We start from the raw sequence: 57,671 nt of genomic DNA on the forward strand, positions 1-57,671 counted from the left end.
GTCGTCCCAAGACGCCATTCCCCGCGTCGGCCGGCACTGGCGACTGCCGGTCTGCTACGGCGACCAGAACGCCGCCTGTGGTCCCGATCTGGAGGCTCTGGCGGCCGCCTGCGCCTTGCCGTCGGAGGAGGTGCTGAGGCTGCATTCCACCACCACCTACGACGTCTACATGCTCGGCTTTCTGCCGGGCTTCGCGTTCATGGGTGATTTGCCCAAGGTGCTTGCGCAGCCGCGGCGCAGCGAGCCACGGCTGCGCGTCCCGGCGGGCAGCGTCGCCACCGCCGGGACGCTGACCGCGATCTATCCCTGGGAGAGCCCGGGCGGCTGGCACCTGATCGGCGCCTGTCCGGTGCCCCTGTTCTCGCCGGCCTGGGCGCAGGCGGCACTGTTGCAGCCGGGTGACCGGGTGAGTTTCCGTGCCGTCGACGCAGCCGAATATCGCTCGTTGCTCGACGAACTGGCGGCAAGCCGAGCGTCACCAACCCCGCCGGACGCGTTTCTGGTCGACGCCGGGGCTGCGCGATGAGGGCCGTTCTGGAAGTCGTCAGCCCCGGCGCCATGGCCAGCATCCAGGATCTGGGTCGCCACGGGCTGCGCCGCGTCGGCGTGCCGACCGCCGGCGCACTCGAGCCCGGTTGGCTACGCCTGGCCAATGCCTTGGCGGGCAATGAGCAGGACGCGCCGGCAATCGAATTCCTCGGCGGTGGGTTGTCGTTGCGCGCGCTGGAGCACCCCGTGCGTATTGCGCTTGCCGGCTATTTCCGTGCTGAAGTCGTCGCCGCGGGCGGGCGTCGTCGCCTCGACTCGTGGCGCAGCGTGACCCTGGCCCCTGGCGAGCCGCTGCGCTGCGCACAGCTGACGGCAGGCAGGGTGGCTTACCTGGCGCTGGCCGGGATGCGCGTGCCGCCGCAGCTCGGCAGTGCCTCTACCTATGCCCGCGCTGGCCTGGGCGGCGTCGATGGCGGTCTGCTGCTCGCCGGCGTGCGCTTCCTGGCTGGCGGGTGCAGCGGCGACGAGAAGGGCTTGCCGGCGCCGCCACTGGCTGATCCGGCGCCGATTCGTGTCGTTCTCGGGCCGCAGGACGACTACTTCGAGCCGGCGTCGATCGCCTGCCTGCTGAGCGCCGCCTACCAGGTTTCCCCGGCGGCCGATCGCATGGGAATGCGGCTCGACGGGCCCCTGCTCAGACATCGTCGCGAGAAAGGCGTCGAGATCACTTCCGACGCGACCGTACCGGGGTCGATTCAGGTGCCCGCGCAGGGCCAGCCAATCGTCCTTCTCGCCGACGGCCAGACCGCCGGAGGTTATGCGAAGATCGCCACCGTGATCTCGGCGGACCTGCCGCGCCTGGGTGTCATGGCGCCCGGCCAGGTGCTCCATTTCAGATCGGTTTCGGTGGCTGTCGCTGAACAGGCCGCGCGCCAGCGCGAGGCCGCAGTGCAGGCGCTGCTTGCCGCCATCGCGCCGCTGGTCGAGCGGAGCGGGATCGACCTGCAGGCAATCTACGCCGCCAATCTGGTCAGCGGGGTGGTCGACGCACAGGCGATGGACGACGCTTTTGCGCTGGCGGACCCTCCAGGGAAGGAAGAACAATGAGCCGCAGGATCAATCTCAACGCCGATCTGGGTGAAAGTTTCGGCATCTGGGAAATGGGCAGCGATGCCGAATTGCTGACCATCGTCGGCGCGGCCAACATTGCCTGCGGCTTCCACGCGGGCGACCCCCTGGTCATGCGGCGCACGGTCAGGCAGGCGCTTGCAGCCGGGGTCAGCCTCGGCGCGCATCCGTCGTTTCCCGACCTGCAGGGTTTTGGGCGGCGGCCGATGCAGCTGCCGACCGCCGAGCTGGAGGCGATGCTGATCTACCAGATTGGCGCCTTGAGCGGTCTCGCCCGGGCCGAAGGCGGGCGGCTGACACACGTCAAGCCGCACGGCGCACTGAACAACATGGCCTGCCAGGATGCGGCGCTGGCGAGCAGCGTGGTCGCCGCCATTCATAGCCTCGACCCGGCGTTGATCCTGCTCGCCCCGGCGCTGTCGAAGCTGGCCCTGGCCGGTGAAGCGGCCGGCTTGCGCGTCGCCGCCGAGATCTTCGCCGATCGCGCCTACGGCGACGACGGCAACCTGGTGCCGCGCAGCCAGGTCGGCTCGGTGTTGCACAGTGCCGACGAATGCGTCGCGCATGTGCGCCGGATGGTCGACGGCGGCGGCATCGTCACCCTCGGCGGGCAGTTGATCCGCACCGATTTTCACAGCATCTGCGTGCACGGCGACGGTGCCGAGGCGGTGGCCGCGGCGAGCGCCATTCATGCTTCGCTACGCGCGTCGGGCGTCAGCCTGTTGCCCCTTCCCGGAGTGCTCCGGGAGGCCGCCGACTCTGACGTGTCGCCGTCGATGCTTTAGAATATCGGCATCGCCGCAGCGCGAGCTGCCGACTGCCCCGCCGTCCAACGAGCCAGGTGCAAGGAGTGGCCAAATGGCCTCCGAGTGCCGGAAAGACGCTGATGCCCCACAGAATTCTCAAGGTTCCCGAGCGTGGCATGCTCGACGCTTACGAGCGCGTGCTGTCGTCGCGCAAGTTCACCGCCGACGCCGCGCAGCGCACGGCAGCCGAGCGTCTGCAGCGCCTGTACTACGAGCTGCTGTCGTTCAAGGTCGGGCGGAGCAGCAAGCTGCGCCGCTTCCTTGCGCCGCCGCCAGTGCCGCGCGGCGTCTATTTCTGGGGCGGGGTCGGTCGCGGCAAGAGCTTCCTGATGGACTGCTTCTACGACGCGGTCCCCTATCGTCGCAAGCGGCGGGTGCACTTCCACGCTTTCATGCACGACGTCCATCGCCAGCTGAAGCAGTTGAAGGGCGAAAAGGATCCGCTGGCCAGGTTGGCCGAACGCATTGCCAGCGAGCTGCGGCTGCTCTGCTTTGACGAGTTTCACGTCTCCGACATCGCCGATGCGATGATCCTCGGCCGTTTGCTCGACGCGCTTTTCGAACGCGGCGTGGTCTTCGTGATGACCTCCAACTATCCGCCCGACAGGCTCTATCCGAATGGCCTGCAGCGCGAAAACTTCCTGCCCACGATCGCCTTGATCAAGTCGCGCATGGACGTTCTGGAGATCGATTCCGGCGTCGACTACCGCTTGCGCACGCTCGAGCAGGTCGAGATCTTCCATTACCCGGCGGATGCCGCTGCCGAATCGAAGATGGCCGGCTACTTCACCAGCATTGCGGCCGGAGTGGGGGCCGCCGGCGGTAGCGTCGAGATTCTTGGTCGCCAGATCCCGACCTTGCGGCGGGGCAACGGCGTCATCTGGTTCGACTTCAAGGCGCTGTGCGGCGGTCCGCGTTCGCAGAACGATTACCTTGAACTGGCGCTTGGCTACCATACGGTTCTGCTCTCGGCGATCCCGCGGATGTCGTCGACCATGGCCTCCGAGGCGCGGCGCTTCACCTGGCTGGTCGATATTTTCTACGATCACAAGGTCAAGCTGATCGCCACTGCCGACTGCGAGCCGGATCAGCTCTATACCGAGGGTACGCAGGCCAGCGAGTTCTTCCGCACGGCCAGCCGGCTGACCGAGATGCGCTCGCGCGAGTATCTCGGGCTGCCGCATCTGTCGTGATCGGCCGGCACTGGGATGGGAGGAGGAACCCGTGTGGTGGCGGGATTTCACCGGTTCCATTGTGCTGCCCGCGTCGCCAAATCCGGGCAGGCATTCCCCAGCCCCGTCATTGCGAGGAGGCGTAGCCGACGCGGCAATCCAGTTCCATTCTCTGGCTGCTTGTCCGCCACATCAGCCAGGCAAAAAACAAGACCTCTGGATTGCTGCCACTTCGGCTATACGCCTCCTCGCAATGCCGTGCGGGCTGCTGTGGCGCCGTCAGACGGCAGCCAGTGCCTGCTCCAGATCGGCGAGCAGGTCGTCGATATGCTCGATGCCGATCGACAGGCGAACCATTTCCTCGGAAACGCCGGCCTTGGCCAGTTCTGCCGGCGCCAGCTGACGATGGGTGGTCGACGCCGGGTGGCAGGCCAGCGACTTGCTATCGCCGATATTGACCAGGCGGGTAAACAGCTGCAGCGCGTCCTGGAAGCGTGCCCCGGCTTCGGCAGCGCTGCAATCGCTGCCCTTGACGCCAAAGGTGAGGATCCCGGACGCCTTGCCCTGCATGTATTTCTCGACCAGCGCGTGGTCGCGGTGGTCGGGCAGGCCGGCGTAGTTGACCCACGCCACCTTGGCGTGTCCCTGCAGGTAGGCGGCGACCTTTTCGGCATTGGCGCAAATGCGGTCCATGCGCAGCGGCAGGGTTTCCAGTCCCTGCAGGATCAGGAAGACGTTGAACGGCGAAATCGCCGCACCCATGTTGCGCAGCGGCACGACACGGGCGCGACCGATGAAGGCCGCCGGGCCGAGCGCCTCCGTATACACCACGCCGTGGTAGGAAACGTCGGGTTCGTTGAGCCGCCGAAACCTCGCCTTGTGCTCGGCCCAGGGAAAGCGACCGCTGTCGACGATGATGCCGCCGATCGAGTTGCCGTGACCGCCGATGTACTTGGTCAGCGAGTGCACGACGATGTCGGCACCGTGTTCGAACGGCCGGCAGAGGTAGGGCGAGGGGACGGTGTTGTCGACGATCAAGGGGATGCCATGGCGGTGTGCAATCTCGGCCAGCTGCTCGAAATCGGTGACATTGCCGAGCGGGTTGCCGACCGATTCGCAGTAAAGGGCCTTGGTCTTGTCGTCGATCAGCTTTTCGAAGCTGGCCGGATCGGCGTAGTCGGCGAAGCGTACGTCGAGCCCGTACTGTGGCAGGGTATGGGCGAAGAGATTATAGGTGCCGCCATAGAGTGTCGCCGCAGAGACGATGTTGTCGCCCGCTTCGGCAATCGTCTGGATGGCGTAAGTGATCGCCGCCTGCCCCGAGGCCACCGCCAGCGCGCCGACGCCTCCCTCGAGTGCCGCAACACGCTTTTCGAGCACGTCCTGCGTCGGGTTCATGATCCGCGTGTAGATGTTGCCAGCCACCTTGAGGTCGAACAGGTCGGCGCCGTGCTGCGTGCTGTCGAACGAGTACGAGGTTGTCTGGTAGATCGGCACGGCGACCGCCTTGGTCGTTGCTTCGGGGCTGTAGCCGGCGTGGACGGCGAGGGTTTCGAGTTTCATGCGCTTCCTCTCTGGATGGGTTTGTGCGGTGTGTCGACTGGGCAGCATCTTAGCACCACCGCTGGCCGCTGTTGCCGGCCGGCCGCTTTGCTCGGCAGGCTTTGCCGGTAGCGCTGGCCAGCGGGGACGAAAGCTGTCGACAAAGCTTACAGTCGTGTTCCCGGCGACGGCGGAATGGGCAATAAAGCAGGCGCTTGTCATTGCGGCACGAGATTTGCTTGGAGAATCCTGGCCACCCATTTCGTGCACTGGCAAACAACAAGCGATCGGGATGGCTGCTGGTTGGCTGGCAGGCAGGCGACGTTTGCTGTGGCCATTGTCAACACCACAGGAGGAGGGTGTGGGCCGCGCCAGACACTGCGTTCTCGCCTTGTCGCCGGCTCCTTGTCTGCCGCTGCCGCGGAAACGGCGGTGGCAGACTTCTTTTTGCGCGTTGTCGGCCGGGCCAAGACGCTGGACTGCCGCGTCACCGTGCTCCTGGCCGTGACGGCTGGCTGTCGGTGCGTTGCCGCCGGCTCCTGCCGCGCAGCAGAAAGCGACCGGGGTCGACGGCGTTGACCAGGTCGTCGGGCAGCGGCAGCGGCGCGGCGGTGATCAGGCAGGCGAGCAGTTCGCCGGCGAGCGCCGACCAGACGATGCCGCGGGCGCCGAAGCCGTTGATCAGGTAGAGACCCGGCAGGCGCGGCATTTCGGCGAGTGGCCGGGAGGGAGCGCCGGGGTCGATCGCCGCGGCATCGCCGACGGCGCCGATCATCGGCAGGCGGTCGGGCGATAGCGGCCGGAAGCCGACGCGGCCGGCGAGGTCGCGGGCCTCGATTCCCTTGCCGTAGCCGGGCAGGATGAAGTCGAGTTTGGCCAGGTTTTCGGCGTGGTCGGCTTCGCGCAACGCGGCTTCTCCATCGTCGACGCTGAACGTGGCGCCGGCGCAACGCAGGCCGTCGATTGCCGGTGTCACGTAGCCGAGCCGGCAGACGACGACGTCGGGCGCCGATCCTGGCCTCGCGCGAAGGTGCGAAACCTGCCCCCGCGCTGCGCGCAGCGGCAGATGGGCGGTGACGGAAAAATATCGGGCGGTTGTCGCGTTGGCGAGGATCAGCACCGGCGCTGCGGCGATCACTTCGCCGGCGGCGTTGCGGGCGCGCCAGAGACCGGCCGGGCGGTCGATGTGCGCGACCTCGGTGTCGTAGTGGGCGCTGATCGCGTTGGCGTAGCGGGCGACGTTGGCGCGACACAGCGACGCCGGGTCGACCCAGCCACCGCCGGGGAACCACCAGCCGCCGCTGGCCACTGGCCAGGCGGCGAGCTTTCGCGCCTGTTGACGATCGACGAAGTAGAGCTCGTCGGCTGCCGCCTTCCGGATCTCGACGACCCGCCGCTGGGTCGCGGCGTGTGTTTCGTCGCGGGCCAGATGGAGGACGCCGGTCTGTCCCCAGCGCAGCGGCTGGCCGGCCGCGGTCAGCGCCGCGAAATGGCGGCAGGCGTGCTCGAAGCCCGCCCTGGTCAGGCGCGCCAGGCGGTTGTCGTCGAGCGAGGGGAGCGGTCGCAAGACGCCGGCGACGTTGCCCGATGCCCCCTGGCCCGGTTCGTGGGCACGCTCGATGAGGTCGATTTTCCAGCCGCGCGCCGCCAGCCTTTCGGCGGCGCTGCTCCCGGCCAGACCGGCGCCAATGACGATTGCGTGCGGGTTCATGGCCGTTTGGCTCGGCGACCTACTCGGGGCGCATTTGCGGGAAGAGGATCACGTCGCGAATGTTCGCCGAGTCGGTGAGGAGCATGATCAGGCGGTCGATGCCGATACCGCAACCGGCGGTCGGCGGCAGTCCGTATTCGAGCGCGCGGACGTAGTCTGCGTCGTAGTACATCGCTTCCTCGTCGCCGGCGTCCTTGGCCTTGGCCTGTTCGAGGAAGCGCGCTGCCTGGTCCTCGGGGTCGTTCAGCTCGGAGAAGCCGTTGGCGATTTCGCGGCCGGCGATGAACAGCTCGAAGCGTTCGGCGATCTCCGGGTTGCTGTCGCTGCGCCGCGCCAGCGGGCTGACCTCGGCGGGGTAGTCGACGATGAAGGTCGGGTCCCACAGCCCGGCTTCTGCGGTCTCCTCGAAGAGCAGGAGTTGCAGCGTGCCGAGGCCGGCTGCAGCGCCCACCTCGACCTTCATGGCGGTCAGTTTGGCGCGCAGCCAGGCGGCGTCGACGAGTTGCTCGACGCTGTAGCCGGGCTGGTCCTTGCGGATCGCTTCGATGATCGTCAGGCGCGCAAAAGGCTTGGCGAAGTCGAGCGTACGGCCCTGGTACTCGAAGACTTCAGTGCCCAGGGCCTCGCGCGCGCTGTGGCGCAGCAGCCCTTCGGTGAAGTTCATCAGGCGGCGATACTCGGAGTACGCCTCGTAGAACTCCATCATCGTGAATTCGGGGTTGTGGCGCGGGCTGATGCCTTCGTTGCGGAAATTGCGGTTGATCTCGAAGACTTTTTCGAGACCGCCGACGACCAGCCGCTTGAGGTACAGTTCCGGCGCGATGCGCAGGAAGAGCTCCATGTCGAGGGCGTTATGGTGCGTCCTGAAGGGCTTCGCCGAGGCGCCGCCGGGGATCGGATGCATCATCGGCGTTTCGACTTCGAGGAAGCCGTCGTTCACCATGTAGCCGCGGATCGACTGCACGATGCGGCTGCGCACGGCGAAAGTGAAGCGCGAGCGCTCGTTGGTGATCAGGTCGACGTAGCGCATGCGGTACTTCTGTTCCTGGTCGGTCAGGCCGTGGAACTTCTCCGGCAGCGGCCGCAGCGATTTGGCCAGCAGCCGTACCTGCGAGCATTCGACGGTCAGTTCGCCGGTGCGCGTGCGGAAGAGCGTGCCGACGGCGCCAACCATGTCGCCCATGTCCCAGCGCTTGAAGGCCGTGTAGGCCTCCTCGCCGATCAGGTCGCGGCTGACGTAGGCCTGGATGCGTCCGGAGAGGTCCTGCAGGGTGATGAACGAGGCCTTGCCCATGACCCGCTTGAGCATGATGCGGCCGGCGACGCGCACTTCGACCGGCAGGGCGGCGAGTTCGTCGCGGTTTTTTTCCTCGTAGAGCTCGTTGATCTTGCCGGCCGTGTTCTCGCGCGCGAAGTCGTTCGGATAGGCGCTGCCGGTCTGTCGCCACTCGGCGAGCTTGGCCCGCCGTTCGGCGATGATGCGGTTCTCGTCGTGCTGCGCTGAGCTGTCCTGGGGAGTGTCGGTGTGGGACATGATGGCGGGGTCTCGGGTGATCAGTTCTTTGCTGGCGTGGCCAGTGTCCGGGCGTCGCCGATGGCACGCTCGAGCAGGAAGGCGCCGATGGCCTTGGCCGTGGCCTTGTCGGCAGGCATTCCGTACCAGCGCGAAAACGCGGTTCGCGTATCGTCGGGATTGTCGCTCGCTGGCGGCAGGAAGAAGAGGCCGCTGGCGCGCCCGCTTTGCGGGTCGAAAAGAACGTAGAGGTGCTCGTCGAGGCAGCCGCGCGAGCTGCATGCCGAGGTCAGGACGTAGCCGGTGCCGTCGATGTCAACGCGCTCGGCGCGCTTGCCGGCGGCCAGTCGCTGCGTCCATTCCGGCAGGTCGAGCTCGCCGACGGCGCTGCGGTAGGCCTTGGCGAATTCCGGCTGCGCGGCGAGCAGGGCTTCCGGTTGCTGGCCGACATAGGCGTCGAGCGACGCGGCGAAGGTCGGCGCGAATGCCGGCACGACGAGCATGCTGGCGAGGGCGAAGCTGAGAAAAGGTCGTTGCACGGGTCAAACTCCCTGTTTGAGGCTTGCTTCAATGAACTGGTCGAGGTCGCCGTCGAGCACCCCTTGCGTATTGCCGACCTCGACGTTCGTCCGCAGATCCTTGATTCGCGACTGGTCGAGAACGTAGGAGCGGATCTGGTGGCCCCAGCCGATATCCGATTTGGCGTCTTCGAGTTTCTGCTGCTCGGCCTGGCGACTGCGCATTTCGGCCTCGTAGATGCGCGACTTGAGCATGGCCATTGCTTCGGCACGGTTGCGGTGCTGCGAGCGGTCATTCTGGCACTGGACGACGATATTGGTCGGCAGGTGCGTGATGCGCACCGCCGAATCGGTCTTGTTGATGTGCTGTCCGCCGGCGCCGGATGCGCGGTAGGTGTCGATACGCAGATCGGCCGGATTGATTTCGACTTCGAAGGAATCGTCGATCTCGGGGTAGGCGGTCACCGAACAGAAGCTGGTGTGGCGGCGGGCGTTGGAGTCGAACGGCGACTTGCGCACCAGGCGGTGAATGCCGGTTTCCGAGCGCAGCATGCCGTAGGCGTACTCACCGCTGAGCTTGATGCTGGCGGTCTTGATGCCGGCAACGTCGCCTTCGGACTCTTCGAGCACTTCGACGGCAAAGCCCTTGCGCTCGGCGTAGCGCACATACATGCGCAGGAGCATCGCCGCCCAGTCCTGCGCTTCGGTCCCGCCGGCGCCCGCCTGGATGTCGACAAAGCAATTGAGCGGGTCGGCCGGGTTGTTGAACATGCGCCGGAACTCGAGGTTGGCAACTTTCCTTTCGATGCCTGCGATGTCGGCGGCAATCGCCTGCAGCGTTTCGTCGTCGTCTTCGTCGCGGGCCATGGCAAAGAGTTCGCTGGCGTCGCGCAGGCCATCGCCAACCTCCTCGAGCGTCAGCACGACATTTTCGAGGGTGCGCTTCTCACGCCCCAAGTCCTGCGCGCGCTCGGCGTCGTCCCAGACCTTCGGGTCTTCGAGTTCTAGCGAAACGGCCTTAAGTTCATCGGCTTTCTGGTCGTAGTCAAAGATACCTCCGTAGTTCGGTGGCCCGTTGACCGAGGTCGTCGAGGCGGTTTTCGATGAGGTTGAGTTGTTCGGCTTCCATGTTTTCTCTGATCGCTTGATGAATGACCGCCCATTATATACGCGCCTCGGCAGCGGCCGGCCGGCTGCTTCGGCGAGCGCAGGCTGGGCAGCGGCAATTTGGTTTGCTGATCGGTGTCGGACGGATAGAATCCGTGCGCACCAGAAGCATTGGCTGCGCGTCACTACTGTCCGGTTCACTGCCCGGCCCGGAGAGGGTCGCAGTAGAGCGGTCTGAGCACCCGGTAATCCCCAGAACCAAGAAGACGAGGATGGTCATTTCATGAACAAGCTCAGCACAAAAGCCAAGTTTCTCCTGCTCGCCGCGGTCACCGCCGTACTGCTCGCGGCGCTCGGTGGAACCGGGATCTACAGCATGCGCCACATGGCTGGAGAAATTCGGGACGATATCGAGGCGGCGAAGGTCGAGCGGACCTTGCTGATCGCCATCGAAAGCGCGCACTCGCACTTCAAGACGCAGGTCCAGGAGTGGAAGAACATCCTCATCCGCGGCGGCGACCCGGCGAGCTTCGACAAATACCTGGCCCAGTTCACGGCCGAGGAAAAGGAGGTGCAGACCTTGTTGACCGCCGCTGCGGCGGCGATGAAGGAACGCGCCATCGCCACCGCCGACGTCGACAAGCTGCTCGCCGACCATCGGGAAATGGGCGGCAGGTATCGAGAGGCGCTGAAGTTCTACTTCCAGGACGACAAGGCCGCGGCGCAGGCGGTCGACCGCATGGTCAAAGGGATGGACCGGGCCACCGGCGACGGCATGGAAAAGGCGGTTGCGCATGTCGAGCAATTGTCGGCCGAGCGCATGGCTGCGCAGAGTGCCAGCGCCCAGGCCAGCTACGAGAAAGCACGCGACGCTTTCGCCGTGCTCGTTCTCTTCGGTCTGCTGCTGGCCGGAACGCTGTCCTTCGTCATCCAGCGCGACATCATGCGCCTGCTTGGTGGCGAGCCTGCGTACGCGGCCCAGGTCACCTGCCGAATTGCGGCGGGCGACCTGACCGACACGGTGCGCACCGGCGCCGGCGACGAAGACAGCCTGCTGGCTGCGGTCAAGCAGATGCAGAGTTCGCTGAATGCCGTGATCCGCCAGATTCGCGACGCCGCGACACGCCTTGCCGATGATGCCACCCGCATGAGCACTGCGTCCGAGAACGTCTCGCAGGGGTCGAACCAGCAGAACGAAGCGGCGGCTTCTATGGCCGCGGCGGTAGAGGAGCTGACCGCCAGCATCCGGCAGGTGTCGTCGAGTGCTGACGACGCTCGCCGCATGGCGGCCGAGGCCGGCACGCTGTCGCGCGACGGCGCGCTGGTGGTGAAAGGGGCGATCGTGGAGATCAACAAGATTGCCCACACCTTCAAGCATTCCAGCCAGCTGATCGCCGGGGTCGGAGAGCAGTCGGAGGAAATATCGGTGATCGTCAAGGTGATCAAGGAGATCGCCGATCAGACCAATCTGCTGGCCCTGAATGCAGCCATCGAGGCGGCACGCGCCGGCGAGCAGGGGCGTGGTTTTGCGGTCGTCGCCGATGAGGTCCGCAAGCTGGCCGAGCGTACGACGGCGGCCACGCTGAAGGTCGCGGGGATGATCGAGGCCATCCAGAATGGTGCGCGGGGGGCCATCCAGGGAATGGGCGAAGGCGGCGTCCAGCTGGACGAAGGCGTGCGCATGGCGGCCCGGGCGGGCGAGTCAATGACCCACATCGAAGCCGGTAGCCAGAGCGTTCTCGGTGCGGTGTCGGAGATCTCGTCGGCCTTGCAGGAGCAAAGCGCCACCAGCAACCTGCTCGCCGACAACGTCGAGAGAATTGCGCAGATGAGCCAGGAGAACACTGCCGCCGTCAATGGGGTGAATCAGGCGGCCAAGCATCTCGAGTCCCTGTCGGTGACGCTGAACGCCCTGGTCGGGCGCTTCAAGGTCTAATGCGGCGCCGCATTCTTGTTGCCATGACTGCATCTTGATTGTGGAATCCCGTTCATGAGCCTCCTGACACGCTTCCAGCTCTATCGCCATGCGGCCCGGCTTCGTCGTGCTGGCCTGAAGCTGGCAACGCTCGCCCAGGTGCGCCATCGTTGTTGTCTGTGCATCGAACTGCCGGCATCGCTCGGCAGTGCGCGCATCACCGCCATCAATGGTCCTGAGCAGCCGCTGCGGATTGGCGCCCACAGCTATGTTCGCAGTGGCTCGCTCAACATGGTCGGGCGCATCGGTCGCTTCTGCTCGATCGGTCAGAACGTTTCGCTCGGTGAGGACCCCCGCGCGCACCCCACCGATTGGGCTTCTACCAGCTCCGCCTTGATACACGGCTACGTCAGCCCGTTTCAGGAGCCAGAGCATTACGCCAACATCGGACACGACGTCTGGGTCGGTCATGGAGCGGTGGTCATGGCTGGGGTGACGGTGGCGACCGGTGCCATCATTGGCGGCAATGCGATGGTGACCCGGGACGTTCCCCCCTACCACATTGCAGCGGGCAATCCGGCACGGGTGGTGGGCATGCGCTTTCCCGAGGAAGTGGCGGCGGACCTGCTGGCCAGCCTTTGGTGGGAGCTGCCGTACGTGGCGCTATGTACTCTGCAGCGTCGTGACCCGATCGCCTTTGCCGCAGCGGCCCGGTCGCTGCTGGCGGCCGCGTCGCCAGCGGAATACCCGACGGCGACGCTGTATCAAAGGCGGGTGGTCTCGATCAGCGGCGTTTGAGGCGGCCGCGACCCGTTCTGCCTTCGCCTTGCGCGGGAGATCGCAGCGACACTGTCCGTGGGCGATCTGCGCGCGGGCTGGGCGTGCTCAGGCCAAAACCCCTGTTTACGGATAGGTTTCTGTCCGCTGGCTGCTGATATTATGGTCATTTGTTGCTATTGTGACGGCGAGTAGGCGTCGAGGAGGCTCTCTACAACTGGCGGGTCCGGGCGCTTGACCACGCAGCATGAATGCAGCGCCGTGTCTGCAGTGTGCGCAAACGAATAATCTGATTTTGGGAGGAAACCATGTTGGTCTGGCTGATTATCCTTTCTGGTTTGCTTGGCGTTGTGGCGTGGTTCTTCTGGCGCGCGCGCGCGCAACCCGCCCCCATGCGGGACAAGCCTCAGGCTGATTCCCAGCAGCCGTTCCATGCCGTCTCGATAAGGCGCGGCAAGAAGGCCTGTGCCGCGGTACGGCAGATTGGCGGGCAACGATTCCTGGCCCGCGACGCGCCTCGCTTGCCTTTGCGGGGCTGTGACGTGGACCCGTGCCAATGCCGCTACGCCCACTTCGATGACCGCCGAGAAGATGAGCGCCGGCAGATACACGCCTTGCAACGCGGCTTCATCGATGCTGTGGGTAACCGCGAGCGCCGCGGCGAGAGGGAGCGCAGAAGATCCGTGGAGTTTGCGTAAGCGCTGCCCGCTTCTGTCTGGCCGGGCGGGTCGCCGCGGCCGGCGCGGGCAGTTTAGCGCGGCACAGGGCTGCGCCGCGACCCGTACCTGCAGCCTGCAGCCCAAAGTCGCGTGCCCGGAGCAGAAAGCGGCCGGAAAAGAGGTCTGCTTCGAGCTAAGAAGATGGACCGCCCCCTCGCCTGTGGCTACACTGGCGGGCTGCAGTTTCTCGAATGCCACGTCGACGGGGGAATGGTTATGCAAATCAATATCGAGAGCAGACCCGCGGCTTCTGCTGCCTACGATACGAAGAAGAAGCGGCTGGTCGAGACGATCGATCGATTGTACGTTCGCGACGCACGCGCGTCGTTGCAGAAGATGCTCTCCAAGGTCCATCCCGTGGATTTGGCGTCGGTTCTCGACGATCTACCCCCGGCGCATGTAGTTGGCGTGTTCGGCGCCATTGCCGATGCCGACGAGGCAGCCGACGTCTTCAGCCAGTTGCCGCCGGACTTGCGTCGGCAGGTGTTGAGCGAGACAAAGGTCGAGAAGCTGGCCGGCGTTCTCGAGCATGTGCCACCGGACGACCTCGCAGACCTGATCGGCGACCTGCCGGAAGACCAGCGCGAGCAACTGATGGCCCTGCTCGGGCGCGAAAGCAAGGACGAAGTCGAGAGCCTGCTGCAATACGACCCGGACACGGCCGGCGGCATCATGACCACCGACATCTTCTCGCTGTCGCATGAGCTGACGGTGGAAGAGGCGATCGAGAACATCCGCAGCCACGACGACGTCGAGATGGTCTTCTATCTCTACCTGACCGACGAATCGGGACACCTGTCCGGCGTCGTCTCGCTGCGCCAACTCCTGCTGACTGCCGTCGATACGCCACTGCACAGGATCATGAATCGCCGCGTCATGAAAGTGAGCACCGACGACGATCAGACGGCCGCCGCCATGTTGGTCGACAAATACCGTCTTCTCGCCGTCCCGGTGGTCGACGAAGAGAACATCCTGGTCGGCATGATCACGGTCGATGACGTCATCGATGTCATTGAAGAAGAGACGACCCGCGACATCCTGAAAATGGCCGGGACGAACGAATCGGAGACGCTCACGCATTCGGCGTTCAAGATTGCCAGGATACGCCTGCCCTGGCTTCTGGCCGCGTTCGTTGGTGGTCTCGCGGCGACGGCCGTGATCGGGCAATTCGAGGTGATTCTTGCCGAGGTGCTGGTGCTCGGCGCCTTCCTGCCGGTGGTCATGGGAATGGCCGGAAACGTCGGTGTCCAGTCGGCAACCGTCGCCGTGCGCGGCCTGGCGACCGGTGCGATCGACGTTCGCGACACGGTGCCGCTGGTGCTCAAGGAACTGCGCGTGGGTCTCCTGCTGGGCGCTTTCTACGGGGTGATCCTGGCCGTCTACGGTTACCTGATACACGAAAGTCTCGCGCTGGGCGAGGTCGTCGGGCTGACGATTCTGGTCAACATGACCGGCGCGGCCCTGCTCGCAGTGCTCCTGCCCATGATCTTCCAGCGCTTGAAGGTCGATCCAGCCGTCGCCACCGGGCCATTCGTGACCACCGCCATCGACATCTTCGGGGTCCTCAACTACTTCGTGATCGCCAGCTGGATCTACGACCTCTGAGTGGCTGGCGCGGCGCGGTCGCCGCTGCGGTCTTGCCGTCTGGCCGCCTTCGGCACTCGCTTCTTACGCCGGGCGGCTCGGGTGGCTTCGGTGGTTCTCGAAATGCTCGATCATCAACTGCGGCGTCTGCACGCCGTTGAAGTCGTTGATCGCCAGCCGGTAGGCGGCGCGAATGGTGCCGCCCGGGGCCCGGGAAAAGTTGAACTGGATCGCGTCCAGCCTTTGCTCGCCTTTGCGCAGGCGCATCTTGAGGTGCTTGTCCTTGAGGATGCGCTGGCTTTCGACGACGAACTCGTCGGCGAACAGCGGCGCCGGAAAACCCTGGCCCCAGACTTCGGCTTCAAGCAGGCGCGCGGTGGCGATCGAGTAATAGCCTGATTCGAGGCCGCCGTCGGTTTCCAGCGTGCGCGTGCGGTCGGCGGGTGCCAGCAACTCCTCGGCAACCTGCGCGAACAGCTCGCGGAAACGCGGCAGGTCGCATTCCCGGATCGTCACCCCGGCGGCCATCGCGTGCCCGCCGAAGCGCAGCAGCAGGCCCGGCGCGCGTTTGCCGACCAGATCGAGCGCGTCGCGCAGGTGCAGGCCGGCGACTGAACGACCCGAGCCCTTGATTTCGCCGCCGTCACCCTCGCCGCGGGCGAAGGCGAAAACCGGCCGGTGCAGTCTTTCCTTGATGCGCGCGGCAACGATGCCGACGACGCCCTGGTGCCAGTCGGCGTCAAACAGCGAGACGCCGATGGCCGCCGGGTCAGCGGCTGGGTCGGCGCCCGCTTTCTCGATCTGCAGCAGCGCCTGTTCCTGCATGCCGGCCTCGATCTCGCGCCGCTCGCGGTTGAGCGCGTCGAGTTGCTGGGCAATGTTCATCGCCCGCCCGGGGTCGTCGGTGATCAGGCATTCGATGCCCAGCGACATGTCGGCAAGGCGGCCGGCGGCGTTCAGGCGCGGGCCGATCATGAAGCCGAGGTCGGTGCTCGACGCCTGCTCCGGGTTGCGGCCGGCGGCGCGAAAAATCGCCGCTATGCCGGGCGTCAGGCGACCCTGGCGGATGCGCTGCAGGCCCTGGCTGACCAGCACCCGGTTGTTGTGGTCGAGCTTGACGACGTCGGCGACGGTGCCCAGGGCGACCAGATCCAGCAGCGCCGCCAGCTTGGGTTCGCTTCTGCCGCTGGCCTCGGAAAACCAGTCCCGCCGGCGTAACTCGGCGCGCAGCGCGAGCATCACGTAGAACATCACGCCGACGCCGGCCAGCGACTTGCTCGGGAAGTCGCAGCCGGGCTGGTTGGGATTGACGATGCATGCGGCGGCGGGCAGCTCGTCACCCGGCAGATGATGGTCGGTGATCAGCGTGGCGATGCCCAGTTCGCGGGCGCGGGCGACGCCGTCGACGCTGGCGATGCCGTTATCGACGGTGACGATCAGGTCGGGGTTGCTCTTTGCCGCCAGGTCGACGATGTCCGGCGACAGGCCGTAGCCGTAGGTGAAGCGGTTGGGGACCAGATAGTCGACGCGCGCGCCGAAGGCGCGCAGCGCGCGGATGCCGACCGCGCAGGCGGTCGCCCCGTCACAGTCGTAGTCGGCGACGATAAGAATCTTCGCCTGCCGGCCGATGGCGTCGGCGAGGAGGCCGGCAGCGGTGCCGGAGTGGGTCAGGCGGGCTGGCGGCAGCAGCGACTGGAAGTCGTAGTCGAGCTCGCTGCGCATGACGATGCCGCGCGCTGCATAGATGCGCGCCAGCAGTGGGTGCAGGCCCTGTTGTTCGAGTTGCCACTGGACGCGCTGCGAGACGCGACGGCTGACGATTTGCGTCATCCGTCACCCTCCCGCGCCAGCGCCTGCGCGGTCGCCGCCAGCGGTCGTGGGCGACGCCACAGTTGCCACTGCTCGCCGCGGCCGCTCTCCCAGGCCAGCGTTGCGTAGGCCGTCGAGGCTTCCAGACGCAGGCGCTTGATCCTGCCGCCGGCGAGCGCCTTCTGCAGCGGCGCGAACCAGCGCGCGTCGAGTCTGGCCAGTTGCTTGCGGTAGGCGTCGGCATCCTCGTATTGCACAGGGCGCTGCAGCGCGTCAATAACGAGCAGTTGCCGGCTGCCGGCGGGCGCCTGCGCGAGCAGGGCGCCAAGGTCGTCGGGCAGCGCCCGCGTCGGGACGCCGAAAGCGTTTCCGAGGCCGCAGGTCAGCACGTCCTCGCCCCAGACGCCGGCAAAATCGCCGGTGCCGGCGCCGGTACCGGCTGCGGGACGCACGCCGGCGCCCCACAACCACAGGCTGTTGATCGTCGCGCGGCCAGCCGCCTCGCGCCGTTCGTTGGCCGGCTGCCCGTAGAGAACCATTTGCACCTCGTTGAGCAGTTGCCGCAGGTGGCGCGCCTGTGGCGTGGCGGGCAACTGCCGGGCGAGCCGGCGACCGGCGACGACCGACAGCGGCGGGACGTCGAAGTGGCCGAGATCGGTTTCGCCGGCGAGCTGCAGATACCAGCGATCGGCGCTGGCGACATGGAAGGTGCCGATGTCGGCAAACTGACGATTGAGTTCGGCGGTGATTTCGTGCGCCTCGTCGCTGCTGATGTCGAGACTGCCGGCGTCGGCAAGAATGAGTTTTTCCTGGTGCAGGCGCAGATGTACGGGGTCGGCGCAGAGCCAGCAGGGGTCGGCTCCGCTGGGGGTTGGCGCCTGCTTCTCGCCGAGGACGCGAAAAGCGGCCCAGGGGACGTTTCCGGCGAGGCCAAAGGCGTCGCCAAGCGTTGCCTCGAAGGACTGCGGCGCTCGCCGCTGCAGCCGGCTGCGCGCGATCAGCGTGTTCAGTCCGGGGCAGGCGAGGGCGTCGAAGGTCTCGCGGTCGTCGGGTTCGGGCCAGACGAGTTCGGGGACGACAAGGGTGAGCTGCATGAGGGCTGGCCGGAGGAGACGAAAGGGTGGACGACGGGGCGATGTGGCGTTGAACGGGGTAATGGCTGCGCCGGGCGGATGGCCTGCAGACGGCCGGGCATCGCGCGGGGAGGGCTGAATGGGCAGTCGCTGGCGGAAAAGTGTAGCATAGCGGCTTTGCCGTTTCGGCGCTTCGAACCACCAACCTGAGATGAGTTCCTGCCGCTGATGGCCCTTCCCTACGAGCTGCTGATCGGCCTGCGCTACACGCGCGCCAAGAAGCACAACCACTTCATTTCCTTCATCTCGCTGATTTCCATGCTTGGCATCGCGCTCGGCGTCGCCGCGCTGATCGTCGTGCTGTCGGTGATGAACGGCTTTCAGACCGAGCTTCGCTCGCGGATTCTGGCCGTCGTCTCGCACGTTCAGATCACCGGCAGCAGCGGCGAAATGGTCGGCTGGCAGTTTGTTGCCGAGCAGGCGGCCGGGCATCCACAGGTCCTCGCTGCCGCGCCGTTCGTGCAGGCGCAGGCCATGCTCTCCTACGGGCAGGCGGTGCGTGGCGCGATGGTGCGCGGCATTCTTCCCGACCAGGAAGACCGGGTCGCCGATTTCCGCCCGCACATGAAGAGCGGCAAGCTCGACGACCTGCAGCCGGACAGCTTCAACATCATTCTCGGCAGCGAGCTGGCGCGCGCGCTCGACGTCCTCGTCGGCGACCGGGTGACGCTGATCGCTCCGCAGGGCGTGGTGACGCCCGCCGGGGTGATCCCGCGCCTGAAGACCTTCAACGTCGTCGGCCTGTTCGAAGTCGGCATGTACGAGTACGACAGCGGCCTGGCGTTGATTCACCTCGCCGACGCGCAGCGCCTGTACCGCATGGACGACCGTGTTTCCGGCGTGCGCCTGAAACTCGACGATTTGTTCAAGGCGCCACAGGTGGCGCGCACTCTGGCCGCTTCCCTGCCGATCAACGCCTTCATCAGCGACTGGACGCGCAGCCACGCCAATTTCTTTCGCGCCGTACAAATCGAAAAGAACATGATGTTCATCATCCTCTCGCTGATCGTCGCCGTCGCTGCGTTCAACATCGTGTCCACGCTGGTCATGGCGGTGACCGACAAACAGGCGGACATTGCCATCCTGCGCACGCTCGGCGCCAGCCCGATGAGCATCATGATGGTGTTCATCGTGCAGGGCGCGCTGATCGGCTTCATCGGCCTCGGCCTGGGCGTCGCTGGCGGGGTGGCGCTGGCGCTCAACGTCGATGTCGTGGTGCCGTTCATCGAGCGCATGCTCGGCACGCAGTTCCTCGCCAAGGAGGTCTATTACATCTCGAACCTGCCGTCCGAACTGCAGTGGAGCGACGTGACGACGATCGTCAGCGTGGCTTTCGTGCTCGCGCTGGTGGCGACGATCTATCCCAGCTGGCGGGCGAGCCGGGTCAATCCGGCGGAAGCGCTGCGCTATGAGTGAGCCGGTTCTGGCCTGTCAGGGGCTGAGCAAGATCTATCGCCAGGGCGACAGCGAAGTCGAGGTCCTGCTCGGCGTCGATCTCGAAATCGAGGTCGGCGAACGTGTGGCCATCGTTGGCGCTTCGGGTTCCGGCAAGAGCACGCTATTGCATCTGCTCGGCGGCCTGGACGCGCCGAGTGGCGGCAACGTGCAGTTGATGGGCAAGGACTTGAAGAGCATCAGCGACGCACAGCGCGGGACGCTGCGCAATCGCCACCTGGGTTTCGTGTATCAGTTTCATCACCTGCTCGCCGAGTTCACCGCGCTCGAGAACGTCGCCATGCCGCTGATCATCCGGCGCATGCCAAAGGCCGACGCCGAAGCGCGGGCGGCGACCGTGCTCGCCGAGGTCGGTCTCGGCCACCGCTTGCAGCACACCCCGTCGGAATTGTCGGGGGGCGAGCGTCAGCGCGCGGCGATTGCCCGCGCACTGGTCACCGAGCCGGCGTGTGTCCTTGCCGACGAGCCGACCGGCAACCTCGATCGGCAAACCGCCGCCGGCGTCTTCGAGCTGATGCTGGCGCTCAACCGCTCGCGGCAGACCAGCTTCGTCGTCGTCACCCACGACCCCGCACTTGCCGGCCGTGCCGAGCGCATCCTGACCCTGCGCGACGGTCGCCTGCAGCCGTCCGGCGACTGAGATCCTGACCAGCGCGCCTAAAGTTTCGGCGCGCGCTGCCGTTAAGCTTCCTGCGGCACTCATTGGAGACGGATCACCATGCAGACCCTTTTCGCCCCGGCCATTGCTTTGCTCAACCGTCTTGGTTACACGAAAAAGTTCACGGTCATGGGGGTGCTGGCACTGGTCGCGATCACGATCCTGGCGGAAAACCTCTACCGCTCCGAGCAGCGGGTAATCGACCGTGCACGGCGCGAACTGGCCAGTCTCGAAATGATCAAGCCGATTGCCACTCTGGTGCAGCAGCTGCAGGTCCATCGTGGGCTCTCGTCGGGCGTTCTCAATGGTGACGAGAGGATGGAGTACCGGCGCGCCGCCAGGGAGAAGGAAGCCACGGAAGCGCTGCAAGCCGTTGCCGCGAGCCTGCCGCCGCCGCTGGCCGCGGCTGATCCGTGGCAGACGCTTGTCGCCGCGTGGGCGACGATCCAGAAGGAAGGCCTCAAGCTGCCGGTGCGCGAGAACTTCGCGACGCATACCGCGTTGATCAAAGAGCTCGCCCGTTTCCTGCGCCTCATCGCCGATCAGAATTCCCTGACCAACGACCCCGACATCGATTCGAGCTACCTCATCGATACGCTGATCGACGAACTGCCGCTGGCGCTGGAGAGCATGGGGCAGTTGCGCGCCATCGGCACCGGTGCGCTGACGCGGAAGGAAGCGCTGGCCATGGCGCAGCAGGTTGAACTGGCGGCGGCGTTGGCCGGGCTCAATGCGGCGGTCACCGGCCTGCGGCAAAACCTCGACAAGACCGCGCACTACAATCCTGGCCTGCGGCCGGCGCTGGAAGCGGCGAGCAATGACATGGGCACGGCGGCTGAACAGTTCACCACCATGGTGAACGACGATATCCTTGCCGAGCGCTACCAGATGCTGCCGGCGGTCTACTTCGCGGTGACCACCCGGGTGATCGAGAAGGGCTACAAGGACATGTTCGAGATCCTCTTCCCGACCCTCGAACAGCTGCTGCAGCAACGCGTCGAACGGGCGCAGCGGGAACTGGGCCTGAGTATTGCCGTCGTCGTTCTCATCCTGCTGATCTACGCCTATGTGTCGATCGGTCTCTATTTTGCGACCATCGGCAGCATCAAGCGCCTGGCAGCCAACGCGCGGACGATTGCCACCGGCGACCTTGGCGTTACCGTTGATCTCGGCACCCGTGACGAACTCAAACTCGTCGGCGACAGCCTGAACGAAATGACGCAGGGTTTTCGCACGCTGATTCACAAGGTCCAGCGCAGCGCCGGGGAAGTGCTCGCGGCGACCAAGACACTTGCCGCATCGGCGGGGAGTATCACCAGCAGCAGTACGCAGCAGAGCGATGCCGCTTCGGCGATGGCGGCGGCGGTGGAGGAAATGACGGCAGGTATCGAAAGCCTCTCGCGCAGTGCCGACGACGCCAACCGGCTGGCCGGCCGCGCCGACGAACTGTCGTCCGATGGCGGCCGCGTCGTCGGCGAGGTGGTACAGGAGATCGAGCGCATCGCCGAGGTGGTGAACCACGCCGCGTCGGTGATCGCCGAATTGGGTGGGCGCTCGGAGAAAATCTCGGCGATCGTCAATGTGATCAAGGAAATTGCCGATCAGACCAACCTGCTGGCGCTGAACGCAGCGATCGAGGCGGCGCGTGCGGGTGAGTCGGGTCGCGGCTTCGCAGTGGTCGCCGACGAGGTGCGCAAGCTCGCCGAACGTACGACGCGCTCGACGCAGGAGATCTCGAGCATGATTGCCGCCATTCAGGAGGGTTCGCGCGATGCCGTGAGCAGCATGCAGCTCGGCGTCAGCCGCGTCAGCGCGGGCGTTGCCCTGGCCACGCAGGCGGGCGAGTCGATCGGCGAAATTGGCGGCAACGCCAGGAAGGTGGTGGACAGCGTGGCGCACATATCGAGCGCGCTGCGCGAACAGAGCGTCGCCAGCGCCGAGATTGCCCGCAACGTCGAGCGTGTCGCCCACATGGCCGAGGAAAACTGTGCCGCGGTGGCCGGAAATGCCGGCACTGCGGCGCAGCTCGAAAGCCTTTCCGAAGGGCTGGACGCCGAGGTTCGCCGTTTCAAGCTCGCCTGATTGCTCTTGCCGCGCCACGGCCGACACGCGGCGCGCACGCACCCCGCATTAACCCTCACGCGCACGCCAGGCACATCGCGATATCGTCGTCTTGCACTGGACGGCGGTATTGACGGTGGCCGGCGTCGCGCTCATGGGCATGGATCACGAAACGACGGCGTAGTCCTGGAGCAAGCGGCGGTGCGCTGCCCGAGCGCGGAAGAAATGCGCGTTGGCGCCCGGATTTCCGGTTTAATGCCGCATGCGCGCCAACATTCTTGCCTTCGCCATGGGGGTCGGGTTTCTCCAGACTCGGGGAAGCCTGCCGCCTTCTGCGCTGGTCGTGGCGACGCTTCTTGGCGCATCTGCCTGGCTGCTTTGGGCGGGCTCGCGTCGACAGCCGGCGCCGCTCGTCTGGCGTGCCCTCTCCCTGCTGGCCTGCGCTCTGCTGGGCGTGGCATGGGCGGCGCTGCTTGCCGGGCAGCGCTTGCACGAGCGCCTGCCGACGGAATGGGAAAGCCGTGATCTGCAACTCGTCGGGGTGGTCGCCGGCTTGCCGCAGGGCTTCGAGAACGGCGAGCGCTTCGCCTTCGTCGTCGAGGCGGTCGAACCGCCACAGGCGCGTGTGCCGCGGCGGATCATGCTCTCCTGGTACCACGGCCAGCGCGCCGACGAGGGGCACGAAGCGCAGAGCACGGCGCTCGCCGCAGCGCCTACCATCCGCCCCGGCGAGCGCTGGCGGTTGACCGTTCGCCTGAAACGGCCGCACGGCAACGCCAACCCGCACGGTTTCGACTACGAGGCCTGGCTTTTCGAGCGTGGACTGAGGGCGACCGGCTACGTGCGCCCGAAAGCCGTGGCGCAACGGCTCGACGACTTCGTTCTCCGGCCTGGTTACGCGATCGAGCGCTTGCGCGAGCACATTCGCGGTTCGTTCCGCGCCGCCTTGCCGCAGGCGCCGTACGTGGGGATTCTCGCCGCGCTGGCCATCGGCGACCAGCAGGCGATTTCGCCCGAGCAGTGGCGCGTCTTCCGGCAGACCGGCGTCACCCACCTGATGTCTATTTCAGGTCTTCACGTGACCATGGTCGCCGCGCTTTTTGCCGCGCTGGTCGGCTGGCTGTGGCGGCGTAGCGAGCGCTTGATGTTGCTGCTGCCGGCGCCGAAAGCGGCGATCGCCGCCGGCTGGCTGGCCGCTTTCGGCTACGCCCTGCTCGCCGGTTTCGCCGTGCCGACACAGCGCACGCTCTACATGTTGAGCGTCGTCGCGCTGGCGCTGTGGTCGGGGCGCAACCTCGGCGCCAGCCGCAGCCTCCTGCTGGCGCTGTTGCTGGTCCTGCTGCTCGATCCCTGGGCCGTTCTTTCGCCAGGTTTCTGGCTCTCGTTCGCCGCCGTCGGCGTGCTCTTCTTCGTTGGCACGGCACGGGTCGGCGAGCGGCGCGGCTGGCGCGCGACGCTTGCCCACTGGGGGACGACGCAGTGGGCGGTGACCGTCGGGACGCTGCCCTTGCTGCTGCTCCTGTTCCAGCAGTTTTCGCTGGTCTCGCCGCTGGCCAACGCGCTGGCGATTCCTGTGGTGAGCTTTCTGGTCACGCCGCTGGCCCTGCTCTTCGCGCTGACTTCCTGGCCACCGCTGCTGCAGCTCGATCACTGGCTATTGTCCTTTCTGATGGTGTTTCTCGAATGGCTCGCGCGCTGGCCCTTGTGGCAACAGCCGGCACCACCGCTGGCGGCGACGCTGCTGGCCTTGCTCGGGGTCTTGTGCCTGCTGCTGCCACGTGGTTTTCCGGCGCGCTGGACGGGGCTCTGCCTGCTGCTGCCGGCGCTGTTCTGGCCGGCCCCACGACCGGTGGCCGGCGACGCCTGGGTCGATGTGCTCGACGTCGGGCAGGGGCTGGCGGTGGTCGTACGCACCGCCGGGCACACGCTGCTCTACGACACCGGGCCACTGTACAGCGCCGAGTCGGACGCCGGGCAGCGCATCGTCGTCCCCTACCTGCGCGCCACCGGTGTCGACCGCCTCGACACGCTGATCGTCACCCATCGCGACAAGGATCATTCGGGTGGCCTGGTGGCGATCCGCGAAGCCTTGCCGATCGGCCGCCTGCTCAGCTCGCTGCCCGAACTGGAGGGTGAGCGCTGCATGGCCGGCCAGGCCTGGGAGTGGGATGGCGTGCGCTTCACGATGCTCCACCCCGACGCCACCGACTACCCGCGCAAGGGCGGCAAGACCAACAACATGAGCTGCGTGCTGCGCCTGGAAAACGCGTCGGGCAGCGTTCTCCTGACCTCGGACATCGAGGCCCGCGACGAGCAGCAACTCCTCGCGCGGGCGCCGGAACTGCTGCACAGCGACGTCCTGCTGGTACCGCATCACGGCAGTGGCACGTCGTCGACGCCGGCGTTCATTGCCGGCGTTGGCGCCCGCGAAGTGATCATTCCCGTGGGCTATCGCAACCGCTATCAGCATCCGCGCCCGGATGTCGTCGCGCGCTACGCCGGAAGTCGCGTCTGGCGTAGCGATGCCGATGGCGCGGTACGCGTCCAACTTGTCGGCAGGGTCGATCTTTCGTCTTACCGGAGCGACTATCGTCGTTATTGGCAAGGCCAGTGAGTGGCGGACAATCGCCAGTGAGCAGCACTGGCGCGAGTAGGGTCTTGCTGGCTACAATGTCCCATGTTTTCGACCTCGCGATTACTTGCCGTCAGCGGTTTGCCTTCCGTGCGCCGTGACTCCGTCAGATGACGGACGCTGCGCCTCGACGGTCAGTGCTGCTCGGATCCGCCTGGCAAAGCGCCAGGGTCGCTGGTGCGCGGACTGGCGGCGCGTTGGGCGCAGTGCTGTGCACGGTCCTCGTCGGACTTTTGCGCCTGCCGGGAATCGCGCTGTTTGCGGCCACTGCGCTGCACGCCGAGTCCCCTCCGTCGGCCTATGTCGAGAACCCGCTCCTCGAACCGCGTTTCGCTTCGGTCGGCGTCGGAATCATTCCGCGCTACGTCGTGCCGACGGTGGCTCAGGACCGGGCCGGCTTCCTGTGGATCGCCACGGGCGACGGCCTGGTGCGTTACGACGGCTACAGGTTCCGCGTCCAGGAACGCGACAGCCCGGACCCTGCCGCGCGTACCCTGGGATGGATCCGCGCGCTGCTGGGAGGCAGCGATGGCCGCCTGTGGATAGGCACCGAGTGGGACGGGCTGGCGGTCTATGAACCGCTGAGCGAGAGGGTCACTCCCTGCCTTGGCAACAGCGACCGCGACGGCAGCGTGAAGCCGACGATTCGTGCGCTGGCCGAGGACGGCGCCGGCGGCATCTGGGTGGGTAGCGAGGGGGGAGGGCTGGAGCACGTTGGCTCCGACTGTGCAAGTTCGGCCAACTACCGCCATTCGCAACAAGCCGGCAGCCTTCCCGACGATCGCGTGAGCGCGCTGCTGATTGACCGGCGAGGAACGCTATGGGTGGGCACCTGGTCCGGCTTGAGCCGCCGGCTCCCCGGCAGCGATCGCTTCGAGGCGGTATTTTCGAACCACGATCCCGGCGCTGGCGCCAATCTCGCCGGTCGCCTGGTTCAGGCCCTGTTCGAGGCGTCGGACGGGCGCCTCTGGGTAGGCACGCAGCAAGGCGAGTTGGCGATCATCGATCCCGTCAGCGGTGAGGGCCTGCTGCTCGAACAGGCAGCGGAAACGGCCGGCAGCAGCGCTGTGTCGAGTTTCGTCGAGGTGCCGGGTGGCCCACTGTGGGTTGGTCGCTCGTCGGGCATCGAAGTTCGCGACCCACGCGACGGCCGCTTCTTGCAGCGACTGCAACACGATCCCGCCGCCCCGCCGGTCTGTCCGGCAACGAAGTGACCAGCTTGCTGCTCGACCACTCCGGGGTAATCTGGGTGGCGGGCTTCGGCGTCGGTCTGCAGCGTCACGACAGCAACAATCGTAGCCTGTGGCTGCGCAGCGCCGATCTGCAAGCGAATAGCCCGTTTTCCTCGTCCGACGTGCGCAGCCTGCTGCAAATTGATAATGGCGAAATCTGGGTCGCCACACACCAGGGCGGGGTGACCGTGATGGACGTCCAGTTGCGCGCCATCGGAGCGTTGCAGGTACGCAGCGCCGGGGAAGCCGTGGCCACTTCGCCGGCGGCGAAGCAGGCGCCGCCCCCCTTTCGGGTGACGGCGATGGTCCAGGCGGGCGATGGCACGGTCTGGCTCGGCACGGATGCCGAGTTGTATCAGTTCGGCAGTGATGGCCATCGCCGGCAGCTGCGCCGCCTGCCGCACGCCGGTGGCCCGACGACGCGCTTGCTGGCCGGCCACGACGGGAGCTTGTGGGTCGGTACGATGGATGGGCTGTTTCGTCTGCGCCCCGGCGTCGAGCAAGTCGTTCGCGTTGCTCGTCAGGGTGGGCAGGTACTGTATGCGGAAATCTCCGCCATCGCCGAAGGACCTGACGGCGACCTATGGGTCGGCAGCAGCAAGGGCCTCTTTCGTGTCGCTGCGGGTGAGCGCGAGTTGCGCCGGGTCGAGGCGGAAGCGGGTGCCGAGCTGGCCAATCCCAGCGTCATCGGGCTGCTCTTCGATCGGCAACAGACCCTGTGGTTGGACACCGCGGTGACCGGGCTGCATCGCATGCGCAGCTGGGACGGCCAGCGCGCGAGTTTCGAGCGCATCAGTCAACGGCACGGCGTCGTCAGCCGCCCCTTCGGCGCCAATTTGATCAGCGATGCGCGCGGCCGCATCTGGACGCACATGTACGTCTATGATCCGGCGAGCGACCGCTTGCACGAACTGACCGCGGCTGATGGCGCAGACCTGGGCACCGGCTGGTTCTATTCGTACGCCAGGACGCACGATGGTCGCCTGCTCTTCGGCGGCAGCAGGGGAATCCTGGTCGTTCGGCCGGAGCGCTTTGACGCCTCGGTCTACGCGCCACCCTTGCTGGTCTCCGAGTTGAGCATCAACGGGCAGCGCGTGTCGGCCGGCGGAATTCTCGCCGGCCTCACGCTGGCGCCCGAGCAGCGCAGCTTCAGCCTGACGTTTTCGGCGCTCGACTACAGTGACCCGGGCCGCCTTCGCTATGCCTACCAGCTGCAGGGATTCGATCCCGACTGGATCGACAGCTCTGCCGATTCGCGGCTTGCCAGTTACAGCAATCTCGATCCCGGCGATTATGTCCTGCGCGTGCGGGCCAGCAACCGCAGCGGTGCCTGGAGTCCGCACGAGCTGGCGATCAAGGTGCGCGTCATGCCTGCCTGGTGGCAAAGCTGGTGGTTCCAGCTGCTGGTGCTCTCACTGCTGGTGGCGATGGTCAATGCGCTGGTCCGCTTGCGTACCCGCAGTCTGCGCTTGCGCCAGGGCGAACTGAAACGGATGGTGCGCGAGCGCACGGCCGAACTCGAGACGCTGGCCCTGGCGCTGCAGCGTGAATCGGCGGCACTGGAAGAGTCGAGCCTGACCGACCCCTTGACCGGCCTGCGCAACCGCCGCTTCCTGACCCAGCACATCGAAGCCGACGCCGCCCTGGCGGTGCGCGAGTACGAGAGCCACTTCAAGTACGGGGCAAAATTGCGCGAGGACGCCGGGTTGATATTCTTCCTCTTCGACATCGACGGCTTCAAGGAGGTCAACGACCGCTATGGTCACGCCGCGGGGGACGCGGTGATCAGGCAAGTGAGCGAGCGATTGCGCCGCGTCTTCCGCGACACCGACTACCTGGTTCGCTGGGGTGGCGAAGAATTCCTCGTCGTGGCGCGTTCGACGCCGCGCGCGCACGCGGCCGACCTTGCCGAGCGGGCGCGCGCCGCCGTGGCCGAACACCCTTTCGATCTCGGCGATGGCCGCTTCCTGTCCAGAACCTGCTCGGCCGGCTTTTGCTGCTTTCCTCTGTCAACGCAGCATGCCGCCGCTCTCGACTGGCCGGCGGCAGTCAATATTGCCGATGCGGCGCTCTACGCGGTGAAGGGCGCTGGCCGCAATGGCTGGCTGGGAGCGCTCAGCGCCGGTGGCGAATCGGCCGAAGCCCTGCTTGCCCAGTCGCGCAGGCCCCTGGCTGAATGGATGCGCTCGGGTGGCGTAACGCTGGTCGGCTCTGCTCCGCACGACGGCCTGGCCGAAGCCGGGTTCCATAACGCGGTGGCCGGCGAGCAAGTGCGTTCGGTATCGGCCTCGGTCGAAGCGTGAGCCCGGGATTCTCGCCAGCAGCCTGTTGATCGCGTCGTCCCGTTGCGGACGATGCAGGCGGACGATGCAGGCGGAAGTGCTTCAGGGGGTGGGCTGCCGAACGGGGGTACGGGTGTGCGCCGCAATGCCCTGCCGGCGTCGCAGGGGAAGGTCGTCAGCAGCCGAGATTGGCGTGCATCTGACGTCCAACCGTCACCGCCTGCATTTGCCACTGCTGACGGTACTGCCCGGCGTTGGCCTCGATCCACGCCAGCGCCCGGAATTCCCTTTCGTCGACCGGAAAGCGTTCTACATAGGCTTCGATCACGGCGTATTGCTGCTGGAGAAAGTCCGCCTCGGAAAAACGCGGTTGCGAGAAATTGCGCACAAGATCGCGAAAGAACTGCAGTGCGGTGTCATCTGAGATGTTCATCCTTATCACTCCTTGAGGAGAGTAGTGCTGGCCGCGGTGGTCCGGCTGATATCTCTGCAACGGCCTTCTTGAGACGTTCTTGAAGCCTTTCTGATTGATGACTTGTTCGAGGTGCCGCGTCCTTTATGTGACAAGCGACTTTAAGTGTCATGGCTAAGCTTCTGTAAGCTCGGTTTATTGTTTTCCACGCCAGGGGGGTGTTGTCAACAGGGATCGGGCGCTTGCACGGCTTTGTCGCGGTTAGTGGTGCAAAACTGACACACTCGCACGCTCTCGCTGGCCGGCGCGGGCGCAGACTGCGCCCGCGGGGCGCCCCCGCGGGAGTGGCCGAGAGTCACTCAAGTGACGTGGCGTGCGGGCTCCTTGGACCCGGGTTCGGGGCCTGTGCTAGAGTCTCGCCCTTTCCGTCCGGCCGACGCTTCCGCGTGGCGCGCAGGAGGCCAGCTGACGAGGCGGTAACAGGGGTAAATGCAGGCAGGTGCGGCCCGGTCGTTGGTCAGGATCGCCTGCTTTGGTGGCCGGCGCAGGCGGGGGTTTGCCGACCGATCGGCCGAAGGTTAAGGAAAATGGACTCTGTAGGGAGATTTGCCAGATGAGCGTCCGCGCTGACCTCTCACCTTGGCTGGCCGGAGCGCCGCCAGGACTCGTCGAACGCGAGGTGCGCTGCGCCTCGGCGGCCGGGCTGCATCGCATGGCCTATACCGAATGGGGCGAGCGCGACAATCCGAACGTGCTGGTCTGCGCCCATGGCCTGACCCGCAACGGGCGCGACTTCGACGAGCTGGCGCGGGTCATGTCTGCCGACTATCGCGTCATCTGCCCCGACGTCGTCGGGCGCGGACGCAGCGACTGGCTGCGCGACCCGTCGTACTACGTGTTTCCGCAGTACGTGGCGGACCTGATGGTGCTGCTTGCCCGCCTCGACGTCGACCGCGTACATTGGTTGGGCACCTCGATGGGTGGCTTGATCGGCATGTGGATTGCCAGCCAGGACGATTCGCCGATTTCCCGTCTGGTGCTCAACGATGTCGGTCCGCTGATCCCGGTGGCTTCCCTGCACCTGATTGGCGAATACGTCGGTCGGGCGCCGAGGTTCGCGACCTACGACGACGCCGAAAAGTATGTGCGCCTGGTCAGCGAGCCCTTTGGCCACTTGACCGACGCGCAGTGGCGGCATCTCACCGAGTGTAGTCTGCAGCGGGCGGACGATGGGTGCCTCGAGATGCGCTACGACCCGGCCATCGGTGACCCGTTTCGGCGCCAGTTGAGTGCCGGAGACGTCGACCTGTGGCCGATTTACGACGCCATTCGCTGCCCGACGCTGGTCGTTCGCGGTGCCGACTCGGCTGTGCTGACGCGCGCCAGCCTGCTTGAAATGGCCAACCGTGGGCCGCGCCCGCAGACCGTCGAGATTCCCGGCGTCGGACACGCGCCGATGTTTCTCGACGATGTGCAGATCGGCGTCGTGCGCGATTTCCTGCAGGTCGCCTGAGCCGTCTGAATCATGGCCTTGATCGGCGTCGGCGGTGCCTGATCAGCCGCCGATTACGCCGCACGCGACGCGCGCACCACCGCCGCCGAGTGGCGCCGGGTCGTCCGAGTGATTGTCGCCGCCGGCGTGCACCATCAGTGAACGGTTCTTGACGTCGGCGAGCTTGAGTCGTGGCGCCAGTACCGGGTTGCTGGCCGTGCCGTCGGCGGCAACGTAGAGCGCTGGCAGGTCGCCGAGGTGCCCGTCGCCCCAGGCTTCGGCGTGCCGATTCGTTCCCTGCGGATCGAGATGCCCACCCGCCGCCAGTGCGGCGATGGCCACGCCGTCCCTGTCGCCGGGGGTGCACGCCGGCTTGTCGTGCACATGGAAGCCATGCAGACCCGGCGTCAAGCCCTTGAGCGCGGGATAGAAAGCCAGGCCGTACGGGGTTTCAACGATGCGCACCGTTCCCACCGCGGAGCCGACACCCTGGCTGCTGGCCAGATTCAGGGTGACGGTGGTCTCTGCGGCGAAGGCGAGAGCAGGGCACAGCAAGCAGGCGACGATGCTAAGGGAAGTTTTCATGGGATTTTCCTTGGGTGGAAGAGCCGTTCACGCGGCTGGGCGAGTACCTGTCCGCCCGCCTTGTCGAGCGCGGTGCGCCGCCATTGGCGCGCAGGGACGCGAACAAGCCGCGCCGAGAGAGGCCGGCGGGACTGATCGTGCGGCCATGATAGCGACTTGCGGAAGCCGAGAGCAAGGCCGCCAGCGCTGCGCCGGGGGAACAATGGCGGGTACGCTCGGCGCAGGCACCCGATCGGGGGCAGGAAATGAGAGCGACGGGGGGCGGGCCCCTTGGCGGCAGCACTGGCGTGCGCAGCTGAACTTCAGCATCTCTTAAGCTTGTCCCCTCAGCATTGGCCGCCAGGCTTTCTTGTCGAGGTATTCCGGTGACACAAATTCAGCGCGCACTGCGGCGCTTCTACGTCGTCATGTTCGTCTTCCTGTGCCTGCTGCTGGTGCAGTACTGGCCGTTCATCGAGGCCTCCGAGGCGAGCGTTTTTCTCTTCGCTGCGCTCTCGTCTCTGGCCGACGCGGCGATTTTTCTGGCGCCGGTGGTGGTCATTGGCCTGCTGTTGGAACGTGTCTTTCGCCCTCGCGCTGGCCCATGTCCGCGCTGGAAAGCGATGCTGGTCTACGGGCCGGTCTGGTTGCTCAGCCTGCTCGTCGTCTTGCTGCTGTTCATCGACCTGCAGCTGTTCAAGCTTTACGAGTACCACATCAACGCCTTCGTCTGGAATCTGGTGACTACGCCAGGCGGGCTTGCCGCGCTCGGGGCGAGCGAGCAGACGATCCACACCTTGGTTGCGCTGGTCGTCGTCGCTGCGGCGGTGCTGGCGGTTCTGCTCGCTGCGCTGCACCGCTTCGCCGCGCGAGAGCCTGGTGGGCCGGGACGTTTCGCGCATCGTCGGGCAGCAAGCCTGACCGCCCTTCTGCTGGTGACGCTGTTCGTCACCGAAGGGGTCTATGCGTTCAGCGCGTACACCGGCAAGGAGTCGTATCTGCAGGCGGCGTCGGTGCTGCCGTTTCATCTCAATACCAGTGCCACGGCGTTGCTACGCCGACTCGGCGTGGCGCCGGCGGAAAAATCCAATACGCTGAAACTCGCCAAGGGAAAGGTCAGCTATCCGCTGCAGCCGATTACCACGACGGCCAAGGAGAGATACCCGAACATCATCTGGCTGACCGCTGAATCGTTTCGCTGGGACCTGTTCAATGCCGAGGTGACGCCGAATCTCTGGGCCTTCGCCAAGCAGTCGATGAGCTTCAAACATCATTACAGCGGCGGCAACCGAACGCGCATGGGCCTGTTCTCGATGTTCTACGGCTTGCACGCGCCCTATTGGTACAGTTTCCAGGAGCAGCGGGTGCGGCCGGTGTTGATCGACCTGCTGATCGACAAGGGCTATCTCTTCTCATTGCGCACGAGCCAGAGCTTCACCTATCCGGAGCTCAACGATACTGTTTTTGCCGACATGCCGGCGGGCACGCTGATGCAGGCGCTGAGCGACGGCGAGCCCTGGCGGCGCGATCAGCAGAACGTCGACAACATGCTCACCGAACTGGCGGGCGCCGACGGCGCCAGGCCGCGTTTCATGTTCATGTTCTTCGAGGCGACACACGCTCCTTACACCTTCCCGGAGTCGGCGGTCATCCGGCCCGACTATCTGCGCGAGGTGAATTACGCCAAGCTGGACTTGCTGACCAACGTCGATGCCATCCACCAGCGCTACATCAACGCGGCGCACTTCGTCGATGCCCAGGTCGGACGCCTCCTGGACTACCTGCAGGCCAACCATCAACTGGACAACACCGTCGTCCTGTTCACCGGTGACCACGGCGAAGAGTTTATGGAGAACGGCCATTGGGGACACGGGCACGGCAACTATTTTCCCGAAGAGCAGATCAGGGTGCCGTTGGTGCTGCACCTTCCCGGTTACCCGGCGAAGAGCTATGAACACGTCACCTCGCACCTGCAGATTCCGCTGACGCTGATGGACTACATGGGGGTCTCGACTCCGGCGCAGGCGTATACCCTGGCCGGCGACCTCTTCCACAGCGAAGACTTCCTGGTCCTTGGCAACTACAACTACATGGGGATAAAGAACGGCGACAGCAAGCTCGTCTTTCCCTTCACGGGCAGCGAGTTCTTCCGCTACGATATCTATGATCGGCAGGACAAGAGGCTGCCCAGAGATCAGCGCCAGCCGGTGATCGACGCCAATGGCGCCGTGCTCAAGCGGGTCATTGCCGAGAGTCGTCGCTTCGTGCAGTAAGTAAGCCATCGACAGCGGTGGACGCCCATTGCCCGGCCAAACCAGGCCGCAGCGAGGCGTTTGCTGCGAGGAGAGAAATGAAGGTTGCAGTGATGGGGGCCGGCGCCGTGGGCTGCTACTACGGCGGCATGCTGGCCCGGGCGGGACATGCGGTGGTCCTGATCGGCAGACCGCAGCACGTGGCCGCGGTCTGCCGCGATGGTCTGTTCATGCACACGCAGTCCTTCCAGGCGCAGGTGCCGATGCAGGCCAGCACCGACGCGGGCGCCGTACGCGGCGCGCAGCTGGTGCTGTGCTGCGTCAAATCGCCCGATACCGAGACCGCCGCCATGGCCATGGCCCCGCATCTCGACCCCGACGCTTGCCTGCTGAGCCTGCAGAACGGCGTAGACAACGCCGAGCGCTGGCAAGCCGTGCTGCGCCGGGAAGTCGCCCCGGCGGTGGTCTACGTGGCCACCGAAATGGCCGGGCCTGGCTTTGTCAAGCACCATGGGCGAGGAGAGCTGGTCATCGGACCGTCGTCATGCAGCGACGAGCTGCTCGCGCTGTTCGCCGCTGCCGCGATTCCGGTCACCATTTCCGACAACGTGGCCGGGGCGCTATGGGCCAAGCTGATCGTCAATTGCGTCTACAACGCCGTGTCGGCAATTACGCAACTACCCTACGGTCATCTGGTGCAAGGGGACGGTGTGCCGGGCGTGATGCGTGACGTGATGGCGGAGTGCCTCGCCGTTGCGCAGGCGGCAGGGGTCGTGGTTGCCGGTGACATGTGGCAGGCCGTGCAGCAGATCGCGCACACCATGCCCGGCCAGCTTTCGTCAACGGCGCAGGACCTGGCGCGCCACAAGCCGAGCGAGATTGATCATCTCAACGGTTATGTGCTGCGCAAAGGCGAGGCCCTTGCTGTCCCGACGCCGGTCAACCGGGTCCTCTACGCTCTCGTCAAGCTGCTCGAATCACGCTAGTCGATGCTTCCGGGCCGCACTGGCCGCAGGGCATGCTGGCGCACGCCTACTGCAGGGCACTCGCCGGGCGCATGCGGGCCGCCGGGTCCTGGCGGTAGAACGCCGCGAGCTGTTCGTAGAAAGCCGGATATTGCGCGCGCAAGGCGTCCGGCGTCTCGAAAAACGCTTCACTCATGACGGCAAAAAACTCGCTCGGATTCTCTGCCGCGTAGGGGTCGAAAAGGGTGTCCCGGGCGCTGCCCTCCGCTTCGTCGACCTGCGTGCAGAAGTCTTCGTAACTGGCGAGCAGCGCCTGTTGCCAGTCGGCTCGCGACATCTCCGCCGGAAGCGCCGGGACACCGTTGGCTTCGCCGCTGAGCATGTCCAGCTTGTGCGCGAACTCGTGAATGACCACGTTGTAGCCGGCGCCGGCCATTTGCGCGTCGCGCCAGGAGATAAGCAGTGGTCCACCTTCCCAGGCCTCGCCCGAGGCCAGCTCCTGGTATTCGTGGACGACGCCGAATTCATCCTCGACGCTGCGCGGGATGACGAATTCATCGGGATAAACGACCATGCCGATCCACCCGCGGTAATAGTCGAGGCCGAGTTCGAGGATCGGCAGGCAGCCCTGGGCAGCAATCGAGACGCAGATTTCGTCGCTGAGTTGCAGACCGCCGGCGACGGTGAACTCCTTTTCGGCCAGAAATTCCTGGGCCAATGCGCGCAGCCGGCGCTGCTCGTCGACGTCGAGGGCGGCGAGAAAAGGCAGGGTCGAAACAATTCCCTGCCACAGGGGGTCTGGGATCTCTGCGGTTGCCGGTTGTCTTCGGAACCAGCCGATGAGCTTGCCGATCACGACGCCTTCGCCGTTCCCGGTGCGGCGGTGGTCAGGTAGATTCCGCCGAAGATCAGCGCAATGCCGAGGTAGTGGTAGGGGCGGGGTATTTCGGCGAGGAAAATTGCCGCCAGGAGCGTGCCGAAGACCGGCATCAGGTGGATGAACAGGCTGGCCTTGCTGGCGCCGACTTCGCCGACTGCGCGGTTGTAGAAGACGTAACCAAGAAAACCCGGGAAGACGCCCGTGTAGGCGATGCCGGCCAGCGAGCTGGCCGAGAGGTGAATCGTCTTCCCCTGCGAAATCTCCCAGGCGTAAGCCGGGGCGAGGGCGAGCAGGCCGACGACGATGAATGCGGCGAGGAGCAGCATCGGGTCGACGCCGACTGGCCGCCATTGCAGTCCGATGGTGTACAGCGCCCAGGCGAATACAGCCGCCAGCATCCACAGGTCACCGATATTGAGGCTGAGATGGGCCAGTGTCTGCACGTCGCCACGGCAGACAATGATCGTCACGCCGAGCAGCGAGAGCAGCACGCCAAGCCCCTCGATCCTCCGCAGCCGCTTCTTGAGAAAGGCCCATGAGAGGGCGATGGTGGCGATCGGGATGAACGAGTTGAGCAATACGGCGTTGGTCGCCGCCGTGTAGTTCAGGGCGGTGTAAGCCAGTGTGTTGTAGACGCCGACGCCGAGCAGTCCGAGGACGACGACCGCCTTCCAGCTGCCGCGCAGCAGCGGCCATTGCGTGCGTAGATGCGGCAGGGCGAGGGGCAGGACCAGCGCCAGCGCAATTGCCCAGCGCCAGAAGGAGAGCGACAGCGGCGGCACCTGGTCGCGGATGGCGCGGCCAAGGACCATGTTGCCGGACCAGAACAATACGGTCAGCACGAGCAGCAGATAGGGGTGTTGCAGGCGGGCGAACATCGGCGGCTGGGGGGCAGCGGGCGGCAAACGCGCATTATGCCTGATGCGCGAGCGAGTCCATTATAATTGCCTTATGGTTTCAGTTACCCACTCGGTCGCCGCCCAAAGCGACTTCGAACACTCCCTGCAATCCCTGGTCGACGGTCTGCCGATGGCTGACTCCGAGCGTATTCGACGCGCGGTGGAATCTGCCCGGGCGCACTATGGCGATCGCCAGCTGGGTAGTGGCGAAGCTGTCTGGGGTCATGCCCTGGGTATGGCTCTGATCGTCGCCGGGCTCAAGCTGGACGTTGATTCGCGGCTGGCGGCGCTGCTTTTCGCGCTGCCTGCGCAGCAGGAGCATGGCCTGGCGCTGATCGAGAAGGAGTTCGGGCGCAGCGTTGCGCACCTGGTCGATGGCATATCGCGGCTCAACCGGGTGCGACCGATCACCCGCGGCTTCGTCGCGCAGTCGTCCGAAAGCGACGACAAGAGGCCGCAGGAGGTGAAGGCGCAGATCGAGGTGCTGCGCAAGATGCTGCTGGCGATGGTCGAGGATATTCGCGTCGTTCTGTTGCGCCTGGCCTCGCGCACACAGACCCTGCGCTACTACGCCGTCGAGCCCGATCCGCTGCGCGCCGCGGTGGCGCGCGAGACGCTGGAACTCTATTCGCCGCTGGCCAACCGGCTCGGTGTCTGGGAGCTGAAGTGGGAGCTCGAGGACCTGTCGTTCCGCTTCATGCATCCGGCGATCTACAAGGATATTGCGCAACATCTCGACGAGAAGCGAACCGAGCGCGAACAGTTCATTGTCGACGCCGTCGCTCGCCTGCAGCGCGAGTTGGCCGACGCCGGCGTTGGCGATGCCGAGGTCTATGGCCGGCCAAAGCACATCTTCAGTATCTGGAACAAGATGCGCAAGAAGGACGTCGCCTTCTCCGAAGTCTACGACGTGCGCGCCTTGCGCGTCATCGTCACTGACGTCAAGGACTGCTACACGGCGCTGGGCATCGTGCACCACATCTGGTCGCCGATCGCCAGCGAGTTCGACGACTACATCGCTCACCCGAAAGGCAACGACTATCGCTCCCTGCACACGGCCGTGCATTGCCCGGACGGGCGAGCGCTCGAAGTGCAGATCCGGACCCGGGAGATGCACAATCACGCCGAGTTGGGGGTCGCCGCACACTGGCGCTACAAGGAAGGTAGCAAGGCAACGCCGGAAGATCGCTACGACGAGAAGATCGCCTGGCTGCGTCAGCTGCTCACCTGGCGGGACGAGGCGGTCGATTCGTCGGACTGGGTGCGGCACTACAAGAAGGCTGCGTTCGACGAGACGATCTACATCCTGACGCCGCAGGGGCGCGTCGTGGACCTGCCGCGGGGCGCGACGCCGGTCGACTTCGCCTACCGCGTGCACACCGACATCGGCCATCGCTGCCGCGGCGCCAAGGTCGACGGCGCGCTGGTCCCGCTCAATACGCAGCTGGCCACCGGGCAGCGTGTCGAGATCGTTCTTGCCAAGCACGGTGGCCCCTCGCGCGACTGGCTGAACGCCTCGCTCGGCTACCTGTTCACCCATCGTTCGCGGGCCAAGGTCAGGCAGTGGTTCGCCAGTCTGGCCCTGGAGGACATGCTCGGCGAGGGGCGGGCGGTAGTGACTCGCGAGCTGCAGCGCATGGGGCAGTCGGGCATCAGCCTCGACGAACTCTCCGACCGCCTGGGCTTTGCCCGCCCCGACGACCTGTTCATTGCCGTTGCCCGCGCCAAGCTCAACCTGCGCCAGCTGCAGCTGGCGGTGCGTGGCGGCGATGCGCCGCCCGACGAAGAGGATCGCGTCGAGTTGGCGGTGTCCCGGCAGCGGCCGAGCGATGACGCCGAGAAGGGGATTCTGATCGTTGGCATGGATCGCTTGCTGACGCAGCTCGCGGGTTGCTGCAAGCCGGTACCGCCAGACCCCATCGTCGGTTTCGTCACGCGTGGCAAAGGGGTGTCGGTGCATCGCGCCGACTGCAGCAACTTCTCGAACATGCGCGCGATGAATGGCGAGCGGGTGATCGAAACGACCTGGGGGGCGGGCGAGGAAGGCATCTTCGCCGTCGATATCGTCATCGACGCCCACGATCGCCAGGGTCTGCTGCGCGACGTGTCCGACGTTCTCGCCCGCGAAAAGCTCAACGTGATCGCCGTCAATACGCAGTCTCGGCAAGGTAACGCGCTGATGCGCTTCACCGCCGAAGTCAGCAGCATCCCGCAGCTCAACCGTACCCTAAGCTTGCTGCACGGTGTCGAGGGCGTGGTTGGGGCGCGTCGCGCCTGAGTCGTGAGTCGTCGTGCCGGCCTGGCAGGTTTCCCAGGCCGGTGCTTTCGACTTCCTCGCTAGCGCGTCAGTCCTTCAGCAGTTCGATCAGCTCGGCCTGCGACGAGTGCGGGCTGGTCCGCGAGCCGCGCCGCTGATGATAGCTGCCGTCGGGTCCCAGTTCCCAGGACAACGTATTGTCGGTGAGATAGATCTGCAGTCCTTCGGCGATCACCCGGCGCTTCAGCTTGCGGTCGAGGATCGGGAAAGCGAGTTCGATGCGGCGGAAGAAATTGCGGTCCATCCAGTCGGCGCTCGACAGATAGACCTTCTCTTCTCCGTCGGCAAAGAAATAGAACACCCGATGATGTTCGAGCTGCCGACCGATGATCGACCAGACGTTGATGTTGTCCGACAAGCCTTTGACGCCGGCACGCAGGCCGCAAACGCCGCGCACGATGAGGTCGATCTTGACGCCGGCCTGTGACGCCTCGTAGAGCGCCGCGATGGTCTCCGGTTCGAGCAGCGAATTCATCTTGGCGATGATTCGTGACCGCTTGCCGGCACGCGCGGCTTCGGCCTCGGCCCGGATCCCGGCGACGACGTTCGGCTGCAGGGAGAAGGGGGCTTGCCAGAGGTGCTTCAGGGTCTGCGCACGCCCGAGGCCGGTAAGCTGCTTGAAGACCTCGTTGGTATCGGCGCCGATCTCTTCGTTGCAGGTGAGCAGACCGAAGTCGGAGTACAGACGGGCGGTCTTCGGGTGATAGTTGCCGGTACCCAGGTGCACGTAGCGCCGCAGGACGCTGCCGCCCGCCTTGCCTTCCTCGCGGCGGACGATCATCAGCATCTTGGCGTGCACTTTGTAGCCGACGACGCCGTAGATGACGTGCGCGCCGACCTCCTCGAGCTTGGTCGCCCAGCCGATGTTCGCTTCCTCGTCGAAGCGCGCCATCAGTTCGACGACCACCGTGACTTCCTTGCCGTTCTGCGCCGCGCGCAGCAGTGATTGCATCAGCACCGAGTCCGTGCCGGTACGGTAAACGGTCATCTTGATGGCCACCACCTGCGGGTCGGTTGCCGACTGCTCGAGCAGTTCAATGATCGGATTGAAGCTCTGGTAGGGATGGTGCAGCAGGATGTCGCCGCCACGGATGGCCTCGAAGAGGTTGCTGCTCTTCTGTAGCGCTTTCGGCGTGCCCGGCTTGAAAGGCTTGAATTTGAGATTGTCGCGCATCACCCAGTCGGGGACCTGCATCAGGCGCACCAGATTGACCGGGCCGGCGACGCGATAGAGGTCGCGCTCGGTGAGGTTGAAGTGGCCGAGCAGGAACTCGGTCATCGCTTCCGAGCAGTTGTTGGCGACTTCGAGGCGGACGGCGTCACCAAAGTGTCGCTGTGGCAATTCGCCCTGGATCTTGGTGCGCAGGTTCTTGACCGCTTCTTCGTCGACGAACAGGTTGCTGTTGCGCGTGACGCGGAACTGGTAGCAGCCGAGGACTTTCATGCCCGCGAACAGCTCGTGCACGAATTCGTGCAGGATCGACGACAGAAAGACGAAGCAATACTCGCTGTCACCGAGTTCGCGGGGCAGCTGGATGACACGTGGCAGGACACGGGGCGCTTGCACGATGGCTGCATCGGAGCTGCGCCCAAAAGCATCGCGGCCTTCGAGTTCGACGGCGAAGTTGAGACTCTTGTTGAGCACGCGCGGGAAGGGGTGCGAGGGATCGAGGCCGATGGGGGTGATCACCGGCATCACTTCGCGGAAAAAGAAGGCGCTGATCCATTCGCGCTGCGCCGGGCTCCAGTCGCCGCGTTTGAGGAAACGTATGCCTTCGCTGGCGAGCAGCGGCAGGATCTCGTCATTCAGTAGCGCATACTGTTCCTTGACCAGGGCGTGCGTTTCGTCGCAGACCAGGCGGTAGACTTCGTGTGCGGTCTTGCCGTCGGTGGTGAGAGCGACCGAGCCGAGCTTGAGTTGCTCCTTGACTCCGGCCACCCGGATTTCGAAGAACTCGTCGAGATTGCTGCTCACGATGCACAGGAAGCGCAAGCGTTCGAGCAATGGGGTCTTGGAGTTCTTGGCTTGCCACAGCACGCGCCGATTGAAAGCAAGCAGCCCCATCTCGCGATTCTGGAAGTAGTCCGACGGAAAACCGTCAGTGGCCTTGTTGAGAGGGGCTTCGGTGGGTGTGGCGGCGGTGTTCATGGGTTCCTTCCGTGGAAATTGAGGGGTCGAGCAGGCGTGGCAAAGACAACAAACATATTACAGCTATCGCTCTGGCGCTGGTCGCCGAAGAGGCCATTTTCTCGACAAAGTGCCATTGTTCGACGAGTTGCGGCTCTCTGGCCAGGCTGTTGGCGGTGGTAACATGGCCAGATCGCAAACAGCTTTCGCCGTCTGGCCGGAAGAAAAACGGGCATGAGTTACGAACTAATTGCCGGCGTCGACCTGGGGTCCAACAGTTTTCGCCTGCAGCTTGGGCGAATCGTTGGCGATCAGATTCACCCGCTTGACAGCCTGAAAGAGCCTGTTCGCCTGGGTTCTGGACTGACCAGAGAGAGAATTCTCGATCACGCCACGCAACAGCGTGCGCTCGACGCCCTGCGTCTGTTCGGCAAGCGGCTGAGCGGCTTCGCACCGGAGCAGGTACGCGCGGTGGCCACCGACGCGATGCGCGTCGCGCGCAATGCGGACCTTGTCCTGCCACAGGCCGAGGCTGCGCTCGGCTTTCCGATCGAGATCATTGGTGGCCGCGAGGAAGCACGTCTGATCTTCATTGGCGCCGCCAACGCGCTGCCGGCCGCGGCTTACCGGCGTCTGGTGGTTGATATTGGCGGCGGCTCGACCGAGTTGATCGTCGGCGAGGGCCTTGAGCCCTTGCTGATGGAGTCGCTGTTCATGGGGGGGATCAACTTCCGCCAGCGCTTCTTCCCCGATGGCAAGGTAGACCACAAGCGCTTCAGTGCCGCGGAAGTGGCGGCCGCTGGCGAAATCGAAGCGGTGGTCGTCGACTATCGCCGCTGCGGGTGGCAAGAGGCCGTCGGGACATCGGGTTCGGCGCAGGAGCTTGCCGGTGTGCTCGAAATGAACGCGCTTAACCCTGACGGGTGCTGCGGCATCACTCGCCAGGGCCTGGCCCGTCTGCGCCAGATGATCATCGCCGCCGGTTCGGCCGAGCGGCTGCAACTCAAAGGTCTGCGCAGCGAGCGCCTGCAGATCCTGCCCGGTGCCCTGGCCATCATGTCGGCCGTCTTTTCCTCGCTCGAAATCGAGACCATGACCTATTCCGAGGGCGCTTTGCCGATGGGCGTCCTGCACGATCTGCGCGGCCGTTTCGAGCATCACGACACGCGCGAGGTGACCGTCGGCCAGTTCATGCGCCGTTACCTGGTCGTCGAGGAACAGGTCCGGCACGTCGAGCGCACGGCCCTGGCGTTGCTCGGGCAATTGATGCCGCTCGATTCTCCCGAGCACGAGAGCGACGTCCACTTTCTGCGCTGGGCCATCTCGCTGCACGAAATTGGCGTTTCGGTGGCGCATGGGAGTTTTCACAAGCATGGCGCGTATATTGTCAGCAACGCCGACATGCCCGGCTTTTCGAAGCGTGACCAGTCGCGTCTGGCCTTGCTGATCCTCGGTCAGCGGGGCAGCCTCCAGAAACTGGCCACGCTGCCTGCCGGCGATCCCAATTGGCGGCTGCTCTTCTGTTTGCGGCTGGCGCTGTTGCTGCATCGGTCACGTGCCGACCTGGCGCCGCCCGTGTTGGCCATTCGCGAGTCTCCAGCCGGCTTTCAGTTGGATGTCTCTGCTGCCTGGCTGAGCGGCAATCCGCTGGCCGTTGCCGCTTTGCGTGAAGAGTCGCTGCTGTGGGGGGCTATCGGCAGCCAGCTGCAGGTCAGCCCCCGGCCAGCTGGAACGAAGCGGTCATGAGGCCGCAATGAGCGTCGCCGCGCTCGAAGTTCTTCAGCAGCCGGGGGGGCTGCGGCTGTGCCTGTCCGGCGAATGGACGCTGACCACGATGCCGCATCCGATTGTCAGCTTCGAGCGCCGCCTGCGCGAGCTGGCCGCCGGCAACCCGGCGTGGGACCTGCAGTCGATCACGCGGATGGACAGCGCCGGCGGGATTCTGCTGTGGCGCGCCTGGGGCCGGCAATGGCCGGCGTCGCTGCTCATATCGACCCGCCATCGGGCGCTGATCGCCCGTATCGAGGCGATGGTGGTCGACGCTTTGCCGACGAGCCGCGCCAACGAGCGCCTGCTTGCGCTGTCCGCTGTCGGTCGATTGCTTCTCGCCGCGGCCAGTCATCTTACCGGGATGGTGGCCCTGGTCGGCCAGCTCGTTCTCGACGTCTTCTACCTCTGCCGGCATCCAGGCGACATACCCTGGCGGGAGTTTTCGGCAAACCTCTTCAAGAGCGGTGCGCAGGCGCTGCCGGTGACGGCGTTGATCGGTTTCCTGATTGGTGTCGTTCTTTCCTACCTTTCGGCGTTGCAGTTGGCGAACTTCGGTGCCGACGTATTCATCGTCAATCTGCTCGGCATCAGTATCGTTCGCGAGCTGGGGCCGGTGCTGGTCGCCGTTCTCGTCGCCGGTCGTTCGGGGTCGGCGATGACTGCCCAGATCGGCGTCATGCGCGTCACCGACGAGATCGACGCCCTGGCCACGATGGGCGTTTCGCAAAGCCAGCGCCTGGTCCTGCCCAAGGTCGCCGCACTCTCGGTGGCGATGCCGCTGCTGGTTCTCTGGTGCTCGGCGGCGGGGATCATCGGGGGCATGGTTTCGGCCAATCTGCAGATGGACCTGTCGTACGGTTTTTTCATCGACACCCTGCCCAAGGTAGTGCCGGTCGCCAATCTGTGGATCGGCATGACCAAGGGCCTGATTTTCGGCTTTCTGATTGCGCTGATTGCCTGTCACTTCGGCCTCAGGGTCAAGCCGAACACCGAAAGCCTGTCGTCGCAGACCACCGCTTCGGTGGTCACGGCGATCACCGTGGCGATTCTCGTCGATGCCGTCGCGGCCATCCTGACGCGCAGTGTCGGTCTGCCGCTGTGAAGGTCGCCTTGGCGGAGGGGGGGCGAGCTACGATGCCGGCCATCGAAATCCGCGGCCTGTGTACGCGCTTCGGCGATGTGGTGATTCATCAAGATATCGATCTCGACGTCGAAGCGGGGCAGATGCTGGGCCTGGTCGGTGGCTCGGGCAGTGGCAAGACGACGCTGCTGCGCGAGATCGTCGGCCTGTTGCGGCCGAGCGCGGGGACGCTTAAACTCTTCGGCCAGACGCTTTTCGATGGCGATCACGAGCAGGGCCGAGCGCTCCGCCGCCGCTTTGGAATGCTCTTTCAGCAGGGCGCACTCTTTTCGGCGTTTTCGGTCTTTGACAACATCGCCTTTCCGCTGCGCGAACTGCGCAGTCTCGACGAAGCAATGATCCGTGACCTGGTTCTGCTCAAGCTGGCGATGGTCGAGCTTGAGCCGCGCCACGGTTGTCTCATGCCGGCCGAGTTGTCCGGCGGCATGATCAAGCGGGTGGCCCTGGCGCGCGCCTTGTCCCTCGAGCCGGAGCTCCTGGTCCTCGACGAACCGACAGCCGGTCTCGACCCCGACCGCAGTGAGAACTTCATCAAGTTGCTCAAGTTGCTGCAGCACGAGCTTGGCTTTACGGTGGTCATGGTGACCCACGATCTCGATACGCTGCTCGGCTTGGCGACGCGTCTGGCGGTGCTCGCCGACCAGAAAATCGTGGCTTGCGGCACGGCCGCAGAAGTGTTGGCCGTCGATCACCCCTTCGTTCAGAACTTCTTCGCTTCCAAGCGCGCCGCGGCAGCGATCCGAGAGGAGGTAGCTTAGCCATGGAGAACCGCTCGCACGCCCTGATAGCCGGCCTCTTCACCCTGTTTCTGGGCGTTGCATTGGTGCTCTCGGTATGGTGGATCGGCGGCAAGCACGAAATGACCCGCGACTACATCGTCGTCACGCGGCAGAACGTCACCGGACTCAGCCTGCAGGGACAGGTCCGTTACCGAGGCATTCGCGTCGGCAAGGTACAGGCGATCGAACTGGATCCCGCGGATGTGCGCAACATCCTCATTCGCATCAGCGTCAATGACTCGGTACCGGTCACGCGCGGGACGGTCGCCAAGATGGGCTATCAGGGAGTCACCGGAATTGCCCACATCCTGCTCGAAGAATCCGGCGACGATCCCCAGCCACTGCCTGGCGACGCCGGCGATGCGTCGCGAATCGCCATGCAGCCGTCGTTGATCGAGGAACTGTCCGATGCCGGCGGGGCCACCTTGCGCGCGGCGGGAGCGTTTCTGAGCAATGCCAACAAGTTGCTCGACAGCGAAAACCGGCAGAACTTTGCCAGGATTCTGGTCAACCTCGAAGCGACCACCGCCAACGCCAATGACGCCATTGCTCAGTTTCGCCAGTTGCTGACGCAGACTCCCGAGAGTCTTCGTTTGCTCAACGCCACGCTGGCTCGCGCCGAGCATGCGGCAGGCCAGGCGACGCCGCTGCTGGTTGAGGCCCGCGAACTGGTCGTGGGCCTGCAGGCGGTCAGCAAGAGAGTCGATCGCCTGCTCGGTGATCCGTCACCGAGCGGAGTGGCCGCACTGGCGCCGCGTCTCAACGAGCTGGGGAGCGAGCTGTCGGCAAACTCGCGCCAATTGCAGCGCGTGTTGCAGCTGTTGGAGGAGTCACCACAAAGCCTCGTTTTCGGCTCGCCAAAGCACTCTCCCGGCCCCGGCGAAGCCGGTTTCACCGCACCGCCAAGCCGTGAGGGTTCGCGATGAAGAAACTTTCGATCTGCCTTGCTGCGTGCGCCTTGCTTGCCGCGTGCGCAGGCGGCACCCGCAACACGCGATCCGCCGGGACCTACGACTTCGGTTTACCGGCGGCGCGTCTGGCGACAGGCGCCAGCTGGTCGAAGCTGGCCCTTGAGATTCGCGCGCCGTTCTGGTTTGACTCGCTAAGTATCGAATACCGCCTGCTCTACGACGATCCTTTGCAGCTGCGTAGCTACGCCGCCAGCCGCTGGGCAGGAGCGCCGGGACTGCTGCTCGCGCAGCGGCTGCGCCAGCAACTCGGCGTGCTCAGCGGTGGCGGGCGTACGGCCGTCAGCTGCCTGTTGCGCCTCGAACTGCAGGAGTTCTCGCAGGTTTTCGATACGCCCCTGCTCAGTCGTGGCGTGCTGCAGGGAACGGCCAGTGTGCTCGACGCCAGGCAACAGATCGTCGCCGAGCGCTGGCTCAGCATCGAGCAGCCGGCGGCCAGTGCGGATGCCAGCGGCGGTGTTCGCGCCCTGGTTTCGGCCAGCGACGAACTCGGGCGGCAGCTGGCTGGCTGGTTGCAGGAACTAGAGGAACTTGGCCGACTGAAGCAGTGCCCGGCAGCAATGGCTGGCTGAGGATCCATGCCCGGGCCAGCGTCAAAGCGGTTTTTCGTGGATATCGCAAGGAGGTAAGGATGAGTACCGAGACGGCAATTCTGGATGACCCCTACGTCGTGCGCAGCGATCGACGGGGCGTTGCCACGCTGACCCTGAACCGGCCGCAGCAGTTCAACTCGCTGTCGCAGGCAATGATCGCCGCACTGCAGGCGCAGATCGACGCCATCGCGCCTGATCCCGCAGTGCGCGTGCTGATCATTGCCGGGGCCGGCAAGGCGTTCTGTGCCGGACACGACCTCAAAGAGATGCGCGCCAATCGCGACAAGGCTTTCATGCAGGACCTGTTCCGGCGTTGCGGCCGGATGATGATGGCCCTGACCCAGATGCCGCAGCCGGTGATCGCACGCGTGCATGGCATCGCCACTGCCGCCGGCTGCCAGTTGGTGTCGATGTGCGACCTGGCGGTGGCTGCGGACAACGCGCGCTTTGCCACCTCGGGAATCAATGTCGGCCTGTTCTGCGCGACACCGGGCGTCGGCTTGTCGCGCAACCTGGGTCGCAAGCAGGCGCTGGAGATGCTGCTTACCGGTGATTTCATTGATGCTCGGGCGGCACTGCAGCAGGGCCTGGTCAATCGCGTGGTCGCTGGCGACGCGCTTGACAGCGAGATCGACAAGCTTGCCGGGTCGATCATCGAAAAGTCGTCGGTGGCCATCGGCATGGGCAAGCAAATGTTCTACAAACAGCTCGAAATGGGGCTCGAAGGCGCCTACCAGTACGCCTCCGAAGTCATGGCCTGCAACATGATGAGCGAAGACGCCGGCGAGGGCATCGACGCCTTCATCGGCAAACGAAAAGCCGAGTGGAAGGGCCGCTAGGCGCGGGGCCTTGCGTCATGGCGCTCGTGTTTGGGCTCAGCGCTGCCTGACGCGCGCCCGGTCGCGGTGGCGCCGGGCAGGCGCGCCTGCGGCCGCGTAGGGGAGCTGGCTATCCGGCGTCAGACGACGGCCAGCTGGCCGGGTCCGCCGATCCGGGCAGTTTGCAGCGCCTCGACGGCGCGCTTCAGCAGGTCGTCAAACGACTGGTCAGTGGCGCAGGCCTGGCTCGCCCCGATGCTGACCGTGAACTGGACGGTGCCGTTGTCGGTAGGAATCGAGATGCCGGCGGTCGCCGTGCGGATCCTTTCCGCAACCACGATCGCGGCGCTGATATCGGTGTCGAGCAAGAGCATGGAAAACTCCCCGGCACCGAGCCGCCCAATCATGTCCGCGCCGCGCAGACAGGCGGTCGCCGCCTCGGCGAAAGAGACCAGCGCCCGGTCGCCAACGGCGTGGCCGTAACCATCGTTGATGCGCGTGAAGAAATCGATATCGACCAGCAGAATGGATAGCGGTCCCTGCTCACCGTTCGCGCCCTGCAGTCGCTCCTCGACGGCTGCGACGAAGTGCTGGCGGCTGCTGACGCCGGTCAGGCGATCGGTGGTCGCCAGGTAGTGCAGCTCGGCGTCCTGGTTGGCCAGTGCGCGCAGCAGGCGCAAGGAGCGCAAGGCCACCACCGCCAGCGGGAGGGTGACCCCGATGGCCAGCACGATAACCCACAGGGTCTGTTTCAGCCACGGCGCAAGCGCCGCGTCGTAGTCGGCGGAGACCATCACCGACAAGGGGAAGTCGGGGAGCGTCGAATAGCTGGTGAACTGTCGCCGCTGGCGGGCAGTGGTTTCTTCGAAGACCAATGGCTGCACCGGCGGCGTGAGTTGTGCGCCGGGAAGCGTCACGCCGGTAATCGGCTGGCCGAGCAGCTGCGGGTTGTCAGGCGCGGTCGCCAGAACCGTGCCGTCAGAGCGGAGGAGGGTGATCACGCCGCCCGGCTTCGGGCGCTGCTTCTCGTAAACCGGCGTCAGTTTTCCCAGGTCGATCACCGCAACCAGGATCGGGAACGCCTGTGCGAGCACACGGCGGGCGATCGGCAGTTCAAGATGATCGTCCGCCTGCCTGCGCGTGGGGGCGCCGATGAACAGGCCGTCCCTACCCGGCGTGCCCCGGAAGTAGTCGCTGTCGGCGACCTTTTCCAGCCGCTCGGGGGGGTCGCTGAGGACGTCGATCTCGGTGCCGTCGGCAGTCACCAGACGGACGTCGATGGCGGCGGTGCGATCGCGAAAATCATCGAGTAGGCGGCGAAAACCGGGGTCGCTGCGTGGGTCGCGGTCGGGGTTTGCTTCCAGCCAGCCGGCACACACGGCGAGAATGACGTTGGCCAGGCGAAACTGCCGTCGTGTCTGGTCTTCGACCGCGTGATTCATCTGTTGCAGGGATTCGCGGGTCGTGGCTATGCGTTCATCGCGGGCCACGACGATCCAGAAACTGACGGCAGCCCACAGGGCGACCACGAATAGCAGCGAGAACACGATGACCGTGCGCGGGCTTGCCCATTCCTCAAGGTGTTTGCTGGTGGCTTTAACCATAGTGTCTGCCCCCTGTCGCACAAGGGGAGTCATTTTAGCAGCCCGACGGCGTCAGCGCCGGCTGTCGCCGACGTCCGGCTCCGCCTCGTCGGCGTGCACGTCGATGACGCCGGCGAAGAATTCGATCGCCGTGTCGGAAACCTGCGACGTGTCGTAGTAAGCGTACGCGCCCGCGCCAAGCGCACCGAAGACCGGAATCCAGCGCGAAATCCCCTTGCCGATCAACCTTTGCGCGATGTGCATGCCGATCTTCAGAACGACCGCCTGGACCTGCGGCCGCGAGGCCCGCTGAACGACGAAACGCTGTCCGATCTGGGCGACCAGGTCGCGAACCGCCTGTGCGTCCGTATGCCGAAAAAGACAATAAATCATTTCCTCGCGGCCCAGTTCGGCTGTTTTTCCATGGCAAGCCGCAATGTCGGCGACGAGTTGGGTCTGCAGTTGCCACAGCGAGCGCAGTTCGGGCAGCAGGGTCAGCCAGCCGAGCGGGCCGGGCGGCAGACTTAGTCCGCTGGTGGTCAGCGCAGCACGTCGCGCGGCGGTGGCGGCCAGCGCGCGGGCGCGAAGTTCCGGGTTGGCGGCTGGCAGTTCCGTGCTGAAGGGTGCCTGGCCGACAAAGTCGAGAATCGCTTCGGCGATGCGGGTTCCGGCCTTGAGCTGCGTGCGGCGTTTCGAGAAGCGTTTGTCTTGCATCGTCAGGGTCGTCAGCTGCGTTGAAAGAAAGGGGGCCCGTCCGCCGCCAGGTGGCCGCAAGGGCAATTCTGCTTCATGCGCCGGTCCGCCGCCAGACGCTGGCCAGCCAGGGCTGCCGTTCTCTCGGCAGGCCGGCCGGCCGATAATAGTGTTCGATCTCCCTATAGCCGGCATTGGCCATCTGGCTGCGCCAGGCGGCGAGGTCGTGGTAGCTGGCGTAGCGGCCATTGCTCCAGCCCTCCGCGTTATCGCCGCGCGGGTTCGAGCAGAACAGGATGCCGCCCGGCTTGAGCGTGGCGCACAATTGCCGCAGCACGCGTGGCAGTTCCTGGCTCGGGATATGGAACAGCGAGGCGTTGGCGAAGACGCCGTCAAAGTGTTCCGCAGGCAGATCGAGCTTGAGGAAGTCCTGCTGCCATACGGTGCAGCCGCTGTCGCTGCGTGCCATGGCGACGAATTTCCGGGCTCCGTCGAGTCCGATGGCGATATGACCTAGCTGCGCAAAGGCCTTGAGGTCGCGGCCCGGGCCACAGCCGAAGTCGAGAATCGTGAACGGCGCCTGGCCCTGGATATGGCGCAAGAGCGAGGCGATATTCTGGCTCACGTCGTGATCGCGAGTGCCGTCGCGGAAGTCCTCGGCGCGCTGGTCGTAGTGGGCCAGGGTCTGGGCGGTTATCGATTCGAGATCTTCGGAAGCTAGGGGCATGGCGGGTGTTGGCGACCGGTAGACGAGCTGCGGGCAGAACGGCGGAACGGAAATGGCGTGCCATTCCATGGTAAACCATAGGCCAGCGCTTCGGGTCGCCGGCGGGTCATTTTACGCCGGCAAGCGGCCGGCGCGGCGCGCTGGCGTGGTGACCGCGTGACCGTCTTGTGGACCAGAAACCAGGGCCCCGGATCGTTCTCCCACACTGTGTCCGGCGCTCGTCAGGCGCGCGCCGCCAGTCGCTGCCACGCGGATTATGGGTATTCTGGCCGCGGGCTGCCGTCAACTGCCAGAAACAGGAAATGAAATGTTCCTGTGCTAATCTACGTTACGGCGCTCAGCCTTGCGGGGCTGGCTGCAGAAGGGCCGATGACAGGCTGGCGCCAGGGAGAAGGAAGAACATGACCCGGGGAACGCATGCTTTCCTCGCCAAGAGGGTTCACCATGGCCATTGAAACCGAAATCAAGCTATCGCTGTCAGCGCGCACGGCCAGTCAGTTGGGTAGCCACGCGTTGCTCGCTGGCGTGCCGTCGCAGCGCCAATTGCTGGTCAACACCTACTACGACACGCCGGACAACCGTCTGCGTGGCGAGCGGCTGGTTGTACGCTATCGTCAGAAAGGCGGCGAGTGGCTGCTGGGCGTCAAGACGGCCGTTCAACTCAGCGGTGGGCTGGCCGAGCGCAAGGAGTGGGAGCGCAGCGGCCGGCCCGGCGACTTCGACTTCGCGCATGTCGACCAGAGTGCCGTCCGCGACTTCCTGGAGCCTCTGCGAGATCAGTTACAGCCGGCGTTCGTCACGCACTTTCAGCGCCGCTCCTGGCTTCTTGAGCCGCGCGACGGCGTGCGCATCGAACTGGCGCTCGACCGCGGGACGATCGAGGCCGGTGGTCGCCGCCAGCCAATCTGTGAGATCGAACTGGAGCTCGTCTCCGGAGCCGTCGGCGATCTCTTTGATCTGGCTCTTGCGCTGCAAGCTACCCTGCCCCTGCATCCGGAAGCCAGGAGCAAGTCCGATCGCGCCTATCGCCTCTTGGCCGACGCGCCGATGATCGCGGCGAAAGCATTGCCGGTTCCTGTCGATGCCGGCATGTCGAGCGTCAGCGCATTTCGCAGGATTGCCCTGTCGTGCGTCAGCCAACTGCAGAGTAACGAGAAAGGCATTCTCACCACCGACGCTCCCGAGTTCGTGCACCAGGCGCGCGTTGCTGTTCGCCGCCTGCGGTCGGCGATGCGCGTCTGGCAGCGCCACCTCCCGGTGGCGTTCATGGAACATTTCGATCCGCTCTGGCAAGCGTTCGCCAAGCGTCTGGGTGACGCGCGAAACTGGGACGTATTCCTGGCCGATACCGCACCACTGCTGAGTGAGACCTTTGCCGACCGGGCAGAAATCGGGTTGCTGCTCCGCTACGCACGCCGGCGCAGCACAAGCAATCGCAAGGCCGCCCGAGCTGTCTTGAAATCGGCTGCGTATTCCCGCCTGCTGCTCGAATTCAGTGCAGCACTTCTGGCGCTGCCGGAAGGCAAGGTTCGTTTGTTGGGGGACTTTGTTCCCGTGTGGCTCGACAAGTGCGCCAGGCGCGTCAACCAGCGCGCCGCCGAGGCGCAGGGTGGCAGCGACGAGGCACGTCATCGTCTACGCCTGGCGTTCAAGCAATTGCGCTACGCGCTTGAGTTCCTTTCGCCGATCCTCGCCGGTCCCGTGTTGGAGAACTATCATCAGTCGCTTACGGCACTGCAGGAACAGTTGGGGCGCCAGAACGATCTGGCGGTCGCCCTGCAACTGACCGCGGAGGCGTTGCCCGGCCGCAAGGGCGATGTCGTGCGAGACTGGCTGGCGGCGCAAAGCAGTGCCCTGCTGCCGGAACTGGGAGCGCTGCTGGAAGATTTTCGGCGTCAGGACGCGCCGTGGTCGGTGCCGTTGCCGTGACAGGGCTGGGCTTGTGGGGTGCTACGGGCGACACCGAAGGCGCTTCAGCCTTCCTTCGCTGCGTGTTCCTTGTGCAGGTCAACGTAGCCAGTAAGCTGTGTATCGATCTCGTTGAACGCTGACGGCGGTTTCTGACCCAGGCGTGACATTCGCCGTATCAGACGCTGCTGCGCAAAGGTCTCCGATGGGTCGGGCTTGCCAAGTCCATACTCCGAGCCGCGTTTGGTCATCACGACCATCCCGTCGTTGTCCAGTCTGTAGCCAGTGAGTGGCGACGTTCTGATGTGCGACGACGAGGGAAAGCGCGGATTCTTGCCGAGCACGCGCCCTTCGATGCACACCAGCGTCTCACCCTCACGGGTGATCAGCTCCAGTGTTTTCCAACCATTGAGGATATTCATAGTGCTCCCCGACCCTGTTCACGACGCAAAGTGCCGAAGCAAGCCGCCATTCTACCCGACAAATCAACGCCGCACCGTTTTTCAGAAGCAGGTCCGATGCCCTGGCCCGGTTCGCCGATAAGTGTGATCGTGGACTTGATCATGAGTCCTTTCAGAGACTTGCAAGCCAAGAGAAAGCCCTGTTAAACACCCTTCCCGAACGCGGGAAGTGACCTATCGCTGCCACCGCGAAAGCAGGTCAGTTGTTTGCGGCGGAGCAAGCAAAGTGGCGCACCGTTCGTGTTTCGAAAGCGGCTTGATGCGCCGCCAGCACGAGCTGGTCGTCGCGTGCGGCTGAGTTTCTGCAGGCCGGTCAGGAAACCCGGGCATTTGCCGCATCAAACAGACGCACTTAACCAGTAGCAAGACTCTTGCCAGTTTTAGCGGTGACAATTATGAGTCATTAAAGCAATAGCTTGTAGTTTTCGTTGGTAGGCGGCAGGAAATGGTCTGTAAAATTTTCCGACACTCGCGGCGCGTGGGCGGTCTTCAACATGGCGATCGTCGGCCTGACTGCGCCGTTTCCGCGGCAGCTTTCAAGCGTACACCGCCTCTTGCAGCAGGCAGTCGCGTTCGTCGGCGCGCAGCGGCTGCGTCCTGGCAAGCTGTTGCGCCAGTACCGCCAGCGTCGCTTCGGAGGCATCGTGGCCTTTGTGCAGGCGACCGCGGATGCGGGCGCGCAATACTGCCGGGGTCGCCTGCGGGGCGACGATGAAGAAAGCGGCGTTGGTGTGCGCGGCCAGGGCCCGGAAGCGATCGCGCCGGTTGCCTTCGAGAAAGGCGGCGTCGACGATCACCGACCAGTTGGCCACGAGCAGTTCCCTGGCCAGCGCGTACAGGCGGGCGTAGGTCAGTTCGCTGGCGTCACTGGCGTAGATGCCGCCGTCTACCGGCGAGCCACTTCGCGCCGTGGCGTCGAGGTCGAACAGCCGCTTGCGTTCGACGTCGGAGCGCACGCGCAAGGTCGCCGCCTCCGGATCGTGCAGCAGGATTCTTCGCGCCGCGCGACTCTTGCCACAACCGGCGACGCCGTGGGTGATGATCAGGCGTGCCGGCGGCGGTTTGGCGAGGCGTTCGGCGAGCGCCAGATAATGGCGGGCCTGGCTGCTATCGCCGTTTGTTTGCCTGGCCCGTAGCGCCGCGACCTTGGCGCGCACCAGCGCGCGATAGACCGCGTAGAAACGCAGGACCTGCACGGCGTCGTAATCGCCACTGCAAGAGAGCCACTCGTTGACCAGCCAGCCGGCCAGGCCCGGCTGATCGTGGTCGACGAGGTCGATGAAGGTGAACGCGATCTCGCTGGCGACATCGATCCAGCGCAGGTCTTCGCTGAATTCGATGCAGTCGAACAGGCGTATCTGGTCGTCGATCAACACCAGGTTGCCCAGATGCAGGTCGCCGTGACACTCGCGTACCCGGCCGGCCGCCCTGCGGGCCGCGAAACGAGGTGCCAGGCGGTCGAATTCGCTGCGCGTCCACTCGCAGAGCCACGTCAGCGGCGTCTGCTCTTCGCTGCCCGGCAGCAGCGTTGCCAGCTCGGCGAAATTGGCGAGAGCGGGTGCGAGCACCTGCTCCGGGTCGCCGAAGCGCGTGCCTGGCGGTGCTGTTGCAGCCTGCGCGTGGAATTCCGCGATCGTTGCGGCCAGCGCTGACATCTGCTTGGCATGCAGTTGTCCACGCGCGCAAAGGCGGTCCAGACGGCCGACCTCGGCAAAGCGGCGCATCTTGACGGCGAACTCGATGGCCGTGCCGGGGCCGCCGATGCGCGGGTCTGCCGTCGTGCCGACGATGGGGACGACCTGCAGGTAGAGGTCGGCTGAGAAGCGGCGGTTCAGGCGCAGCTCGGCTTCGCAGCAGTCTCGCCGCTTGGCGAGCGTGCCGTAGTCGAGGAAGGGGAGGACCAGCGGCTTCTTGATCTTGTAGGCGAAGGCACCGGCCAGCAGCAGCCATGAGGCGTGCGTTTCGACGAGTTCGACGCAGGTCGCCGGGTCGGGGTAGCGGTCCGCTTCGAGCAGGGCAGCGATCAACGGCGGCAGAGCTTGGGGCATCCTCAGTCCTTGCCTGCGCGGCGCAGGATAGCTTTGCGCAGTTCTTCGAGCGACCACATCAGCAGCGCGCAGCCAATGGCCAGCAACCACGTCGTGCCGCTGATCGGCGCACTGCCGAAGAGCCAGTTTCCGGCCGGTGTGTAGAGTATGAACGCGATCAGCGCCAGCTCCGAGCCGATGCCGAGGCGGAGCAGGCGGTTGCCGCCGGATTTTCTGTCCAGCGTCGAGCGCAGGGGGTGCCGACAGAGAAAGACGTTGCCGATCTGCATCACCACGATCGTCATCAGGCAGGCCGAGGTGGCCTGCAGGTAGAGGGGGTCGGTCGGCGCCAGGGCCTGCCCATAGTGCCAGCCGGCGCTGCCGAGAACGAAGAAGAAGACGGCCATCGCCGCCGCTGCTTCGAGGACGCCGAGAAACAGGTAGGCGCGGGCAATCAGGCCCCACGATAGCAGCCGCTCGCCGCGGGCGCGTGGCGCACGCTGCATCACCGCCGGGTCGGGCTTCTCGGCGCCAAGCGCCAGCGCCGGCAGCATGTCGGTACCGAGATCGACGGCCAGGATCTGGAGGATGGTCAGCGGCAGCGGAATTCGGAACAGAACGAAAGCCAGATAGGGAACGATCTCCGGGATGTTCGAGCTGAGGATGTAGGTCAGGAATTTGCGGATATTGTCGTACACCGCGCGTCCCTCCTCGATCGCCGCGACGATGCTCGCGAAATTGTCGTCGAGCAGGATCACGTCGGCGGCCGCCTTGGCCACGTCGGTGCCGGCGATCCCCATGGCGATGCCGATGTGCGCGCTCTTCAAGGCCGGCGCGTCGTTGACCCCGTCTCCGGTGACGGCGACGATCTCGCCTTTCTGCTTCAGCGCTTCGACGATACGCATCTTCTGTTCGGCGGCGACGCGGGCGAAGAGAATCTCCGCCGCATCGAGCGCCAGCTGCAGTTGCGTCGGCGACATCTGGCGCAACTGCTCGCCGCTGATCAGCAGGGGCTCTTCGCTCCTGACCAGGCCGATCTGGCGGGCGATGGCCAGCGCCGTGCGCGGGTGGTCGCCGGTGACCATGATGATCCGGATGCCGGCTGCCGCGCAGCGCGCGATGGCCCCGGGAACTTCGGCGCGCGGCGGGTCTTCGAGGCCGATCAGCCCGGCGAGGATCATCTCCTGCTCGTCGCCCGATAGCCCTTCGTCGACAGCGCGATGGGCGAAGGCGAGGACGCGCAGGCCGCGGCCGGCCATCTCGTCCTGGGCAGCCAGCAGGCGGGTACGGCTAGCCGGGTCGAGCGGCGCCAGGCCGGCGTCGAACTGGATGAAGCGGCAGCAGTCGAGGACCGTTTCGAGGGCGCCCTTGCAGTACAGCATGCGTCCCTGCGGCGTCTGGCAGAGTACCGACATGCGCTTGCGGTCGGTATCGAAGGGAATCTCGTCGACGACGTGATAGCCGTCCAGGTCGCCGGCTGCCTGGCGGCCGATGTCGACCAGTGCGATCTCCATCGGGTCTCCGCGCAGCTCCCGTTGGCCGTTTTCGTCGATTTCCCTGACGTTATGGCAAAGCGCCGCATTGGCGAAGAGCTGCCGGTGCTCGTCGACCAGTTGCGTGCGCGTCGCCAGGTCGGCACGCGCGATGAATGCGCCACCGAGCCACAGTCCCTGCGCCGACATCCGGTTCTCGGTCAGCGTGCCGGTCTTGTCGCTGCAGATCACCGTCGTCGAACCGAGCGCTTCGACGGCCGGCAGGTGGCGGACCAGCGCCTGGCGTCGGGCCATGCGCTGGGTGGCCATGGCCAGCGACAGGGTGACCGTCGGCAGCAGGCCTTCCGGGACGTTGGCGACGATGATGCCGATGGCGAAGAGCATGTTCTCCCAGGGCGGCAGGCCCATCGCCTGGCCGACGAGAAAGAGGAGCACGCCCATTCCCGTTGCCAGGCCGGCGACCAGGCGCGAGAGACGGGCGATCTCGCGCTGCAGCGGCGAGCTGGGCTCGCCGGCGGTCTGCGTCAGCTGCGCGATGCGGCCGAATTCGGTATGCCGACCGGTCGCGTACACCACCGCGCGTCCCTGTCCGGAGACGACCGAGGTGCCGGCGAGGACGATGTTCCTGGCGTGCAGTGGCGATTCCTCGACGCTGGGCGCGCTGTCGCGTGCCTTGGCCAGCGCTTCGCCAGTGACTGTCGACAGGTTGACGCGCAAGCGGGAGACTTCGATCAGCCGGCAGTCGGCGGGAACGAAATCGCCTTCCTCGAGCAGAATGACGTCGCCGGGCACCAGCTCGCTGGCGACAAGCTCGACGATCTGCGTGGAGCGCAAGACCTTCACTTTCTGGGGCAGCAACTGGCGCAATGCGGCGACCGCGCGCTCGGCCTTGTATTCCTGCCAGAACGAGAAGACACCGTTGATCAGGATCACGCCAACGATGGCCAGGCCGAGGCGCACCATTCCCTGGCCGGGATCGAAATGCTCGGCAAGGAACGAAAGTCCTGCGCCGATCCAGAGAATGATCGCGAAGAAGTGCGTGAACTCCTTGCCGAAGCGCAGCAGCAGGTGCTGTTGCTGGACGACCTCGAAATGGTTGGGTCCGTACTCGGCGAGCCGGCGCCCCGCCTCGCTGGCGCTGAGACCGGTGGCTGCCGTCTTGAGGCTGGCCAGTGACTGTTCGACAGTGACGGTGTGGATACGCACGCGACGACCTTCCTGACGCCGGATTGCTTGCTGGGGGCACGTCTCGGCGCCTGCCCGTCAGCACTCAGTGGCTGCTGCCCACTGACCCGCGCGCGAGTCGCTTAACCGAGTCGATGACCGCTGTGGCCGTGACCAACGACAATGTACTCCCTTGCCGGCAGGAAGGCATCTGCTGGCGCGCGCGGCAACACGGGTCGACGGCGGGGTGCCCGCTGTGGCGGTCATCTCGGCGATCGCCGCCCGTGCGCTGCCTGCGACTGCGCGCCGGTGCCGATCAGTGGCCGGTTTCGGCCAACAGCGCAGCGATCATTGCCTCGGCTTGTTGCCGGTAGCCGCCGCCGAAAAGATTCAGGTGGTTGAGTATGTGGTAGAGCTGGTACAGCGTTCGCCGTTGTCGGTAGCCGCCGGGCACCGGCCAGGCCTCGCGGTAGGCGGCGTGGAAGCGCTCCGGAAAACCGCCGAAAAGTTCGCTCATCGCGAGGTCGCATTCGCGGTCGCCGAAATGGACGGCCGGGTCGAAGAGCGCCAGAGTGCCCGACTCGTCGATGGCCGCGTTGCCGGACCACAGGTCACCATGCAGCAGGCTGGCGGGTGGCTGATGATCGACGAACAGCACGCCGAGGGTTTCGGCCAGCCGCTCGCCGTCGGCGATCAGGCGGCCGTGGTGGCCCTGAGTTCGAGCCAGGTCGAGCTGTGGCCGCAGCCGCCGCTCGGCAAAGAACGCCGGCCAGTCTGCATGCCCGGTGTTGACCTGCGGCGTGCTGCCGATGAAGTTGTCGCGCTGCCAGCCGAACTGCCGGCCGCTGATGCGGTGCAGTTCGGCCAGCGAACGGCCTGCCGCCGCCACCTCCGCTGTCTCGCGCAGGCCGTGCAGGCGCAGGTGCTCGAGGACCAGGTAGGCTTGCTTGCCGGCGATGCCGTGGGCGACGACGCGTGGCACGCGCAGCGCCGGGCAGGCGGCCAGCGCCTGCAGGCCGTCGGCTTCGGCGGCGAACATGCCGAGGAGACCGGCGTCATTCAATTTGACGAACCAGCGCCGCTTGCCGCTGGCGACCAACAGCGTGCGCGAGATCGAGCCGCCGCCAATTGGCGTGATGGCGTCGATGCCGGCTGGCGGCCGTTCGCTCCCGCTGTCGCTGGCAATCAGCTCGCGCAGGGCGGCGCCCAGCGCTGCATCGATGGCCAAGCTCGGTTTCATGTCGATCCCTTTGCCATCGGCGCTCGACCTGCCCGCAGCGCCGTTGCCGGCGTCAGTCGGCGAATGTCGCCTTGCGCTGCAGGTGGTCGAAAAACTTGCGGTCGGCACCGAGCAGGTGTTTGGTGACCACATCGTGGGCGAGGAACTGGAAGAC

45 protein-coding genes (2 of these 45 only partly in view) are annotated in these 57,671 nt (G+C 65.5%); 25 read left to right on the forward strand and 20 right to left on the reverse strand.

The annotated features are described in order from the left end of the window. The 4 genes from pxpB to zapE all read left to right on the forward strand — a co-directional run. A protein-coding gene (gene pxpB / locus QZ613_RS19605; protein ID WP_291983684.1) for a 5-oxoprolinase subunit PxpB crosses the window boundary here: on the forward strand, positions 1 to 526 show its 3' portion. It extends 380 nt beyond the left edge of the window; the window shows 526 of its 906 coding nt (coding positions 381-906); its start codon lies off the left edge, out of view; the stop codon is at positions 524 to 526. Continuing rightward, a complete protein-coding gene (locus tag QZ613_RS19610) occupies positions 523 to 1,596 on the forward strand; it encodes a biotin-dependent carboxyltransferase family protein (RefSeq protein WP_291983686.1) in 1,074 nt (357 codons plus the stop codon). Before pxpB ends, QZ613_RS19610 begins: the two co-directional genes overlap by 4 nt. Further along, on the forward strand, positions 1,593 to 2,402 hold the full coding sequence (locus QZ613_RS19615; RefSeq protein WP_291864917.1) for a 5-oxoprolinase subunit PxpA: 810 nt from the start codon (positions 1,593 to 1,595) through the stop codon (positions 2,400 to 2,402). Before QZ613_RS19610 ends, QZ613_RS19615 begins: the two co-directional genes overlap by 4 nt. A 101-nt stretch (positions 2,403 to 2,503) precedes the next feature. After that, the gene (gene zapE, locus QZ613_RS19620; RefSeq protein ID WP_043563002.1) at positions 2,504 to 3,616 is read left to right on the forward strand and encodes a cell division protein ZapE; all 1,113 of its coding nucleotides are present in this window, start codon (positions 2,504 to 2,506) and stop codon (positions 3,614 to 3,616) included. Positions 3,617 to 3,874: 258 nt separating this feature from the next. Here zapE and QZ613_RS19625 read toward each other — a convergent pair whose 3' ends face one another. From QZ613_RS19625 to prfB, 5 genes are all read right to left on the reverse strand, one after another. After that, on the reverse strand, positions 3,875 to 5,158 hold the full coding sequence (locus QZ613_RS19625; protein ID WP_043563004.1) for an aminotransferase class I/II-fold pyridoxal phosphate-dependent enzyme: 1,284 nt from the start codon (positions 5,156 to 5,158) through the stop codon (positions 3,875 to 3,877). 466 nt (positions 5,159 to 5,624) lie between these two features. Next, positions 5,625 to 6,848 carry an FAD-dependent 5-carboxymethylaminomethyl-2-thiouridine(34) oxidoreductase MnmC gene (gene mnmC, locus QZ613_RS19630; protein WP_291864922.1) on the reverse strand — a complete coding sequence of 408 codons (1,224 nt, stop codon included), beginning with the start codon at positions 6,846 to 6,848 and terminating at the stop codon, positions 5,625 to 5,627. Between the two features lie 19 nt (positions 6,849 to 6,867). After that, entirely contained in the window at positions 6,868 to 8,382 is a 1,515-nt protein-coding gene (gene lysS / locus QZ613_RS19635) for a lysine--tRNA ligase (RefSeq protein WP_291983688.1), read from the reverse strand. Positions 8,383 to 8,402: 20 nt separating this feature from the next. Then, entirely contained in the window at positions 8,403 to 8,900 is a 498-nt protein-coding gene (locus QZ613_RS19640) for an Ivy family c-type lysozyme inhibitor (RefSeq protein WP_291864928.1), read from the reverse strand. A 3-nt stretch (positions 8,901 to 8,903) separates the two neighbouring features. After that, positions 8,904 to 10,008, reverse strand: a protein-coding gene (gene prfB, locus QZ613_RS19645; protein ID WP_291864932.1) for a peptide chain release factor 2 whose coding sequence is annotated in 2 segments (ribosomal slippage) — positions 8,904 to 9,926 and positions 9,928 to 10,008 — 1,104 coding nt in all. Because the reading frame shifts where the segments join, the coding sequence is not laid out codon by codon here. 261 nt (positions 10,009 to 10,269) lie between these two features. Here prfB and QZ613_RS19650 point away from each other — a divergent pair. From QZ613_RS19650 to mgtE, 4 genes are all read left to right on the forward strand, one after another. Beyond that, a complete protein-coding gene (locus tag QZ613_RS19650) occupies positions 10,270 to 11,922 on the forward strand; it encodes a methyl-accepting chemotaxis protein (protein WP_291983690.1) in 1,653 nt (550 codons plus the stop codon). Positions 11,923 to 11,976: 54 nt separating this feature from the next. Then, positions 11,977 to 12,699, forward strand: coding sequence for a CatB-related O-acetyltransferase (locus tag QZ613_RS19655; RefSeq protein WP_291983692.1), 723 nt, complete (start codon positions 11,977 to 11,979; stop codon positions 12,697 to 12,699). Between the two features lie 287 nt (positions 12,700 to 12,986). Next, on the forward strand, positions 12,987 to 13,376 hold the full coding sequence (locus QZ613_RS19660) for a hypothetical protein (RefSeq protein WP_291864940.1): 390 nt from the start codon (positions 12,987 to 12,989) through the stop codon (positions 13,374 to 13,376). A gap of 162 nt (positions 13,377 to 13,538) precedes the next feature. Beyond that, on the forward strand, positions 13,539 to 15,002 hold the full coding sequence (mgtE, locus tag QZ613_RS19665; protein ID WP_291864942.1) for a magnesium transporter: 1,464 nt from the start codon (positions 13,539 to 13,541) through the stop codon (positions 15,000 to 15,002). 63 nt (positions 15,003 to 15,065) lie between these two features. On the opposite strand, the gene recJ is transcribed toward mgtE, so the two are convergent. Continuing rightward, positions 15,066 to 16,811 carry a single-stranded-DNA-specific exonuclease RecJ gene (gene recJ, locus QZ613_RS19670; protein ID WP_291864944.1) on the reverse strand — a complete coding sequence of 582 codons (1,746 nt, stop codon included), beginning with the start codon at positions 16,809 to 16,811 and terminating at the stop codon, positions 15,066 to 15,068. Continuing rightward, positions 16,808 to 17,884: a hypothetical protein gene (locus tag QZ613_RS19675; RefSeq protein WP_291864946.1), complete on the reverse strand. Its 1,077-nt coding sequence runs from the start codon at positions 17,882 to 17,884 to the stop codon at positions 16,808 to 16,810. Before QZ613_RS19675 ends, recJ begins: the two co-directional genes overlap by 4 nt. 207 nt (positions 17,885 to 18,091) lie before the next feature. Between QZ613_RS19675 and QZ613_RS19680 the strand changes: the two genes are divergently transcribed. The 6 genes from QZ613_RS19680 (at position 18,092) to QZ613_RS19705 (ending at position 28,264) form a co-directional block, all read left to right on the forward strand. Next, positions 18,092 to 19,339 carry a lipoprotein-releasing ABC transporter permease subunit gene (locus QZ613_RS19680; protein ID WP_043563022.1) on the forward strand — a complete coding sequence of 416 codons (1,248 nt, stop codon included), beginning with the start codon at positions 18,092 to 18,094 and terminating at the stop codon, positions 19,337 to 19,339. Continuing rightward, entirely contained in the window at positions 19,332 to 20,018 is a 687-nt protein-coding gene (gene lolD, locus QZ613_RS19685; RefSeq protein WP_291864948.1) for a lipoprotein-releasing ABC transporter ATP-binding protein LolD, read from the forward strand. Before QZ613_RS19680 ends, lolD begins: the two co-directional genes overlap by 8 nt. A 78-nt stretch (positions 20,019 to 20,096) precedes the next feature. Continuing rightward, a complete protein-coding gene (locus QZ613_RS19690; RefSeq protein WP_291983694.1) occupies positions 20,097 to 22,118 on the forward strand; it encodes a methyl-accepting chemotaxis protein in 2,022 nt (673 codons plus the stop codon). Positions 22,119 to 22,359: 241 nt separating this feature from the next. Beyond that, positions 22,360 to 24,711: a DNA internalization-related competence protein ComEC/Rec2 gene (locus QZ613_RS19695; protein WP_043563030.1), complete on the forward strand. Its 2,352-nt coding sequence runs from the start codon at positions 22,360 to 22,362 to the stop codon at positions 24,709 to 24,711. A 224-nt stretch (positions 24,712 to 24,935) separates the two neighbouring features. Next, the gene (locus tag QZ613_RS19700) at positions 24,936 to 25,943 is read left to right on the forward strand and encodes a two-component regulator propeller domain-containing protein (protein WP_291983729.1); all 1,008 of its coding nucleotides are present in this window, start codon (positions 24,936 to 24,938) and stop codon (positions 25,941 to 25,943) included. Beyond that, positions 25,940 to 28,264: a ligand-binding sensor domain-containing diguanylate cyclase gene (locus QZ613_RS19705; RefSeq protein WP_291983696.1), complete on the forward strand. Its 2,325-nt coding sequence runs from the start codon at positions 25,940 to 25,942 to the stop codon at positions 28,262 to 28,264. The genes QZ613_RS19700 and QZ613_RS19705 overlap by 4 nt, the downstream gene beginning before the upstream one ends. 154 nt (positions 28,265 to 28,418) lie before the next feature. Here QZ613_RS19705 and QZ613_RS19710 read toward each other — a convergent pair whose 3' ends face one another. After that, entirely contained in the window at positions 28,419 to 28,676 is a 258-nt protein-coding gene (locus tag QZ613_RS19710) for a hypothetical protein (protein WP_043563035.1), read from the reverse strand. 592 nt (positions 28,677 to 29,268) lie between these two features. On the opposite strand from QZ613_RS19710, the gene QZ613_RS19715 reads away from it, so the two are divergent. Next, the gene (locus QZ613_RS19715; RefSeq protein WP_043563037.1) at positions 29,269 to 30,168 is read left to right on the forward strand and encodes an alpha/beta hydrolase; all 900 of its coding nucleotides are present in this window, start codon (positions 29,269 to 29,271) and stop codon (positions 30,166 to 30,168) included. 42 nt (positions 30,169 to 30,210) lie between these two features. Here the strand turns inward: QZ613_RS19715 and sodC are convergent, their stop codons facing one another. After that, on the reverse strand, positions 30,211 to 30,732 hold the full coding sequence (sodC, locus tag QZ613_RS19720; protein ID WP_043563039.1) for a superoxide dismutase family protein: 522 nt from the start codon (positions 30,730 to 30,732) through the stop codon (positions 30,211 to 30,213). A gap of 365 nt (positions 30,733 to 31,097) precedes the next feature. On the opposite strand from sodC, the gene QZ613_RS19725 reads away from it, so the two are divergent. Beyond that, positions 31,098 to 32,984 carry a sulfatase-like hydrolase/transferase gene (locus QZ613_RS19725; RefSeq protein ID WP_291864956.1) on the forward strand — a complete coding sequence of 629 codons (1,887 nt, stop codon included), beginning with the start codon at positions 31,098 to 31,100 and terminating at the stop codon, positions 32,982 to 32,984. Positions 32,985 to 33,061: 77 nt separating this feature from the next. Next, positions 33,062 to 33,949 carry a 2-dehydropantoate 2-reductase gene (locus QZ613_RS19730; protein WP_043563041.1) on the forward strand — a complete coding sequence of 296 codons (888 nt, stop codon included), beginning with the start codon at positions 33,062 to 33,064 and terminating at the stop codon, positions 33,947 to 33,949. A gap of 46 nt (positions 33,950 to 33,995) precedes the next feature. On the opposite strand, the gene QZ613_RS19735 is transcribed toward QZ613_RS19730, so the two are convergent. Further along, positions 33,996 to 34,784 carry a M90 family metallopeptidase gene (locus tag QZ613_RS19735; protein ID WP_291983698.1) on the reverse strand — a complete coding sequence of 263 codons (789 nt, stop codon included), beginning with the start codon at positions 34,782 to 34,784 and terminating at the stop codon, positions 33,996 to 33,998. After that, positions 34,781 to 35,686, reverse strand: a complete 906-nt coding sequence (locus tag QZ613_RS19740) for a DMT family transporter (protein WP_043563045.1) — start codon at positions 35,684 to 35,686, stop codon at positions 34,781 to 34,783. Before QZ613_RS19740 ends, QZ613_RS19735 begins: the two co-directional genes overlap by 4 nt. A gap of 73 nt (positions 35,687 to 35,759) precedes the next feature. Here QZ613_RS19740 and QZ613_RS19745 point away from each other — a divergent pair, with 73 nt between their 5' ends. After that, positions 35,760 to 37,985, forward strand: coding sequence for a bifunctional (p)ppGpp synthetase/guanosine-3',5'-bis(diphosphate) 3'-pyrophosphohydrolase (locus QZ613_RS19745; RefSeq protein WP_043563047.1), 2,226 nt, complete (start codon positions 35,760 to 35,762; stop codon positions 37,983 to 37,985). A gap of 67 nt (positions 37,986 to 38,052) precedes the next feature. Here QZ613_RS19745 and ppk1 read toward each other — a convergent pair whose 3' ends face one another. Continuing rightward, positions 38,053 to 40,173, reverse strand: coding sequence for a polyphosphate kinase 1 (ppk1, locus tag QZ613_RS19750; protein WP_291983700.1), 2,121 nt, complete (start codon positions 40,171 to 40,173; stop codon positions 38,053 to 38,055). Positions 40,174 to 40,386: 213 nt separating this feature from the next. On the opposite strand from ppk1, the gene QZ613_RS19755 reads away from it, so the two are divergent. Genes QZ613_RS19755 through QZ613_RS19780 form a run of 6 tightly spaced genes read left to right on the forward strand, consistent with a single transcriptional unit; the run spans position 40,387 to position 46,242 of the window. Continuing rightward, positions 40,387 to 41,898 carry a Ppx/GppA phosphatase family protein gene (locus QZ613_RS19755; protein WP_291901787.1) on the forward strand — a complete coding sequence of 504 codons (1,512 nt, stop codon included), beginning with the start codon at positions 40,387 to 40,389 and terminating at the stop codon, positions 41,896 to 41,898. Positions 41,899 to 41,905: 7 nt separating this feature from the next. Continuing rightward, positions 41,906 to 43,024: an ABC transporter permease gene (locus QZ613_RS19760; protein WP_043563054.1), complete on the forward strand. Its 1,119-nt coding sequence runs from the start codon at positions 41,906 to 41,908 to the stop codon at positions 43,022 to 43,024. Between the two features lie 32 nt (positions 43,025 to 43,056). Continuing rightward, positions 43,057 to 43,821 carry an ATP-binding cassette domain-containing protein gene (locus tag QZ613_RS19765; protein WP_291864970.1) on the forward strand — a complete coding sequence of 255 codons (765 nt, stop codon included), beginning with the start codon at positions 43,057 to 43,059 and terminating at the stop codon, positions 43,819 to 43,821. Positions 43,822 to 43,823: 2 nt separating this feature from the next. Then, a complete protein-coding gene (locus tag QZ613_RS19770) occupies positions 43,824 to 44,768 on the forward strand; it encodes an MlaD family protein (protein WP_291864973.1) in 945 nt (314 codons plus the stop codon). Then, a complete protein-coding gene (locus tag QZ613_RS19775) occupies positions 44,765 to 45,382 on the forward strand; it encodes an ABC-type transport auxiliary lipoprotein family protein (protein ID WP_291864975.1) in 618 nt (205 codons plus the stop codon). The genes QZ613_RS19770 and QZ613_RS19775 overlap by 4 nt, the downstream gene beginning before the upstream one ends. 59 nt (positions 45,383 to 45,441) lie before the next feature. Beyond that, on the forward strand, positions 45,442 to 46,242 hold the full coding sequence (locus QZ613_RS19780; RefSeq protein ID WP_291864978.1) for an enoyl-CoA hydratase: 801 nt from the start codon (positions 45,442 to 45,444) through the stop codon (positions 46,240 to 46,242). A gap of 119 nt (positions 46,243 to 46,361) precedes the next feature. Here QZ613_RS19780 and QZ613_RS19785 read toward each other — a convergent pair whose 3' ends face one another. The 3 genes from QZ613_RS19785 to QZ613_RS19795 form a co-directional block, all read right to left on the reverse strand. Then, positions 46,362 to 47,825: a GGDEF domain-containing protein gene (locus tag QZ613_RS19785; protein ID WP_291864983.1), complete on the reverse strand. Its 1,464-nt coding sequence runs from the start codon at positions 47,823 to 47,825 to the stop codon at positions 46,362 to 46,364. A gap of 51 nt (positions 47,826 to 47,876) precedes the next feature. After that, a complete protein-coding gene (locus QZ613_RS19790; RefSeq protein ID WP_043563066.1) occupies positions 47,877 to 48,518 on the reverse strand; it encodes a hypothetical protein in 642 nt (213 codons plus the stop codon). A 73-nt stretch (positions 48,519 to 48,591) separates the two neighbouring features. Then, entirely contained in the window at positions 48,592 to 49,224 is a 633-nt protein-coding gene (locus tag QZ613_RS19795; RefSeq protein ID WP_043563292.1) for a class I SAM-dependent methyltransferase, read from the reverse strand. 444 nt (positions 49,225 to 49,668) lie between these two features. Between QZ613_RS19795 and QZ613_RS19800 the strand changes: the two genes are divergently transcribed. After that, positions 49,669 to 51,153: a CYTH and CHAD domain-containing protein gene (locus QZ613_RS19800; RefSeq protein WP_291983702.1), complete on the forward strand. Its 1,485-nt coding sequence runs from the start codon at positions 49,669 to 49,671 to the stop codon at positions 51,151 to 51,153. Between the two features lie 44 nt (positions 51,154 to 51,197). On the opposite strand, the gene QZ613_RS19805 is transcribed toward QZ613_RS19800, so the two are convergent. The 5 genes from QZ613_RS19805 to QZ613_RS19825 form a co-directional block, all read right to left on the reverse strand. Further along, positions 51,198 to 51,554: a hypothetical protein gene (locus QZ613_RS19805; protein WP_043563069.1), complete on the reverse strand. Its 357-nt coding sequence runs from the start codon at positions 51,552 to 51,554 to the stop codon at positions 51,198 to 51,200. Between the two features lie 575 nt (positions 51,555 to 52,129). Then, positions 52,130 to 53,641, reverse strand: coding sequence for a bifunctional aminoglycoside phosphotransferase/ATP-binding protein (locus tag QZ613_RS19810; protein WP_291983704.1), 1,512 nt, complete (start codon positions 53,639 to 53,641; stop codon positions 52,130 to 52,132). Between the two features lie 2 nt (positions 53,642 to 53,643). Next, the gene (locus QZ613_RS19815) at positions 53,644 to 56,319 is read right to left on the reverse strand and encodes a cation-transporting P-type ATPase (protein WP_291983706.1); all 2,676 of its coding nucleotides are present in this window, start codon (positions 56,317 to 56,319) and stop codon (positions 53,644 to 53,646) included. A 274-nt stretch (positions 56,320 to 56,593) separates the two neighbouring features. Next, the gene (locus tag QZ613_RS19820; protein WP_291983708.1) at positions 56,594 to 57,517 is read right to left on the reverse strand and encodes a fructosamine kinase family protein; all 924 of its coding nucleotides are present in this window, start codon (positions 57,515 to 57,517) and stop codon (positions 56,594 to 56,596) included. Between the two features lie 52 nt (positions 57,518 to 57,569). Then, positions 57,570 to 57,671: the 3' portion of a diguanylate cyclase gene (locus QZ613_RS19825; RefSeq protein WP_291983710.1), read on the reverse strand. The gene runs 1,326 nt beyond the window's last position; 102 of the gene's 1,428 nt are visible here — the last part of the coding sequence; its start codon lies off the right edge, out of view — the gene reads right to left on this strand; it ends in the stop codon at positions 57,570 to 57,572.

This window comes from Candidatus Accumulibacter sp. ACC005 (genome assembly GCF_907163215.1).
In the GTDB taxonomy this organism is placed as follows: Bacteria; Pseudomonadota; Gammaproteobacteria; order Burkholderiales; family Rhodocyclaceae; genus Accumulibacter; species Accumulibacter regalis.

Bases quoted from the DNA above. Each gene is read 5' to 3' on its own strand.
- QZ613_RS19680 (WP_043563022.1), top strand. From the start codon at position 18,092: ATGGCCCTTCCCTACGAGCTGCTGATCGGCCTGCGCTACACGCGCGCC.
- recJ (WP_291864944.1), bottom strand. From the start codon at position 16,811: ATGACGCAAATCGTCAGCCGTCGCGTCTCGCAGCGCGTCCAGTGGCAA.
- QZ613_RS19675 (WP_291864946.1), bottom strand. From the start codon at position 17,884: ATGCAGCTCACCCTTGTCGTCCCCGAACTCGTCTGGCCCGAACCCGAC.
- QZ613_RS19660 (WP_291864940.1), top strand. From the start codon at position 12,987: ATGTTGGTCTGGCTGATTATCCTTTCTGGTTTGCTTGGCGTTGTGGCG.
- QZ613_RS19820 (WP_291983708.1), bottom strand. From the start codon at position 57,517: ATGAAACCGAGCTTGGCCATCGATGCAGCGCTGGGCGCCGCCCTGCGC.
- QZ613_RS19730 (WP_043563041.1), top strand. From the start codon at position 33,062: ATGAAGGTTGCAGTGATGGGGGCCGGCGCCGTGGGCTGCTACTACGGC.
- zapE (WP_043563002.1), top strand. From the start codon at position 2,504: ATGCCCCACAGAATTCTCAAGGTTCCCGAGCGTGGCATGCTCGACGCT.
- QZ613_RS19805 (WP_043563069.1), bottom strand. From the start codon at position 51,554: ATGAATATCCTCAATGGTTGGAAAACACTGGAGCTGATCACCCGTGAG.
- mgtE (WP_291864942.1), top strand. From the start codon at position 13,539: ATGGACCGCCCCCTCGCCTGTGGCTACACTGGCGGGCTGCAGTTTCTC.
- QZ613_RS19790 (WP_043563066.1), bottom strand. From the start codon at position 48,518: ATGCAAGACAAACGCTTCTCGAAACGCCGCACGCAGCTCAAGGCCGGA.
- ppk1 (WP_291983700.1), bottom strand. From the start codon at position 40,173: ATGAACACCGCCGCCACACCCACCGAAGCCCCTCTCAACAAGGCCACT.
- QZ613_RS19690 (WP_291983694.1), top strand. From the start codon at position 20,097: ATGCAGACCCTTTTCGCCCCGGCCATTGCTTTGCTCAACCGTCTTGGT.
- QZ613_RS19765 (WP_291864970.1), top strand. From the start codon at position 43,057: ATGCCGGCCATCGAAATCCGCGGCCTGTGTACGCGCTTCGGCGATGTG.
- QZ613_RS19740 (WP_043563045.1), bottom strand. From the start codon at position 35,686: ATGTTCGCCCGCCTGCAACACCCCTATCTGCTGCTCGTGCTGACCGTA.
- QZ613_RS19655 (WP_291983692.1), top strand. From the start codon at position 11,977: ATGAGCCTCCTGACACGCTTCCAGCTCTATCGCCATGCGGCCCGGCTT.
- QZ613_RS19610 (WP_291983686.1), top strand. From the start codon at position 523: ATGAGGGCCGTTCTGGAAGTCGTCAGCCCCGGCGCCATGGCCAGCATC.
- QZ613_RS19770 (WP_291864973.1), top strand. From the start codon at position 43,824: ATGGAGAACCGCTCGCACGCCCTGATAGCCGGCCTCTTCACCCTGTTT.
- mnmC (WP_291864922.1), bottom strand. From the start codon at position 6,848: ATGAACCCGCACGCAATCGTCATTGGCGCCGGTCTGGCCGGGAGCAGC.
- QZ613_RS19615 (WP_291864917.1), top strand. From the start codon at position 1,593: ATGAGCCGCAGGATCAATCTCAACGCCGATCTGGGTGAAAGTTTCGGC.
- lysS (WP_291983688.1), bottom strand. From the start codon at position 8,382: ATGTCCCACACCGACACTCCCCAGGACAGCTCAGCGCAGCACGACGAG.
- QZ613_RS19715 (WP_043563037.1), top strand. From the start codon at position 29,269: ATGAGCGTCCGCGCTGACCTCTCACCTTGGCTGGCCGGAGCGCCGCCA.
- QZ613_RS19625 (WP_043563004.1), bottom strand. From the start codon at position 5,158: ATGAAACTCGAAACCCTCGCCGTCCACGCCGGCTACAGCCCCGAAGCA.
- QZ613_RS19755 (WP_291901787.1), top strand. From the start codon at position 40,387: ATGAGTTACGAACTAATTGCCGGCGTCGACCTGGGGTCCAACAGTTTT.
- QZ613_RS19780 (WP_291864978.1), top strand. From the start codon at position 45,442: ATGAGTACCGAGACGGCAATTCTGGATGACCCCTACGTCGTGCGCAGC.
- QZ613_RS19760 (WP_043563054.1), top strand. From the start codon at position 41,906: ATGAGCGTCGCCGCGCTCGAAGTTCTTCAGCAGCCGGGGGGGCTGCGG.
- QZ613_RS19650 (WP_291983690.1), top strand. From the start codon at position 10,270: ATGAACAAGCTCAGCACAAAAGCCAAGTTTCTCCTGCTCGCCGCGGTC.
- QZ613_RS19695 (WP_043563030.1), top strand. From the start codon at position 22,360: ATGCGCGCCAACATTCTTGCCTTCGCCATGGGGGTCGGGTTTCTCCAG.
- QZ613_RS19785 (WP_291864983.1), bottom strand. From the start codon at position 47,825: ATGGTTAAAGCCACCAGCAAACACCTTGAGGAATGGGCAAGCCCGCGC.
- QZ613_RS19800 (WP_291983702.1), top strand. From the start codon at position 49,669: ATGGCCATTGAAACCGAAATCAAGCTATCGCTGTCAGCGCGCACGGCC.
- sodC (WP_043563039.1), bottom strand. From the start codon at position 30,732: ATGAAAACTTCCCTTAGCATCGTCGCCTGCTTGCTGTGCCCTGCTCTC.
- QZ613_RS19810 (WP_291983704.1), bottom strand. From the start codon at position 53,641: ATGCCCCAAGCTCTGCCGCCGTTGATCGCTGCCCTGCTCGAAGCGGAC.
- QZ613_RS19795 (WP_043563292.1), bottom strand. From the start codon at position 49,224: ATGCCCCTAGCTTCCGAAGATCTCGAATCGATAACCGCCCAGACCCTG.
- QZ613_RS19745 (WP_043563047.1), top strand. From the start codon at position 35,760: ATGGTTTCAGTTACCCACTCGGTCGCCGCCCAAAGCGACTTCGAACAC.
- lolD (WP_291864948.1), top strand. From the start codon at position 19,332: ATGAGTGAGCCGGTTCTGGCCTGTCAGGGGCTGAGCAAGATCTATCGC.
- QZ613_RS19710 (WP_043563035.1), bottom strand. From the start codon at position 28,676: ATGAACATCTCAGATGACACCGCACTGCAGTTCTTTCGCGATCTTGTG.
- QZ613_RS19775 (WP_291864975.1), top strand. From the start codon at position 44,765: ATGAAGAAACTTTCGATCTGCCTTGCTGCGTGCGCCTTGCTTGCCGCG.